53 protein-coding genes, 1 other RNA gene, 3 pseudogenes and 1 riboswitch (2 of these 58 only partly in view) are annotated in these 56,017 nt (G+C 64.9%); of the genes and pseudogenes, 30 read left to right on the top strand and 27 right to left on the bottom strand.

Going from position 1 to position 56,017, the window contains the following annotated elements:
* The 7 genes from murD to rsmH all read right to left on the bottom strand — a co-directional run.
* Nucleotides 1–660, bottom strand: the start of a protein-coding gene (gene murD, locus XH88_RS16300) for a UDP-N-acetylmuramoyl-L-alanine--D-glutamate ligase (protein WP_271669312.1). Its footprint begins 741 nt before the window's first position; the window shows 660 of its 1,401 coding nt (coding positions 1–660); it begins with the start codon at nt 658–660; its stop codon lies beyond the left edge, outside the window.
* Nucleotides 661–670: 10 nt separating this feature from the next.
* Nucleotides 671–1,774 (bottom strand): phospho-N-acetylmuramoyl-pentapeptide-transferase, encoded by a 1,104-nt coding sequence (mraY, locus tag XH88_RS16295; RefSeq protein WP_271669311.1) that lies wholly within the window; start codon nt 1,772–1,774, stop codon nt 671–673.
* A gap of 158 nt (nt 1,775–1,932) precedes the next feature.
* Entirely contained in the window at nt 1,933–3,312 is a 1,380-nt protein-coding gene (locus XH88_RS16290) for a UDP-N-acetylmuramoyl-tripeptide--D-alanyl-D-alanine ligase (protein WP_271669310.1), read from the bottom strand.
* Nucleotides 3,309–4,766 (bottom strand): UDP-N-acetylmuramoyl-L-alanyl-D-glutamate--2,6-diaminopimelate ligase, encoded by a 1,458-nt coding sequence (locus XH88_RS16285; protein ID WP_271669309.1) that lies wholly within the window; start codon nt 4,764–4,766, stop codon nt 3,309–3,311. The genes XH88_RS16290 and XH88_RS16285 overlap by 4 nt, the downstream gene beginning before the upstream one ends.
* 82 nt (nt 4,767–4,848) lie before the next feature.
* Nucleotides 4,849–6,600: a peptidoglycan D,D-transpeptidase FtsI family protein gene (locus XH88_RS16280; RefSeq protein ID WP_271669308.1), complete on the bottom strand. Its 1,752-nt coding sequence runs from the start codon at nt 6,598–6,600 to the stop codon at nt 4,849–4,851.
* Complete coding sequence (gene ftsL / locus XH88_RS16275; protein WP_271669307.1) at nt 6,597–6,989, bottom strand: cell division protein FtsL; 393 nt, start codon at nt 6,987–6,989, stop codon at nt 6,597–6,599. Before ftsL ends, XH88_RS16280 begins: the two co-directional genes overlap by 4 nt.
* A gap of 4 nt (nt 6,990–6,993) precedes the next feature.
* The gene (gene rsmH / locus XH88_RS16270) at nt 6,994–7,983 is read right to left on the bottom strand and encodes a 16S rRNA (cytosine(1402)-N(4))-methyltransferase RsmH (protein WP_271669306.1); all 990 of its coding nucleotides are present in this window, start codon (nt 7,981–7,983) and stop codon (nt 6,994–6,996) included.
* A 537-nt stretch (nt 7,984–8,520) separates the two neighbouring features.
* Here rsmH and XH88_RS16265 point away from each other — a divergent pair.
* A complete protein-coding gene (locus tag XH88_RS16265; protein ID WP_271669305.1) occupies nt 8,521–9,303 on the top strand; it encodes an N-acetylmuramoyl-L-alanine amidase in 783 nt (260 codons plus the stop codon).
* A 112-nt stretch (nt 9,304–9,415) separates the two neighbouring features.
* Here XH88_RS16265 and XH88_RS16260 read toward each other — a convergent pair whose 3' ends face one another.
* The 3 genes from XH88_RS16260 to XH88_RS16250 form a co-directional block, all read right to left on the bottom strand.
* Nucleotides 9,416–10,648 (bottom strand): RNA polymerase sigma factor, encoded by a 1,233-nt coding sequence (locus tag XH88_RS16260; protein WP_271670363.1) that lies wholly within the window; start codon nt 10,646–10,648, stop codon nt 9,416–9,418.
* Nucleotides 10,648–10,998 carry a YciI family protein gene (locus XH88_RS16255; RefSeq protein WP_271669304.1) on the bottom strand — a complete coding sequence of 117 codons (351 nt, stop codon included), beginning with the start codon at nt 10,996–10,998 and terminating at the stop codon, nt 10,648–10,650. The genes XH88_RS16260 and XH88_RS16255 overlap by 1 nt, the downstream gene beginning before the upstream one ends.
* Nucleotides 10,999–11,085: 87 nt before the next feature.
* Nucleotides 11,086–11,436 (bottom strand): YciI family protein, encoded by a 351-nt coding sequence (locus XH88_RS16250; RefSeq protein WP_271669303.1) that lies wholly within the window; start codon nt 11,434–11,436, stop codon nt 11,086–11,088.
* A 148-nt stretch (nt 11,437–11,584) separates the two neighbouring features.
* On the opposite strand from XH88_RS16250, the gene rnpB reads away from it, so the two are divergent.
* Nucleotides 11,585–12,002: RNase P RNA component class A (gene rnpB, locus XH88_RS16245), an RNA gene on the top strand.
* Nucleotides 12,003–12,102: 100 nt separating this feature from the next.
* Here rnpB and XH88_RS16240 read toward each other — a convergent pair.
* Both XH88_RS16240 and XH88_RS16235 read right to left on the bottom strand, forming a co-directional pair.
* Complete coding sequence (locus XH88_RS16240; protein ID WP_271669302.1) at nt 12,103–12,816, bottom strand: alpha/beta fold hydrolase; 714 nt, start codon at nt 12,814–12,816, stop codon at nt 12,103–12,105.
* 76 nt (nt 12,817–12,892) lie between these two features.
* On the bottom strand, nt 12,893–13,324 hold the full coding sequence (locus XH88_RS16235) for a DUF983 domain-containing protein (protein WP_271669301.1): 432 nt from the start codon (nt 13,322–13,324) through the stop codon (nt 12,893–12,895).
* Between the two features lie 79 nt (nt 13,325–13,403).
* On the opposite strand from XH88_RS16235, the gene XH88_RS16230 reads away from it, so the two are divergent.
* A complete protein-coding gene (locus XH88_RS16230; RefSeq protein WP_271669300.1) occupies nt 13,404–14,774 on the top strand; it encodes an aminotransferase-like domain-containing protein in 1,371 nt (456 codons plus the stop codon).
* 7 nt (nt 14,775–14,781) lie between these two features.
* On the opposite strand, the gene XH88_RS16225 is transcribed toward XH88_RS16230, so the two are convergent.
* Entirely contained in the window at nt 14,782–15,042 is a 261-nt protein-coding gene (locus XH88_RS16225; RefSeq protein WP_271669299.1) for a hypothetical protein, read from the bottom strand.
* A gap of 226 nt (nt 15,043–15,268) precedes the next feature.
* On the opposite strand from XH88_RS16225, the gene XH88_RS16220 reads away from it, so the two are divergent.
* Nucleotides 15,269–16,012 carry a sulfite exporter TauE/SafE family protein gene (locus tag XH88_RS16220; RefSeq protein ID WP_271669298.1) on the top strand — a complete coding sequence of 248 codons (744 nt, stop codon included), beginning with the start codon at nt 15,269–15,271 and terminating at the stop codon, nt 16,010–16,012.
* Between the two features lie 59 nt (nt 16,013–16,071).
* Here the strand turns inward: XH88_RS16220 and XH88_RS16215 are convergent, their stop codons facing one another.
* The 4 genes from XH88_RS16215 to XH88_RS16200 form a co-directional block, all read right to left on the bottom strand.
* Nucleotides 16,072–17,478: an MATE family efflux transporter gene (locus XH88_RS16215; RefSeq protein ID WP_271669297.1), complete on the bottom strand. Its 1,407-nt coding sequence runs from the start codon at nt 17,476–17,478 to the stop codon at nt 16,072–16,074.
* Between the two features lie 63 nt (nt 17,479–17,541).
* On the bottom strand, nt 17,542–19,341 hold the full coding sequence (locus XH88_RS16210; RefSeq protein WP_271669296.1) for an ABC transporter ATP-binding protein: 1,800 nt from the start codon (nt 19,339–19,341) through the stop codon (nt 17,542–17,544).
* A gap of 374 nt (nt 19,342–19,715) precedes the next feature.
* A complete protein-coding gene (locus tag XH88_RS16205) occupies nt 19,716–21,299 on the bottom strand; it encodes a DHA2 family efflux MFS transporter permease subunit (protein WP_271669295.1) in 1,584 nt (527 codons plus the stop codon).
* Between the two features lie 28 nt (nt 21,300–21,327).
* Nucleotides 21,328–22,641 (bottom strand): HlyD family secretion protein, encoded by a 1,314-nt coding sequence (locus XH88_RS16200; protein WP_271669294.1) that lies wholly within the window; start codon nt 22,639–22,641, stop codon nt 21,328–21,330.
* Nucleotides 22,642–22,836: 195 nt separating this feature from the next.
* Between XH88_RS16200 and XH88_RS16195 the strand changes: the two genes are divergently transcribed.
* Nucleotides 22,837–23,472 (top strand): TetR/AcrR family transcriptional regulator, encoded by a 636-nt coding sequence (locus tag XH88_RS16195; protein WP_271669293.1) that lies wholly within the window; start codon nt 22,837–22,839, stop codon nt 23,470–23,472.
* Nucleotides 23,473–23,526: 54 nt separating this feature from the next.
* On the top strand, nt 23,527–23,868 hold the full coding sequence (locus tag XH88_RS16190) for a DUF6665 family protein (RefSeq protein ID WP_271669292.1): 342 nt from the start codon (nt 23,527–23,529) through the stop codon (nt 23,866–23,868).
* 464 nt (nt 23,869–24,332) lie between these two features.
* On the opposite strand, the gene XH88_RS16185 is transcribed toward XH88_RS16190, so the two are convergent.
* The gene (locus XH88_RS16185; protein WP_271669291.1) at nt 24,333–25,538 is read right to left on the bottom strand and encodes an extensin-like domain-containing protein; all 1,206 of its coding nucleotides are present in this window, start codon (nt 25,536–25,538) and stop codon (nt 24,333–24,335) included.
* Between the two features lie 194 nt (nt 25,539–25,732).
* On the opposite strand from XH88_RS16185, the gene XH88_RS16180 reads away from it, so the two are divergent.
* Complete coding sequence (locus XH88_RS16180) at nt 25,733–26,521, top strand: DUF2147 domain-containing protein (RefSeq protein WP_271669290.1); 789 nt, start codon at nt 25,733–25,735, stop codon at nt 26,519–26,521.
* Nucleotides 26,522–26,749: 228 nt separating this feature from the next.
* Nucleotides 26,750–28,168 (top strand): FecR family protein, encoded by a 1,419-nt coding sequence (locus tag XH88_RS16175; protein WP_271670362.1) that lies wholly within the window; start codon nt 26,750–26,752, stop codon nt 28,166–28,168.
* A gap of 125 nt (nt 28,169–28,293) precedes the next feature.
* Here XH88_RS16175 and XH88_RS16170 read toward each other — a convergent pair whose 3' ends face one another.
* The gene (locus tag XH88_RS16170) at nt 28,294–28,863 is read right to left on the bottom strand and encodes an NUDIX hydrolase (RefSeq protein WP_271669289.1); all 570 of its coding nucleotides are present in this window, start codon (nt 28,861–28,863) and stop codon (nt 28,294–28,296) included.
* Nucleotides 28,864–28,932: 69 nt separating this feature from the next.
* The gene (gene asd / locus XH88_RS16165) at nt 28,933–29,796 is read right to left on the bottom strand and encodes an archaetidylserine decarboxylase (RefSeq protein ID WP_271669288.1); all 864 of its coding nucleotides are present in this window, start codon (nt 29,794–29,796) and stop codon (nt 28,933–28,935) included.
* 35 nt (nt 29,797–29,831) lie between these two features.
* On the opposite strand from asd, the gene XH88_RS16160 reads away from it, so the two are divergent.
* Complete coding sequence (locus XH88_RS16160) at nt 29,832–31,496, top strand: aminotransferase class III-fold pyridoxal phosphate-dependent enzyme (protein WP_271669287.1); 1,665 nt, start codon at nt 29,832–29,834, stop codon at nt 31,494–31,496.
* Between the two features lie 179 nt (nt 31,497–31,675).
* Here the strand turns inward: XH88_RS16160 and XH88_RS16155 are convergent, their stop codons facing one another.
* From XH88_RS16155 to XH88_RS16145, 3 genes are all read right to left on the bottom strand, one after another.
* Entirely contained in the window at nt 31,676–32,335 is a 660-nt protein-coding gene (locus XH88_RS16155; RefSeq protein ID WP_271669286.1) for a hypothetical protein, read from the bottom strand.
* Nucleotides 32,336–32,487: 152 nt separating this feature from the next.
* Nucleotides 32,488–33,177: a class I SAM-dependent methyltransferase gene (locus tag XH88_RS16150; RefSeq protein WP_271669285.1), complete on the bottom strand. Its 690-nt coding sequence runs from the start codon at nt 33,175–33,177 to the stop codon at nt 32,488–32,490.
* Between the two features lie 33 nt (nt 33,178–33,210).
* Nucleotides 33,211–34,263: a glycosyltransferase family 4 protein gene (locus XH88_RS16145; RefSeq protein ID WP_271669284.1), complete on the bottom strand. Its 1,053-nt coding sequence runs from the start codon at nt 34,261–34,263 to the stop codon at nt 33,211–33,213.
* A gap of 275 nt (nt 34,264–34,538) precedes the next feature.
* Here XH88_RS16145 and XH88_RS16140 point away from each other — a divergent pair, with 275 nt between their 5' ends.
* Nucleotides 34,539–35,222 carry a L,D-transpeptidase gene (locus XH88_RS16140; RefSeq protein ID WP_271669283.1) on the top strand — a complete coding sequence of 228 codons (684 nt, stop codon included), beginning with the start codon at nt 34,539–34,541 and terminating at the stop codon, nt 35,220–35,222.
* A 76-nt stretch (nt 35,223–35,298) separates the two neighbouring features.
* Here the strand turns inward: XH88_RS16140 and pcaB are convergent, their stop codons facing one another.
* Nucleotides 35,299–36,639 (bottom strand): 3-carboxy-cis,cis-muconate cycloisomerase, encoded by a 1,341-nt coding sequence (gene pcaB / locus XH88_RS16135; RefSeq protein ID WP_271669282.1) that lies wholly within the window; start codon nt 36,637–36,639, stop codon nt 35,299–35,301.
* A gap of 105 nt (nt 36,640–36,744) precedes the next feature.
* Between pcaB and XH88_RS16130 the strand changes: the two genes are divergently transcribed.
* A complete protein-coding gene (locus XH88_RS16130) occupies nt 36,745–37,260 on the top strand; it encodes a GNAT family N-acetyltransferase (RefSeq protein ID WP_271669281.1) in 516 nt (171 codons plus the stop codon).
* A gap of 55 nt (nt 37,261–37,315) precedes the next feature.
* Here the strand turns inward: XH88_RS16130 and XH88_RS16125 are convergent, their stop codons facing one another.
* Nucleotides 37,316–37,588 (bottom strand): hypothetical protein, encoded by a 273-nt coding sequence (locus tag XH88_RS16125; RefSeq protein ID WP_271669280.1) that lies wholly within the window; start codon nt 37,586–37,588, stop codon nt 37,316–37,318.
* On the bottom strand, nt 37,585–38,367 hold the full coding sequence (locus XH88_RS16120) for a DUF899 domain-containing protein (protein ID WP_271669279.1): 783 nt from the start codon (nt 38,365–38,367) through the stop codon (nt 37,585–37,587). Before XH88_RS16120 ends, XH88_RS16125 begins: the two co-directional genes overlap by 4 nt.
* A gap of 141 nt (nt 38,368–38,508) precedes the next feature.
* Here XH88_RS16120 and XH88_RS16115 point away from each other — a divergent pair, with 141 nt between their 5' ends.
* The 8 genes and pseudogenes from XH88_RS16115 to XH88_RS16080 form a co-directional block, all read left to right on the top strand.
* Nucleotides 38,509–39,729, top strand: a complete 1,221-nt coding sequence (locus XH88_RS16115) for a helix-turn-helix domain-containing protein (RefSeq protein ID WP_271669278.1) — start codon at nt 38,509–38,511, stop codon at nt 39,727–39,729.
* 86 nt (nt 39,730–39,815) lie between these two features.
* Nucleotides 39,816–40,454, top strand: coding sequence for a Vgb family protein (locus XH88_RS16110; RefSeq protein WP_271669277.1), 639 nt, complete (start codon nt 39,816–39,818; stop codon nt 40,452–40,454).
* 111 nt (nt 40,455–40,565) lie between these two features.
* A complete protein-coding gene (locus XH88_RS16105) occupies nt 40,566–42,134 on the top strand; it encodes a DUF4403 family protein (protein WP_271669276.1) in 1,569 nt (522 codons plus the stop codon).
* A 135-nt stretch (nt 42,135–42,269) separates the two neighbouring features.
* The gene (locus XH88_RS16100) at nt 42,270–43,379 is read left to right on the top strand and encodes an ABC transporter ATP-binding protein (RefSeq protein WP_271669275.1); all 1,110 of its coding nucleotides are present in this window, start codon (nt 42,270–42,272) and stop codon (nt 43,377–43,379) included.
* Between the two features lie 49 nt (nt 43,380–43,428).
* Complete coding sequence (locus XH88_RS16095) at nt 43,429–44,478, top strand: ABC transporter substrate-binding protein (protein WP_271669274.1); 1,050 nt, start codon at nt 43,429–43,431, stop codon at nt 44,476–44,478.
* Nucleotides 44,479–44,562: 84 nt separating this feature from the next.
* Nucleotides 44,563–45,813: an ABC transporter permease gene (locus XH88_RS16090; RefSeq protein ID WP_271669273.1), complete on the top strand. Its 1,251-nt coding sequence runs from the start codon at nt 44,563–44,565 to the stop codon at nt 45,811–45,813.
* Entirely contained in the window at nt 45,810–46,637 is an 828-nt protein-coding gene (locus XH88_RS16085; RefSeq protein ID WP_271669272.1) for an ABC transporter permease, read from the top strand. The genes XH88_RS16090 and XH88_RS16085 overlap by 4 nt, the downstream gene beginning before the upstream one ends.
* Nucleotides 46,638–46,776: 139 nt before the next feature.
* Nucleotides 46,777–47,283: pseudogene (locus tag XH88_RS16080) on the top strand (ABC transporter substrate-binding protein); the annotation flags it as partial.
* 128 nt (nt 47,284–47,411) lie between these two features.
* Here the strand turns inward: XH88_RS16080 and XH88_RS16075 are convergent.
* Nucleotides 47,412–47,939, bottom strand: a complete 528-nt coding sequence (locus tag XH88_RS16075) for a PRC-barrel domain-containing protein (protein WP_271669271.1) — start codon at nt 47,937–47,939, stop codon at nt 47,412–47,414.
* A gap of 203 nt (nt 47,940–48,142) precedes the next feature.
* Between XH88_RS16075 and XH88_RS16070 the strand changes: the two are divergent.
* The 11 genes and pseudogenes from XH88_RS16070 to XH88_RS16015 all read left to right on the top strand — a co-directional run.
* Nucleotides 48,143–48,412: pseudogene (locus tag XH88_RS16070) on the top strand (ATP-binding protein); the annotation flags it as partial.
* A 441-nt stretch (nt 48,413–48,853) separates the two neighbouring features.
* A complete protein-coding gene (locus XH88_RS16060) occupies nt 48,854–49,396 on the top strand; it encodes a lytic transglycosylase domain-containing protein (protein WP_271669270.1) in 543 nt (180 codons plus the stop codon).
* Nucleotides 49,397–49,449: 53 nt separating this feature from the next.
* A riboswitch (TPP riboswitch) is annotated at nt 49,450–49,594 on the top strand.
* Nucleotides 49,582–50,592 carry an FAD-dependent oxidoreductase gene (locus tag XH88_RS16055; protein WP_271669269.1) on the top strand — a complete coding sequence of 337 codons (1,011 nt, stop codon included), beginning with the start codon at nt 49,582–49,584 and terminating at the stop codon, nt 50,590–50,592. Its footprint overlaps the riboswitch before it by 13 nt.
* A complete protein-coding gene (thiS, locus tag XH88_RS16050) occupies nt 50,583–50,780 on the top strand; it encodes a sulfur carrier protein ThiS (RefSeq protein ID WP_271669268.1) in 198 nt (65 codons plus the stop codon). The genes XH88_RS16055 and thiS overlap by 10 nt, the downstream gene beginning before the upstream one ends.
* Before the next feature lie 154 nt (nt 50,781–50,934).
* Nucleotides 50,935–51,717, top strand: a complete 783-nt coding sequence (locus tag XH88_RS16045; protein ID WP_271669267.1) for a thiazole synthase — start codon at nt 50,935–50,937, stop codon at nt 51,715–51,717.
* A complete protein-coding gene (locus XH88_RS16040; RefSeq protein ID WP_271669266.1) occupies nt 51,704–52,312 on the top strand; it encodes a thiamine phosphate synthase in 609 nt (202 codons plus the stop codon). Before XH88_RS16045 ends, XH88_RS16040 begins: the two co-directional genes overlap by 14 nt.
* A 170-nt stretch (nt 52,313–52,482) precedes the next feature.
* Nucleotides 52,483–54,381, top strand: coding sequence for a phosphomethylpyrimidine synthase ThiC (gene thiC / locus XH88_RS16035; RefSeq protein ID WP_271669265.1), 1,899 nt, complete (start codon nt 52,483–52,485; stop codon nt 54,379–54,381).
* 148 nt (nt 54,382–54,529) lie between these two features.
* On the top strand, nt 54,530–55,279 hold the full coding sequence (locus tag XH88_RS16030; protein WP_271669264.1) for a hypothetical protein: 750 nt from the start codon (nt 54,530–54,532) through the stop codon (nt 55,277–55,279).
* A 33-nt stretch (nt 55,280–55,312) separates the two neighbouring features.
* Nucleotides 55,313–55,548 (top strand): annotated as a pseudogene (locus XH88_RS16025) (uracil-DNA glycosylase family protein); the annotation flags it as partial.
* A 35-nt stretch (nt 55,549–55,583) separates the two neighbouring features.
* Nucleotides 55,584–55,871: a hypothetical protein gene (locus XH88_RS16020; protein ID WP_271669263.1), complete on the top strand. Its 288-nt coding sequence runs from the start codon at nt 55,584–55,586 to the stop codon at nt 55,869–55,871.
* Nucleotides 55,868–56,017 carry the 5' portion of a type II toxin-antitoxin system RelE/ParE family toxin gene (locus XH88_RS16015; protein ID WP_271669262.1) on the top strand. The gene runs 144 nt beyond the window's last position, so only the first 150 of its 294 coding nucleotides appear in the window; the start codon lies at nt 55,868–55,870; the stop codon falls past the right edge of the window. Before XH88_RS16020 ends, XH88_RS16015 begins: the two co-directional genes overlap by 4 nt.

Genomic DNA, 56,017 nt, shown 5'->3' with positions numbered 1-56,017 from the left:
GGTGCCCCCGCCTTGCACGTTCGCAACAAGTCGCTCCTTCACCGCCGCGTAGCACTCGATCGTGCCGTGACGATCGATGTGGTCTTCGCTGACATTGAGCAGGATGCCGACGGACGGGTCGAGCGAGGGCGTGAGGTCGATCTGGTAGGACGACATCTCGATAACGTGGACGCGGCCCCTGCGCGGCGGCTCCAGCGACAGGATCGCGGTGCCGATATTGCCGCCCATCTGGGTGTCATAGCCGGCAACCTTCGTCAGATGCGCGATCAGCGCCGTCGTGGTCGACTTGCCGTTGGTGCCGGTGATGGCGACGAACGGCGCATCCGGCGCGTGACGGCGACGCTCACGGCAGAACAGTTCGATATCGCCGATCACCTCGACGCCGGCTTCGCGCGCCTTCAGCACGCTCCAATGCGGCACCGGATGGGTGAGCGGCACGCCGGGCGCGAGCACGAGCGCGGCGAATTTCGCCCAGGAGACGTTGCGCAGATCCGCGGTGATGAAACCGGCCTGTGCCGCCTTGGCGACGTTGTCGGCATTGTCGTCGGCGGCGATCACCTCGGCACCGCCGCCCTTCAGCGCGTGGCAGGAGGCGAGCCCCGAGCCACCGAGGCCGAACACCGCGACCGTCTTGCCGGCGAAGGATGTGACCGGAACCATCGTGATACCGTCACCGCAGCTTCAGCGTGGAGAGGCCGGCGAGCGCCAGCATCACCGAGATGATCCAGAAGCGGATCACGATCTGCGGCTCCGTCCAGCCGAGCTGCTCGAAATGGTGATGGATCGGCGCCATGCGGAAGATGCGCTTGCCCGTCAGCTTGAACGACACCACCTGCACGATCACCGAGACCGCCTCCAGCACGAACAGGCCGCCGATCACCGCAAGCACGATCTCGTGCTTCACCGCGACCGCGATCGATCCCAGCATGCCGCCGAGCGCCAGCGAGCCGGTGTCGCCCATGAAGATCGAGGCCGGCGGCGCGTTGAACCAGAGGAAGCCGAGCCCGGCCCCCAGCAGCGCGCCGCAGAGCACGGCAAGCTCGCCGGTACCGGCGACATATTTGATCTGGAGATAGTCGGCGAACACCGCATTGCCGGCGAGGTAGGCGATCATCGCAAAGCTCGCGGTCGCGATCATCACGGGCACGATGGCGAGGCCGTCGAGACCGTCGGTGAGGTTCACCGCGTTGCCGGCGCCGACGATGACGAAGGCGCCGAATACGACGAAGAACCAGCCGAAATGCAGCACGGTATCCTTCAGGAAGGGAATCGTCAGCGCGGTCGATGCGGGATCACGGTTCAGCCGCACCAGCGCATAGCAGGCGGCCAGCGCGATGATGCCCTCGATCAACAGGCGCAGCTTGCCGCCGAACCCGCTCGTGGTCTGCTTGGTGACCTTGAGGTAGTCGTCATAGAAGCCGACGAAGCCGAAGCCGAGCGTCACCGCGAGCACGATCCAGACATAGGGATTGAGCGGATTGCACCACAGCACGGTGCCGACCGTAAGGCCGGACAGGATCATCAGCCCGCCCATGGTGGGCGTGCCCTTCTTGGCCAGATGCGATTGCGGACCATCGGTGCGGATCGGCTGGCCCTTGCCCTGGCGGATGCGCAAATGATCGATGATCCAGGGCCCGAACAGGAACACGAACAGCGCGCCGGTGACGATGGCGCCGCCGGTGCGGAAGGTGATGTAGCGGAAGACGTTTAGAACGGTGCGCACGGCACCGACGCCCGGAAATGTGTTGGAGAGGTCGATCAGCCAGTAAAACATTCAGTCGGTCCTATGGCGCCTTTCGCACGCGGGCTTGCTCAGGCCTCATCGTCGCACGCGCATTCGCGGGTCTTGATCATGGGGCCGAGCGACCTCAAGAAACCGAACGGCGGCGCGCCGCAAAGGGTGGGATTCGGGAACTGCGCCTTCCAAGCAGTTTACGCCTTTGCCTGCAAGGCGGCCACCAGGCCCGGCACAAACTTGTTGACCCAGAACATCTTCTTGCTGCCCTTGACAACCACGACATCGCCTGCCTTCAGCAGGCCTGCGACCTCGCCCGGCTTCAGCGTGGCGGGATCGTCGTGCCAGCCCAGCCCCTTGCCGGGGGGAAGCACGTCGTAAAGGTGGCGCATCAGAGGCCCGACGCAATAGATACCATCGATGCCGTCGAGATGCGCGGCGAGCGCGGTGTGGTAGTGAGGTGCATCGTCGCCAAGTTCCAGCATGTCGCCGAGCACCGCAATGCGGCGCCCGCCGCTCGTACTGCGCGCCTGAAGGCTTTGCAGCGCGGCCGTAACACTCGCCGGATTGCCGTTGAAGCTGTCGTCGATCACCGTGACGCCACCGACCGCCTGTTCCACGCCGCGGCCGGTCATGATGCCCACCCGCTCGAGCTTGATCGCAAGCGTCGCCACATCGAGATGGGCGGCATGGATCGACGCGAGTGCGGCTAGCGCATTCTGCACGCGGTGCGGGGCGCCCGGCGTCAGGCTGAAAGCGATCTCCTTCTTGCCGATGCCGGCCACGACCTGCCAGCTCTCGCCGTGCGGCGCGTGGGCGATCTCGTGCACTTCGGCCTTCTCGCCGAAGCGCACCACCTTGCCCTTCCAGTCGGGCGCCCTGATCCCGGCCGGCAGCACCAGCACGCCGTGCTCGGGCAGTCCGTGCGCGATCGACACCTTCTCGCGCTTGATGGCATCGAGCGAGCCGAGCTTCTCCAGATGTACCGGCTGGACGTTGACGACCAGCGCGACAGTCGGCCGCGTCAATTCGCTGAGCCGAGCGATCTCGCCAGTCTGGTTCATGCCCATCTCGATGACCCAGAGGCTGGCGTCCGGCCGGGCATTGCACAGCGTCAGCGGCACGCCCCAGAAGTTGTTGAAACTCGAAGGGCTCGCATAGGCATGGGGATAGGCCGCGAGGAACTCCTTGGTGCTGGTCTTGCCGGCGCTGCCGGTCAGGCCGATCACCGGCCCCTTGAAGCGCGCGCGCGCGGCGCGGGCGAGGCCCCAGAGACCATCGATCAGCGTGTCCTTCACAACGATCTGCGGAATGCGGATGCCCGCGATCTCGTGCGGCACGATCATCGCGACCGCGCCTGACGCCTCCGCCTGGTCTGCGAATTCCCAACCGTCGCGCGCGCTGGCGAAGGCCGAGATGAAGCCGCCGCTCGGCGTGCCTGATAGCGCGACGAACAGGCTGCCCGGCTTCACCAGGCGGCTGTCCTGGGTGACGAAGTCGATTTCAGTGTCCGGGAATGATCCTGTCACGCCCAGCGCACGCGCTACCTCGGCGACCGTCCATAAAGGCCCGCTCATGCGCCCCTCGATGCTAATGCGGCAGCAACCGCCTCGTGATCACTGAACGGCAGGACCTCGCCGCCGACGATCTGCCCGGTCTCGTGCCCCTTGCCGGCGACGAGCAGCGCATCGCCCTCCTCGAGCTCCTCGACCGCGGTGCGGATCGCCGCCGCGCGATCGCCGATTTCCCGCGCGCCCTTGGCGGCGGCGAGGATCGCGGCGCGAATGGCCTCCGGCTTCTCGCTGCGCGGGTTGTCGTCGGTGATGATGACGCGATCGGCATTTTGAGCCGCGATCTCGCCCATGATCGGCCGCTTGCCGGCGTCGCGATCACCACCGGCGCCGAACACCACGACCAGCCTGCGCCTGGCATAGGGGCGCAGCGCCTGCAACGCCTTCGCCAGTGCGTCGGGCTTGTGCGCATAGTCGACGAAAACAGGCGCGCCATTGTGCTCGCCGACGCGCTCCAGCCGGCCCTTGGCGCCTTCGAGATGTTCGAGATGCGCGAACACGCCTGCGGCATCGCTGCCGGTGCCGATGGTAAGGCCAGCCGAGACCAGCGCGTTCTCGATCTGGAATTCGCCGACCAGCGGCAGCCGCACCGCATAGGTCTTGCCGCGGTGTTCGAGGCCAAGCTTCTGTGAAAAGCCTTCGACCACGACCTCGGTGAGACGGATCCCCTCGCCGGCCCCATCGCCGTTACGCCCCACCGCCATCACACGCAAACCATGAGACTTCGCGGCGTCGATCGCTTCGGCCGAGCAGTCATGATCGGCTGAAATGACGGCCGCGCCGCCAGGCGGAACAAGCTCGCGGAACAGCCTGAGCTTTGCTGCGAGATAATGCCCGACGGTCGGATGGTAATCCATGTGGTCGCGCGAGAGATTGGTGAAGCCGCCGGCGGAGATACGCACGCCATCGAGGCGATATTGATCGAGCCCGTGCGACGACGCCTCGAACGCGAGATGCGTCACGCCTTCGCGCGCGATCTCGTCGAGCTGCCGATGCAGCGCGATCGGATCCGGCGTGGTCAGCGAGCCATAGACGGTGCGTTTCGGCGAGACGAGGCCGATGGTGCCGATGCTGGCCGAGGCATGCCCCAGCCGCTCCCAGATCTGGCGCGTGAACGCGGCGACCGAGGTCTTGCCGCTGGTTCCGGTCACCGCGGCAATGGTCGCAGGCTGCGCCCGGAAAAAACTTGCGGCAGCCAGCGCCAGCGCGCGGCGCGGGTTGGCGACAGCGATAAAGGGCACCTTGCAGCCATCAGGCGCGTGATCGCCCGCCACTGCGACCGCGCCGGCCGCAATGGCCGCATCGATGAACCGCGCACCGTCCGTCTTGCTGCCGGCGAGCGCAAAGAAGAGATCGCCCGGCTTGACCACGCGGCTGTCGAGCGCAACGCCTGTGACCTCGAGCGCCGCGGCAGCGGGCTCGATTGCGGCATCATTGCCAAGGAGGTCACGCAGCTTCATGGTCTTCCAGTCGCCGTGCCGAAAAAGCCGAATCCCAACGGAAAATCCCCGACTCAACAGCGGCTACGGCCTACCCAATTGATTACTGGGTTGTCCTGGATGCCGCAAGAATAAGGCGGTCCGCAGGCGGCAGATCGAAGCGCGGTTCAATGCCCAAAAGCGGTCCGATGCGGGCAATGACATTGCCGGCCGTGGGCACGGCGTTCCAGCCCGAGGTGATGAAGCCGTAGGTTTCCTTCAGCGGCTGCGGCTCGTCCAGCATGATCAGGAGCTGGTATTTCGGCTTGTCCGCCGGCATGATCGCGGTGAACGCCGTCAGCACCTTCTTCTTGGCATAGCGGCCGTTAATGACCTTTTCGGCGGTGCCGGTCTTGCCGCCAATATAATAGCCGGGGACGTTGGCTTTCTTGGCGGTACCGATCTCGGCGTTCAGTCGCATCAGGAAGCGCATCTTGTCGGAGGTCTCGGGCTTGATCACGCGCTTTGCGATCGCCCGCGCCTCCTCCTCGGAGCGCTTCAGGAAAGTCGGCGGAATCAGAAGGCCGCCATTGGCGAGCGCGCTGACGCCCATCACCGCCTGCAGCGGCGCGACCGCAATGCCGTGACCGAATGCGATGGTGATGGTGTTGAGATCGCCCCAATGCCGCGGCACGATCGGCGAGGCGCTTTCCGGAAGCTCGGTGCGGAGCCGCTCGAGCTGGCCCATCTTGCGCAGGAATGCCTTGTGCGCCTCGACGCCCTGCGACAGAGCGATCCGCGCCGCGCCGACGTTGGAGGAGAAGGTGAACACTTCCTTCATGTTCAGGAAGCGGCCCTTCGGCTCATCGTCATGAATCGCGAACTTGCCGTAGTGCAGCGGCCCGCGCGCATCCCACAGCGAATCGAGGCCGTACTTGCCGGTATCGAGCGCCATCGCGAGCGTGAAGGCCTTGAAGGTCGAGCCCATCTCGTAGACGCCTGTCGTCAGGCGGTTGATGCGGTCGGGATCGTGGGCTTCCTTCGGATTGTTCGGGTCGAAATCCGGAACCGAGACCATGGCCACGATCTCGCCGGTGTTGACGTTGGTGACGAGGCCGGAGGCCGCCTTGGCGTGGAATTTCTCCTTGGCCTTGAGCAACTCGTCGCGCAGCGCGTGCTCGACGCGCAGATCGACCGACAGCTCGATCGGCTTCTGCAACCGGTCAATGGCAAAGCCGGCGCGGTGGAGATCGGCGAGGCCCTGGTTGTCGAGCCACTTCTCCATGCCGGCAATGCCCTGGTTGTCGATGTTGACCAGACCGATGAGGTGGGCGACCTCGTTGCCGGTCGGATAGACGCGCTTGTTCTCCCGCAGGAAGCCGATGCCGGGGATACCGAGCTTGTGGATGTCCTGCTGCTGCTTCGCCGTGATCTCGCGCTTGAGCCAGACGAACCCCTTGCGCGTCCTCAGGCGCTCGCGCACCTCGGCCTCGTCGAGATCGGGCACCGTCGCGGTCAGAAGCTCGATCGCCTCATCCTTGTCGATGATGCGGCGCGGCTCGCCGAACAGGCTGGACGCCTTGACGTCGGTCGCGAGGATCGCGCCGTTGCGGTCGACGATGTCAGGCCGTGCGGTCGCCACCACTTCCTGCGAGGCGGCGCGCCGCGCACTATGCGCATCGGCGCCGATCGCGAACATCACGAGCCGGCCGCCAATCAGGGCGTAGACGGTGGCAAAGGCCAGCATCGCGAGGCCAACGCGCGCGCGCGCCTTCGCGGCGCGATCGACATTACGCCCGTAGAGCAGGCTGCGGATCAGCCGCTGCCGCCAGGGTTCAGGTGGCCGCACGGTGGATTTGGCCGGAACGGCGCTCATTGCTTGTCCTCGGGCTGAGGCACGGAGCCGGTGACGCTGTCCGGATCGCTCGCGGCTTCGATGGTGCTGATCATGGACCCGATCGGATCAGGTTCGCCTGGCCTGAACATCCGCGGCGGGCGGTCCGGCAGGTTCTTCAGGGAATCGTATTGCGTGCCGTTGATGGGCTTGAGCGCCAGATGTCGCTCGACGAGGCCCTGCAGACGCAGGGGTGCATCGAGCTTGGCCCATTCGGAGCGCAGCTGTGCGATCGCATCGCGCTGCTCGCGGATCTCGGCGTGCAGCCGCAGCACCCTTTCGACGCGGGCGGTGGAATCCATCTTGATCCGGTAGACATAGGCGGCCGCGAAGATCAGTGCGCCGATGACGAGAAGGTGGATGAAGCGCATTGTGCTAGCCGCCCCTCATCACGTCGGAGAGTTTTGGCCAGGACGGGCGCTCGTCATCGGCATGAGCCGGCGCCGAGGTGCGCTCGGCGGCGCGGAGCTTCGCGGACCGGGCGCGCGGATTGTGCGCGACCTCCTCTTCGCCGGCGATCACGGGTCTGCGCGTCAGAAGCTGGAAGCTCGGCGCTGTTTGCGCCACCTCCGGCAGATGTCGCGAGCCGCCGCCGGTCCTGGACCGCTCGGTGAGGAAATTCTTGACGATGCGGTCTTCCAGCGAGTGGAACGAGACCACCACGAGACGCCCGCCGGGCTTGAGCACGCGCTCGGCAGCAGCCAGCGCGCTCTGGAGCTCTTCGAGCTCTTCGTTGACGAAGATGCGAAGGGCCTGGAACGTCCGTGTTGCCGGATGAATGTCGCCCGGCTTCGACCGCACCACCCGGCCGACCAGGTCGGCCAGCGCGCGCGTGGTGGTGAACGGCGTCTCCTGCCGGTCGGCGACGATGGCGCGGGCGATGCGCCGCGACTGCCGCTCCTCGCCGAACAGATAGATGATGTCGGCAAGATCGCTTTCCGAGGCGCGGGCGACGACATCGGCTGCGGTCGGTCCCGTCTGCCCCATCCGCATGTCGAGCGGACCATCGAGGCGGAAGGAGAAGCCGCGACCGGCCTGGTCGAGCTGCATCGACGACACCCCGACGTCCATCACGACGCCGTCGACCGTATCGACACCTTGCGAAGCGCAGACCTCGGCGAGATTCGAAAAGCGGTCCTCGACCAGCGTCAGCCGGCCCGCGGCGCCCGCGACCAGCTCGGCGCCGCCCGCGATCGCTGTGCGGTCGCGGTCGATCGCGATCACGCGTGTTCCTGATATATCGAGGATGGCGCGGCTGTAGCCGCCGGCGCCGAAAGTGGCATCGATATAGACGCCACCCTCGCGGGGCGCGAGATGCGCGATCGCCTCGCGGCCGAGCACGGGAATGTGCGGCGCGTCGCTCATGCCTCGCGCCTGCCGGGTGCGCAGGAAAGCTGGCACGTCAAATCGGGGGCGAAGCAGCCCATCACGTCTCGAATAATTCCGCGTCGCGGTGGTTCCACGACAAAGCCCCTCTTCAGCATACTTGCCAGCATGCCGGCCGCGCCCGGTCGTCCCGGGCGGCAACCCCGGTGTTCCCAGTGGAATATGTCGGGCAGCCATGGGATTTCGAGCCAAAAACGCTTTTTTGGCCGCCTCCGGACGCGGGTCGGCTCTTCACCTCTCAGTAACGGCGCTTAGCGTTAAGAAAGCGTTGATCGGCTCGTTACATCTCGAAAAGGTCCTGGGGAGGTGATGCCTCATCCACACACTAAGCCCAAATTGCAGCGTTACCCGAACCGCGCGGTTGCGCTGACCGGAGGGTAAAGGAATAGTAAAGAGAAGGGCTTGGCCCACTCCTCGTCCGATTCTGGGTTGTTCATGTCGTCCGGTCCGTCCACGCCGTCTGGTACTGATTCGAAGCGTCAGCGCGCCCTGCCGGTTCCCAAAGCGGCGGCGACCATGCGGACGTTCGACCCGGATTCGTCGATCGTCTCGGACGTCATCCCCTCCCCCAATCATGGCGACCGCAACAAGGGCCGGCAGCCCGACATGATCGTGCTGCACTACACGGGCATGCCCGACGTCGAGGGCGCGCTGGCCCGATTGTGCACCGCCGGTACCGAAGTCTCGGCCCATTACGTCGTGCTGGAGGACGGCCGCATCGTGCAATGCGTGCCGGAAGCGCGGCGCGCCTGGCACGCCGGCGTCTCGTCCTGGGCCGGCGAGGACGACATCAATTCCTGCTCGATCGGGATCGAGATCATCAACCGCGGCCACGATTGGGGCTATCCGGAATATCCGCTGCGCCAGATCGCGGCGGTAATCGCGCTATGCCGCGGCATCATCCTCCGCCGCAAGATCCTGCCGCAGCGCGTGCTCGGCCATTCCGACGTCGCGCCCGCGCGCAAGAAAGATCCCGGCGAGAAATTTCCCTGGCATTCGCTCGCCAATTCCGGCGTCGGCCACTGGGTGACGCCGGCGCCGGTCGTGCGCGGCGAAACCCTGATGCTCGGTACCATCAGCGACGCAGTGCTGAGCCTGCAGCAGGCGCTCGCCCGCTATGGCTATGGCGTGCCGCTCACGGGCAAATACGACGCCTCGACGATGGAGGTCGTCACCGCATTCCAGCGTCACTTCCGTCCCGCGCGGCTGGATGGCGTTGCGGATCACTCGACGCTGACGACCTTGCAGGCGCTGCTGGCGAGCCTGCCGACGGACGGGACGAACGTCGCGTCGAAGTGACGGCGAACGCCACCCGACCGTCGTTGCGAGGAGCCCTTGCGATTAAGCAATCCGCACAGTCCCAACTGGGGCCGTCTGGATTGCACAGCAATGACGGAGTGTGTGGCGGCACCTACTCCATCTCCCCGACCCGCCGCGCATACAACCGTCGCAACGGCTCGAGTTGCGTCGCCTCGGTCGCCGCGGCATAGGCTTCCCGCGCTTCCTGCTTCCGCCCCAGTCGCCGCAACAAATCAGCGCGCACTGCGGGCAGCAGTTCGTAGCCATCCAGCCCACCGCGCGCTGCGATCGCGTCAACGAGGTCGAGCGCCCGCGCCGGGCCGTCAACCATCGAGACCGCGGCCGCATGGTTGAGCTCAATCACCGGCGACGGATTGATGCGCAGCAGGACTTCGTAGAGCCCGGCGATCTGCGGCCAGTCGGTCTGACCGTAGCTCGGGGCACGAGCATGCAGCGCGGCAATCGCGGCCTGCACCACATAAGACTGCGGCCGCCCCGGCACGCGCAGCGCCTCATCGACAAGACGCGAACCCTCCTCGATCTGCGCGCGGTCCCAGAGCGAGCGGTCCTGCTCTTCCAGCAGGACGATATCGCCGGCCGCGGTCTCGCGTCCGGCGCGGCGCGCATCGTGCAACAGCATCAACGCCAGCAGGCCCTTGATCGCGGCACGATCGGGCATCAGACGGTCGAGCAAGCGCGCGAGCCTGATGGCTTCGGCCGTAAGATCGGGCCGCATCAGGTCCGCGCCCGAGGTTGCGACATAGCCTTCCGTGAAAACGAGATAGATCACGGCGAGCACGCCATCGAGCCGCGGCGCCAGCGCGTCGCGCTCCGGTACTTCATAGGGAATGCCGGCAAGCCTGATCTTCTGCTTGGCGCGAACGAGGCGCTGTCCCATCGCATCCTCACTGACGAGGAAAGCGCGCGCGACCTGAGCTGTGGAGAGGCCGCAGACCGTGCGCAGCGTCAGCGCGACCTGGACTTCTGACGCGAACGCCGGATGGCAGCAGGTGAAGATCAGCCGCAGCATGTCGTCGTCGAGCATCGCCGGCGGCTCGGCCGGCGCTTGCGCGTTGAGCTCGAGTTCATGCAGAAGCGCCTGCTGCTTACCGCGGAAGGCGGCCTGGCGGCGGACACGATCGATCGCCTTGTTGCGGCCGACATTGACCAGCCAGGCGCGCGGATTGTCGGGAAGCTCGCCCGCCGACCAGCGTTCCAGCGCAACCGCGAACGCATCCTGGAGCGCGTCCTCGGCGAGATCGAAATCACCGACGAGGCGGATCAGGGTGGCCAGTGCCCGCCCCGCCTCGTCGCGGAAGATCTTGTCGATGTCGCTGGCCGCGATCACTTGTAGATCATGACCGGCCGGACCTCGATCGATCCTCGCTTGGCATCGGGGATGCGCGCCGCGAGCGCCACGGCGTCGTCGATATCCTTGGCTTCGACCAGATAATAACCGCCGAGCTGCTCGCGCGTTTCTGCGAACGGACCGTCGGTGGTCATGGTCTTGCCGTCGCGAACGCGTACCGTCGTCGCCGTCGTCGTCGGCTGCAGCCCGTCGCCGGCCTTGAAATGGCCGCTCTGAATGATCGACTGCGTGTAGGCGCCGTACTCTCCCGTCAGCTTCTGGCGGTCCGTGGCGCTCATGTCGGTCATGTAGTTTTCGTTCCGATAGATCAACAGCAGATACTGCATGGTTCAACTCCTGTGGTTCGGCTGGATCGCCGACACCAGTCGAACGGGACCGACGTCAAACGACATCATCGCGAATTATTTTTGAGATCATTTGTTGATCATGACCGGCCGGACTTCGATCGACCCATCCCTGGCGCCGGGAATCCGCGCCGCCAACGCGATTGCCGCGTCGAGATCCTTGGCCTCCACGAGATAGTAGCCGCCGAGCTGCTCGCGGGTCTCTGCGAAGGGACCGTCGGTGGTCATAGCCTTGCCGTCGCGAACGCGAACGGTCTTCGCAGTTGAAGTCGGCTGGAGCCCGTCGCCGGCCTTGAAGTGGCCGCTCTGGGCGATTTCCTGGGTATAGGCGGAATACTCGGCCAGAAGCTTCTGGTAATCCGCGGGCGCCATCTGACTCTGTTGCGCTTCGTTCCGGTAGATCAGCAGCAGATACTGCATTGCTCAACTCCTGTTGCTCGGCTGGATCGCCGCATCCAGTCGAACGGGGGCCGCGCCCAACGACATCTTCAGGATAAATTATTTGAGGCCCGGTTACGCCGGGATATTGCCTTGACGAAACCGTCACAAATGCTCATTGCCTAGGCTGTCAGTCGGCCGGACGGCCGCCCCTGCAAGTGCCGAAAGGCCGCCGGGGAGGAAAGTCCGGGCTCCCTTGACATGCGGTGCCGGATAACGTCCGGCGGGGGCGACCCCAGGGAAAGTGCCACAGAGAACGAACCGCTCCCTCCTCGGAGGAAGTAAGGGTGAAAAGGTGCGGTAAGAGCGCACCGCGGGTCCGGCAACGGAGCCGGCATGGTAAACCCCACCGGGAGCAAAACCGAATAGGGACGGCTTAAGCGGGCTGTTCGCGAAAGCGATAACGCCGCGGGGCGATGTCAGGCCCGCCGTCCGGGTAGGTTGCTCGAGGCCATGTGCAAACGTGGTCCCAGAGGAATGGCCGTCACGTATCGCTTGCGCAAGCGGGCGGTGCCCTACAGAACCCGGCTTACAGGCCGGCTGATATCTTGCAACGAGGGGTTCGATGCTAGCGCATCGGACCCCTCACCAATTTCACCGCTGTCATTCCGGGGCTCGCGAAGCGAGAGCCAGAATGACGGGCGCGAGTCAGGCAACGATCTCCTGCAATACGTCCATCAATGCCTCTGGCGCCGTCACATTCGGCGCGTGGCTGGCATCGAGCTCGAAATAGCGCCAGCCCTCTTCGCTCTTCGTGCGTCTTGCGAACTGCCCGAAAACATCGCCCGGCGGAATGCGTTTGCAGTAGATGTAGCTCCGCGGCATTGCCGGTTCACCGTGCTGAAGCTTCAGCCTGGTCTCAAAGCATTTGAGCGGCATGTTGATGCGGCGTGTGTTGAGCCAGTCGAGATCGGCCTGCGGCGTATCCGGCGGCGGCGGGTTCGGCGGGATACGGTAGCCGTCACCTGCGGCAGCCGCCTTGCGCATCGGCTCGCGGCCGCCTTCGTTGAGATCGAACAGTGACTGCCCATCCCGGGGCACGAAGGCGTCGAGATAGATCAACTGCGTGATGCGCTCACGGGCGCGATCCGCAACGCCGGTCGCGACCATGCCGCCATAGCTATGGCCGAGCAGTACGATGTCGTCGAGATCCTCGAACTTGATGACGTTGAGGATGTCCTGAATGTGCGTCTCGAGATCAATGGCAGGACTTGCGAGATGCGATCGCTCGCCGAGCCCGGTGCAGGTGGGCGCGACCAGGCGGTGGCCGGCCTGTGTCATCAGCGGATGCATCTTGCGCCAGGACCATCCCCCGGACCACGCGCCGTGACAGAGCAGGAAGGTTTTTGCGCGTGCGGCCATTGGCGTTTCCATCGTTCTTGTTTTAATGCGATGGAGTGTAGCGATGGATTGGGCGATGTAAACGCCGCGAGCTGCCTCAGGCCGCGCGCTGCGCCTTCACCAGCACGGGGGCAAGCTGTCCGGCTCCGCGCCGCAGCTTGCTCGCCTCAAAGCCATGCATGCCGATCTGCCATTGCAGCCCGACGATGGCGCCCTTGGTCGGTTGCAGCAGCGCGAGCGAAGCAAATAGCGTCACCGGCAGCCACGCCGCGAGTTGCAGCCAAACCGGCGGTGCGTACGCGGTCTCGACCGCGAGGATCGCCGGCACCACGAGATGGCCGACCACGACCATCACGAGATAGGCCGGGAAGTCATCCGCGCGCTGGTGAAACAGCTCCTCGCCGCAATGATCGCAAGCGTCCGCCACTTTCAGGAAACGACTGAACATATGGCCCTCGCCGCAGTTCGGGCATTTGCCGCGAAAGCCGCGCCACATCGCCTTTGCCAAAGAGACTGACCCGGTTGCCATGACCCTTACCTCTTCCCTTCCAACGATCCATACAATAACATCTTGCATCCATACATTCAAAGATACGGGCTTAAATTGCATGGATTGGACCCCTACAATCTCGGAGCTATCGGGGCCGCGCTATCAGCGCATCGTCGATGCCTTGGAAGCCGACATCGCCGCCGGACGGCTGGTGCGGGGTCAACAACTGCCGACGCAGCGCGCGCTGGCAAAAGCGCTCGGCATCGACCTCACTACGGTGACGCGCGCCTACACGGAGGCGCGGCGTCGCGGCATCATGGAAGCCCGGGTCGGACAGGGGTCATTCGTGTCGGAGACCAGCGCGCGCCGCGCGGTCGACCTTCCGCACCCGGTCGCGATCGACCTCTCCATGAACGTGCCGCCGCATCCGCTCGAAGCGCAGCTCGACGAGCGCATCATCGCGGGCCTCGAAGCCATTCGCGCGCAATCCGGCCTGACCGCCTTCCTCAACTACCAGCCGCCCGGCGGCAGCGCGCATGAGCGCGAGGTCGCCGCGCGCTGGATGCGAGCGCGCGTTCCGCACGCGCAGGCCGACAGGCTCGTGATCTTTCCCGGCGCGCAGACGATCCTGTTCAACCTGCTCGCGCACCTTGTACGGCCCGGCGAAATCGTGCTCACGGAGGCCCTCACCTTCCCCGGCATCAAGGCCGCAGCGGCTCAGCTCGGCGTCAAGCTCGTCGGCGTCGCCATGGATGACCGCGGCATATTGCCTGATGCGCTGGCGAAGGCCTGCCGCGTGCACAGGCCGAAGGCGGTCTATCTCATTCCGACCCTGCACAATCCGACCACGGCAACGCTTGCCCCCGAGCGGCGCAGCGCAATCGCCAAGATCGTTCGCGATGCCGATACTGTTCTGATCGAGGACGATGCCTACGGGCTGCTCGACCGCTCGGCCTCGCCGATCGGCAACCTCATCCCGGAGCGGACATATCTCGCGACCACGCTGTCAAAATGCATCGCACCGGCGTTGCGGGTCGCATATCTGCTGACGCCCGACAGCACAATGCAACAGCGGATGCGGAGCTTGTTGCAGGCCACCGTGCAGATGCCGGCGCCGCTGATGGTCGCGCTGGTGACGCACTGGCTCGAGCGCGGCGTCGCCGATCGCATCATCACCGCGATCCGCAACGAGGCCGTTGGCCGCCAGCAATTGGCGCAGCGCGCGTTGAAGGGGTTTCAATTCCTGGCAAAGCCGACGGCGCATCATTTGTGGCTCCGCTTGCCCGCGGGACGGCCTGACGTCGCCGCGCATCTGTTGCGCAACGGGCTCGCGATCGTTGCCGGCGACGCCTTCACCGTCGACGGAACTTCGCCGCCTGCGGCACGGGTCTCACTCGGCGCAGCGCGCAATCGGTCGGAATTGAGCGAGGCGCTGAGGATCCTCGTCGGCGCGCTGCACAAACCTGCTGACACAAGGCAGATCGTCTAGCCCATTTCTATTGATGATGGCGGCGATGGCGGCTGCGGACAGCCGGGTTCGCAGGCGATGGATAGGCCGCGTAGGAATCGCCCGACACGACAGGCTCGCCGCGGGCTGCACGTCCCGCCGGCGTGAGCTGTCCGCCGTTCAGCACGTCGCGATCGGGATGTATGGACTGATAGGCCGCGGGCTCGGAAAACTGCGCCAAGGCCAAGGTCGGCATCAGGCTCGCCGCAGAGAGCAGCGCGGCCGCAACGGCAAGACGAATGCGGGTCATGTTGGAGCTCCATCATGTCACGGGCTAGGCGGCTCGAAGCGCGGATCGCTTGCGGCAGGCCTCCCAAATCGCAGTACGATCAGCATGTAGGCGCGCCTTTCGGGAATGCCCACCATCCGGAATCACGCTTGCGTGGTTTTTGAAATTGACCTGCCACGCCGCATCTGTGCTATGCGCCATGAGCGATCACGGTTTCGGGATCGCAGGTCATGACGGGAATTTACCGGTGGAAACGTCCTCCTACGCCCTGATCCTGTTCGGCGCACTGGCCGGCGGCTTCGTCTCGGGGCTGGCAGGGTTCGGCACGGCACTGATGGCGCTCGGCATCTGGCTCTACGTGCTGCCGCCCTCGCTCGCGGTCCCGCTGGTGCTGATCTGCTCCGTGATCGCGCAGACTTCCACGCTGCCGTCGATGTGGAAGAGCTTTGACCTCTCCCTGGTATGGCCGTTCCTGATCGGCGGACTGATCGGCGTCCCGCTCGGGACCATGCTGGTCGCCTCCGCCGATCCCAAAGTGTTCAAGCTCAGTGTCGGCGTGCTGCTGCTGATCTTCCCGACCGCGCTGTACCTCAACAAGAAGCCGCTCGCCATCAAGTTCGGCGGCCGCATCGCCGACAGCGCCATCGGCTTTGCCGGCGGCATTCTGGGCGGCCTCGCCGGATTGTCGGGGCCGCTGCCGATCCTCTGGGCCAACATCCGCGGCTGGAACAAGCACGAGCGGCGCGGCATCTTCCAGCTGTTCAATTTCACGGTGCTCGCCACCGCGCTGGCGCTGCAGACGGCCTCGGGCCTAGTCGCCTTCAAGGTGGTCTGGCTCGCGATGGTCGCATTTCCGGGTACGCTGGTCGGCGCATGGGCCGGTGCGCGCGTCTATCACGCACTCAGCGACAAGCACTTTGGCGATGTCGTGCTCGGCTTGCTGTTCCTGTCGGGGGCCGCCCTGGTATGGAACAGCCTCGGCGCCCACTAGTCTTCGTTTCTCACGGCGCGGCAGACTAGCCGGAACCGTGAGTGACAAAGCAAGAGCCGTTATGCCGGCTCGCGCAACGGCGGCGCAACGGATTCGGGAATCGGCGGCTCCGTCACTCTCTGCTGGGCTGCCGGCGCAAGTCGCTTCCTGAACTCGCGCAGCAACAGCCACACACTCAAGGCGGCCTGCAGCGAGTTGGTTGCGATCGACAGGTACCAGACGTGCTCCATCCGGAAGCCCGGCCACGTCGAGAGCCAGATCGACGGCAGGGAGTAGGTGCAGATCCGCATTGCCGAGGTCCACAACACCGGCTTGGTATTGCCAAGCCCCTGAAACATGCTGGAACAGACAAAGATCAGCCCCTGCGACACCATGTTGAACGAGACGATGCGCAGGAAAAGCGACGCAACGGCCATCGTCTCGGGGTCGTTCGAGAACCCCGCAAGCAGCAGACCCGGCGCGAACTGGGCGACGATCAGAAAAGCCGTCATCACGGCGGTCGCTATAAGCGACGCCTTGACAAAGGTCTCCCGCACGCGCGCGCCATTGCCGGCGCCGAAATTCTGGCCGGCGATGGGCCCCGCAGCAAGCGCGATGGCGAGCGCCGGCATCTGGATCAGGCCGAGCAGCCGCGTCCCGATGCCAAATCCTGCCTGCGCCGCCGGGCCAAATACGCTCAGCACGTAGTAGCCCACCGCCATGACGATGAAGACCATCACGAACTCGCCGCCGGCCGGCAGCCCGACATTGAGGATTCTCTTCCACTGCCGAAGCTGCGGACGCCATTGCTCCGGATGAAAGGCGACATAACGCTCCAGCCTGTGGAAATAGACCAGCAGCATCAGCACGCCGACGCAAACCGCGATGGAGCTTGCAAGGCCCGCTCCGGCGACACCAAGTGCATGCCCGGTCCCCCACCCCGTGATCAGCACCGGCGCCAGCGCGATGTTGATGGCCACGGCGAGCGCCTGCACGAGCATGCTCGGCCGCACGATGCCGGTGGCCCGCAATGCGGACGCCATCACCTGCGTCGCGAACTGCAGCGCAAGTGCCGGCATGAACCAGAGCAAATAGGTCGTACCGGCCTCGATCGTGGCTTCGTCCGCTGCAATTGCGCGCATGTAGGGGCGCGACAGGACAATGCCCCCGGCCCATGTCAGCAAGCCGAACAGCAGGGAAAGGACGACCGACTGGTTGAAGATGAGATTGGCATCGCTGCGGTCCTTGCGCCCTACGGCATGCGACATCAGCGCCACCGTGCCGACGCCCAGCACCTGCATCAGCGCATTGACGAGAAAGCCTGCATTGCCAGCCGCTGCGACACCGGCGATCGCCGCCTCGCCCAGGCCCGAGACGAAGTACAGGTCGACCAGCTGGCAGATCATGATCGTGATCATGCCGACCACGATTGGTGGCGCCATGCTCAGGATATGGCTCACGATGGAGCCGTGTGTCAGGTCCTTCATCTCATTCCACCTTTCGGCGGCGTGGCCGACGATCGCCCGTCGACCACGCGCCATTCCACGACCTCATTCCGCTGCTGCGATAAGCCCGAGCTCCACCACCTGGCGCTCGAACAGGCTGCGATAGATGCCGCCCGGCTTGGCCGCGAGCACGGCATGCGTGCCCTGCTCGATGATCTCGCCGCGGTCGAACACCAGGATGCGATCGAGGCTGCGCACCGTCGACAGCCGGTGTGCGATCACGATCGAGGTGCGGCCCTTCATCAGCCGCTCCATCGCCTGCTGGATCAGAGCTTCCGAATCCGAGTCCAGGCTCGAGGTCGCTTCGTCCAGGATCAGCACCGGCGCATCCGCCAGGAAGGCGCGCGCCAGCGCCACGCGCTGCCGCTCGCCGCCCGACAGCTTCACGCCGCGCTCGCCGACCAGGGTGCCATAACCCTTCGGCAGGCGCAGGATGAAGTCGTGCGCATTCGCCAGCCGCGCCGCCTGCTCGATCGCCTCCAGGCTGGTGCCGGGCCGGCCGTAAGCGATGTTCTCGGCGAGCGAGCGGTGAAACAGGATCGGCTCCTGCTGCACGATCGCGATCTGGCTGCGCAGCGATTGCTGCGTGGCGTTCGAGATATCCTGCCCGTCGATCAGCACACGACCGCCGGTGACGTCATAGAGCCGCTGCACCAGCTTGACGAAGGTCGTCTTGCCGGAGCCGGAGCGGCCGACCAGGCCGACGCGCTCGCCGGCACGGATCTTGACCGACAGCCCGTCATATAGCGGCGCGCGATGGCCGCCGTAGTGGAACGTGACGTCGTCGAACACGATCTCGCCACCGTCGATCGCGATCGGCTGCGCGCCTTCGGCATCGGCAATGCCGATCGGCTCGTCATGGATCGCCACCAACTCCTCCATGTCGTTGACCGAGCGCTGGAGGTTGTTGATGTGCATGCCGACGTCGCGCAAATAAGCGTGGATGACGTAGTAGCTCGTCAACACATAGGTGACGTCGCCGGGCGAGGCATGCCCGTACATCCACAGCAGCACCGAGCCGCCGATCACGGATCCCCGCAGGCACAGCAGCAGCGAGAGTTGCGCCATCGCGGTGTAGTTGTAGCGAAACCAGGTCCGCTTCACCCGCACGCGCCAGCGCTTGATGACGCGGGCGAGCCGCGCATCCTCGCGCGCCTCGGCGCCGAAGGACTTCACCACGGCATTGCAGGTCAGCGCATCCGCCAGCGTGCCGCCGACCTTGGTGTCCCAGGCATTGGAGATCCGCGCGGCCGGCGCGATATAGCGCGTCGAGAACAGCACCGTCATCGTGACATAGAAGAGCGCGCCGAGCGCGATCACCGCGCCGAGCGAAGCCCAGTGGACACCGAGCAGGATCATCGATCCGATCAGCACGACCAATGACGGCAGCAGGGCCAGCAGAAGCGTGTCGTTGAGCAGATCGAGCGCCCACATGCCGCGCGTGATCTTGCGCACGGTCGAGCCGGCGAAGGAATTGGCGTGCCAATCGGTCGAGAAGCGCTGCACGCGCAGGAAAGCGTCCTGAGCCACGTCGGACATGATCCTCAGCGTGAACGGCACGATCACCTGCAGCCCGGTGAGGCGCAGCACCATCGACGCCGCGCCCAGCACCACGATCCCGCCGAGCGCCACGAGCGCGGCGTGGCGCGCCTCGGCACTGGATGGGCCCTGCGTCAACGCATCGACCAGATGTCCTGAGAACACCGGCATGAACAGATCGGCGGCGGTCGCTCCTAACAGCCCGACAGCGATAGCCAGCGTGCGCCCTGGCTGCTTCAGCCAGTGGCGGAACACGAAGGGCAGAACCACGCGGATCGCCGCGGGCTTTCTTGACAGAGTGGTCATGACATCATTCGGCCGCTGATGGCGCGGGCCGGCTCCATCGATGGACGCGAATCCGGCCGCGGGGCCGAGACGGCGTCAGCTAAACTTGGCTTTGAATCGGGAAGTGGTGCGATCGGGACTGAGAACCCAATCGAAGCTGGCGGAAATGGCCTCTAAAGGGCCGAGCACATACCGAGCCAGAAAACCGAGCGCGGGCGCACGATCTGCGAATGCGACGAAATCATGCAAATCCTCCCCGGTTCGGTTGAATGAGGTGCGCTTTATAGATGCATCATCGGCGATTTGCAACGGGCCTCGCGCGAGATCACGCACCAGTGTTGCATTTTGGTGCGCCCCGTCCGGTCAGCCGGGCAATCACACTGGTACGCGGCCGATCAATGCGCGTCGCCGCCGCCGAATGGCGAAGCCGGCCTGTTGAGCAGCGTCACCAGCAGGCTGAGGCCGAGATAGAAGAGCGTCAGCACGAAGAAGGCATCACCGAAACTCATCACCACGGCCTGGCGATGCACGATCTGGCTGAGCTGCTTCATCGCCATCAGCGTGGAGTCGCCGAGCCCCTGGAACTTCTGAGCCAGCATGGTCAGGGTTTCGGTCGCGGTCGCATTGCCCCAGGTCACGCGCTCCTGCAGGCGTGCGATGTGGAGATCGGCGCGATCGTTGAGCACAGTGTTGATGACGGCAAGGCCGACCGCGCCGCCGAGATTGCGCATCAGATTGAACAGGCCCGAGGCATTCTTCACCCTGTCGGGCGGCAGCGTGCCGAGTGCGATGTTGTTGGTCGGCACCATCGCGAACATCATGCCGATGCCACGCAGGATCTGCGGCACGAGCAGCTCGTAGAAATCATAGTCGCGCGTGATCCAGGTCATCTGGTAGGAGCCGATCGCGAACACGATCAGGCCGAAGGCGATCATGTAGCGCATGTCGAGGCTCGCCATCAGCCGGCCCACCAGCGGCGCGACCAGGAACATCGTGATGCCGGAAACGAACATGGTCTCGCCGATCATCAGCGCGCTGTAGCCGCGCACCTCGGCAAGATAACGCGGATAGATGTAGGTCAGGCCGTAGAGGCCGATACCGATGCAGAACTGCAGCGTGGAGCCGACGGCGAAATTGCGGTTGGTGAAGGTGCGCAGATTGACGATCGGTTCAGCCGCCGTGAAGACGCGCACGAAGAAAGCGATCGCCGAAACGGAGCAGATCCAGGCACAGATCGCCACCGAGCTGTCCTGCAGCCATTCATATTGTGGGCCTTCCTCCAGCACATATTCCAGCGTGCCGAGGAAGCCGGCCATGAACAGCAGGCCCCACCAGTCGAAGCGATCAAGCAATTCGAAATGCGGCTCGTCGAAATCCACCAGGGCCAGCACGCCCAGGGTGATGCCGATGCCGGGCACGACGTTGATGAAGAACAGCCAGTTCCAGGACATCAAATCGGTGATGTAGCCGCCGACCGTCGGTCCGATCGTGGGAGCCAAGGTCGCAACGAGCCCGATGATGGGACCGACGATGTGGAATTTCGAGCGCGGAAACACCGTATAGGCCGAGGCGAACACCGTCGGGATCATGCCGGCACCGAGAAAGCCCTGCAGCGCGCGCCACACGATCATCTCCTCAATGGTCGTGGCGAAGCCGCAGAGCAGGCTCGATGCGGTGAAGCCGGCCGCCGAGATCGCGAACAATAGCCGCGTGCCGAAGGCGCGCGACAGGAACCCGGACAGCGGGATCGCGATCACTTCTGCGATCAGATAGGCGGTCTGGACCCAGGAGACTTCGCTGGAGCTCGCCGACAGGCCGGCCTGGATCTCGCTCAAGGAGGCCGAGACGATCTGGATGTCCAGGATCGACATGAACATGCCGAACACCATGATGATGAAGGCGAACAGCCGCTTCGGCGCAATGCGCTCCGATGCGGCTGATGCCATCATGGCAGGTGAAGCAGTCGTGGCGGTGGCCATGGTCTGATCTCGCAGCGCCCAGGCGCGCTTACTGCGGATGGATCATGGTGGGATCGTCGAGATCGACTTCGCTGTCGGCGTCGGCTGCGCCCTTGTTGGTGTCGACGGTCGCATAGACCGACATGCCCGCCCGAAGCAGGTTCTGCCTGGCGACCGCCCTCGGCACGCGGATGCGGACCGGCACGCGCTGCACGATCTTGGTGAAGTTGCCGGTGGCATTGTCGGGCGGCAGCAGCGTGAACACCGAGCCGGCGCCTGCCGCGATGCTGTCGACCACGCCGGAGAACTTGCGCATGCCGTAGGCGTCGACCCTGATCGTCACCGGCTGGCCGGCACGGATGCGCTTGAGCTGGGTCTCCTTGAAGTTGGCATCGATATAGACGTCATCGAGCGGCACGACATTGCCGAGACGCTGGCCGACTGCGACGAAGTCGCCGGCGTTGACGAGCCGGTTGGAGAAGATGCCGTCGACGGGCGCGCGCACCGCGGTGAAGGAAAGATCGCGCTCGGCCTTGGCGAGCGAGGTCTTGAGCTCGGCGAGTTGCGCCTGGGCTTCGGCCTGCTGCGCCTTGGCGACGTCGACGTTGCTGACGGCAACGTCGTAGGCGGCCTGCGCAGCCTTGACCGCGGCGGCGCCCTGGTCGCGGCCGGCTTCCGAGGTTTCGAACGTGGCGCGCGAGGCAAAGCCCTTGTTGCTCAGCTCCTGCTGGCGCTCATAATCGAGATCGGCACGCTTGAGGCCGGCTTCGGCCGAGACGAGCTGCGCCTTGGCCTGGGCGACCTGGCTGTCGAGCGCCGCGATCTGGCGGCCGATGCGATCGATGGTGGCCTGCTGGGTCGCAATCCGGGTCGCGGCCGCGTCGACCGCGATCTTGTAGTCGCCGTCGTCGATGCGCAGGATGATGTTGCCGGCGTGCACCGGCGTGTTGTCTCGAGCGAGGATCGAGGAGATGTGGCCGGCCACGCGCGCGCCCAGCATGGTGTTGTTGGCGCGCACATAGGCGTCGTCGGTGGAGACGAAGAAGCGGCCGACCAGCGTGTAGTAGCCGGCATAGCTTGCCGCCGCGAGCGCCAGCACGAGGCCGACGCCCATCATGACGAATTTGCGCTTGCCGGACTTGGGGGCGGCAGCGGCGGGCGCGGATGCAGTCGGAGCCGGCTGCTCGGTCACGGGCTTCTCCGGCGCCTCGCTGGTGCGACGCTTGGCTTCTTCAACCACATGAGGGCGCAACTGCTCGGCCAAGGCTGCGGACGTTCCGGTCGCAGCTTCGCCGTTCGCCGGCGCCGTCTCAACCGCTTCCTGGCGAAGGACGCGCGCAGCCTGGTCTCTCGATGCGGCCATAACGGCCTCCCCCATAAAATGCGATCCGGGGCAGCCGTCGCACGGCCGCTTTCCCGCTCGCCCACCCCAAATACCATTGACCGAACGGTTCGGTCAATATACTTAATGTTCCCGGACCCACACTACTGGCCCGAATCCTTTATTTGGGTTTCATGCCGCGAGCCCGATCCGAAAACCTTCCGAGACGCTGAACCAATGGTTGTTGCCGGTCGCGAACATCTGCACGTCCTCCAGGAGGAGGACAGTTCCAAACGCCGCCAAATCCTGGCCGGCGCCCGTAAGGTGTTCATGGACCTGGGCTTTGACGGCGCCAGCATGGGCGAGATCGCCCGCGCGGCCGGCGTCTCCAAGGGCACGCTCTACGTCTACTTCGCGGACAAGAGCGCGCTGTTCGAAGCCATCCTCGAGGAGGAAGCGCTGTTTCATGGCCAGGTTGCGTTCAACTTCGACCCCGCACGCGACGCCGAGACCACGCTGAAGGATTTCGGCCAGGCCTACATCCACCTGCTCTGCCGGCCCGGCGGCGGATCGGCGATTCGCACCGTGATGGCCATCGCCGAGCGCATGCCCGACGTCGGCCGCCGCTATTATCTGCGCGTGCTCGACAAGACCATCAACCGGCTGTCCGAATATCTCAAAGCCCATGTCGCCTCTGGCCACCTTGAGATCGAGGATTGCGACCTCGCCGCCTCGCAGTTCATGGAACTGTGCAAGGCCTCGCTCTTCCTGCCGTTCGTCTTCCAGGCCGCGCCGCCGCCGTCGGAACAGCGCATGACGGAAGTCGTCGACAGCGCGACGCGGATGTTCCTTGCCGCCTACAAGGCAAAGTAACAGCAGCCGGCTCTGCGTTGCGCATCCGGGACGCGCGCCATTATATTGAGCGCCATGCCCCGTGATCTTCGCCCGCCCGTCGATATCCTTCACTATGAGATCGTCCAGGAACAGGCCTCAGCACTTGGACGAATGGGCCGCACGCTCGAACAGGCGCTCGCACAATTGCGCGAATTCGACGCCGCCCACGCGCGTGCGGAAATGCCGGCCTCGCTCCAACCGGCGCGGCGCAAGCTGGTGACGGAAGCCGGTCAGGCGCTCTGGATGTTCGTGGTGCAACGCGAGGCGACCGGCCTGCGCGACAGCCGCCATATCATGCGCACCTACAACGTCCCGGCCGAGGTGCAGCGCTGCATGGGGCTGGCCCCTGCATCGTCGAAGCAGACCTCGACCTGACCTTACCGACAGCGCTGCCGTGTCGCGGCTGCGCTCCCGAACGAGGGGCGTCCGCAAACCGACAGCCGCGATCGAATGGGAGCGGTCAGCAGCAGCAGGAACAGCGCTCTGTCGGCTTGGTACTTTGCGGCAGGCCGGCTCGCTTCCCGGCCCCGCATGACGACCTCTCCTTGCCTGGTGCAGATGCTCCACGCCCATGTCCTGCGCCGGCGTTGCGCCAAGGCTACTTCAAAAAACGGAAACTCCGGTCCCTGCATCCGTGCGGCTTTTCGTCCAGCTCCCCATCTGGGTGGAGTTGAGCCCCCAGGAACCGCTTGTGTCATCCCCCATTTGGGTGAAAAGGGCTGCTGCGCGAGTTTTTGCGCGCGGGATGCGCTCTGCCGGAGACGCAGCGCGGGCTGAACAGCCCAGCCTCAGGCTGAGGATGACCGCCTCGACGAGACGTGGCCGGCGGCCCCGCGACCCTAGTCGTCCGAGAACTCGTCTTCCTCGTTGATCTTGTCGCGCTTGCTCTTGTGCCCGCCGAGCGAGCCGGTCACGTAGGGATCGTGCCTGCCCGCGTACGGGTTGCGCTGCTGGGCGCGCGCGGCAACCTCTTCGCCGGAGACTGCGGCCGGCTGGCAGATCAGGCGGCGGCTGGCGCGGCGCATCAGATCAACGTGAATGTGATCATAGTGATAGACGTTCGAGCCCGGCGCAAGCACGGTGGTGAAGTGCGCGCACGCGCCCGACTGCACGTCGCGCAAGAATCCCTGCTCTTCCGGCATGCCATGCCAGCCGTCCTTCACGGTGATGCGGCGGCCGTCGGCAAGCACGAAGGCGGCGACGTCGAGCGCGTTGCCGAAGGCGTGCTCGGAGATGTGGGCGTGCGGATTGCCGTTCATGCCGCGGCAGGAATAGGCGGAGATCTGCTTGATCTCGACCACACGGGCACCGAACCAGCGCATCGCCGAAGGCTGCACGCTGTCGGCAAGCCAGCGGTCGAGTTCGGAGACGATCGGACAGGCAAGCGTCGCGGTCGGCTTGATCGCGACGGGACCGACCGCGGTGACGGGATTGCCTTGCGCGGGACCGAGCCGCGGCAGCGGCTGTTGCGCAGGCGCCTGCGAATACGGAGCCTGCGAATAAGGCGCCGGCCGCGCCGGATAGCTCGGCGCATTCATGTAGCGCGCCGCGCCAGCGGCATCGGTGCCGTCGGGCGGCAAGTCGATCTCGTCTTCCTGCGGCGCCACGCCCGGCGCGCTGAGCGACACCGGACCGGAGGAGGCACCATAGCCGGCGCCCTGGCGCACTGCGCTTTCAGGATAGTTCGACCGCTGCGGATAGCCGGGTGCCGGATAATTCGATTGCGGCTGGCTGACCGGCCAGCGCGGCTGATTGCCGACATTGCCGGGCGGGCGCAGGTCTTCATCGGCAAAGCCATAGCTGCCGGAAGATTCACCGAGGGCGGCGACCTTCAGCGGAAACTCGGCCCCGCACATGCCGGGACCGGAGATCGGATCGATCCGGACGATGTCGGCGCTCTCTTTCACGGCGCCCGATTTCAGGCACGCCGCTTCGGCCTCGGCCCGCCACGGTTCGCGTTCGGCCTGGAACCAGCCGCGTCCGCAACCCGCGAGCGAAACAAGGACGATGGAGCCGACGAGATACAAACGAACTCCGCGCGTCATGCGCGCACGTTCGGTGAATTTACTTAAAGACTCTTCAACGTGTGGATTTCAGTGTTCTTTAACCCTGCCGGACCCAGGCAGCCGTTGTGAGGTCCATCACAGAAGTCCCGACCGCGCGCGCATAAGGTCGAACCACATCCGGTCCGCGACCGACTTCAATCCAGCTCGGGACCCACGCCATTTCGGAGGTTGTCATGAACAAGCTCACCGTCGCCACCGCCGCGCTCCTCCTCGCGTCGACCGCCGCCGCGCATGCCGGCAGTTCGCTTTCGCTCCAGATCCAAGGCCAGCGTATCCGCATCGAGACGCCGCGCAATTGCGCCTGGCTCGATTGCGTCACCATCGTGGCGCCCGGCCTGTCGGACAAGCCAATCAAGCTGAACAACATCAGTCTCAATGGCCTTGGCGGCTCCAAGAACGACGATACCACGCCGCCGGCGCCGACGGCGCAGCCTGCGCCGGCTCCGGTGCAGCAGCAGCCCGTGGCGCAAGCGCCGGTGACCGCCCCCGTTCCGGCAGCGCCGACCGCTGCCGCCCCCGCCACTCCGGCAAACGTTGCTGCCGTGCCGCCCGTCGACACGACCACGCCGCCGGCGCTGGTCGCAGCTCCTGCTCCGATTGCCCCGCCCGCGCCCGCTGCCGCGGCTCCCGCCTATGCGCCGCCGCCCGCTCCGGCGCCTGTCGCGCCCGTGCAGGCCGCGAACACGCCGATCGGCGTCTGGGCAACCGAAGAGAACAAGGGCAACGTCCGTGTCGAACAGTGCGGCACCAATCTCTGCGGTTATGCCGAGAAGACCAATGAGCGGATCCTGATCAACATGAGGCCCGATGGTGCCAAGTGGAGCGGTCGCATCCACGACCCCAACTCCGGCCGCAACTACGACTCGACCATCGCCATGAAGGGCCCGAACGCGATGCGCGTGCAGGGCTGCGCCTTCGGCGGCCTGTTCTGCGGCGGCCAGACCTGGAAGCGGGTGAGCTGACGCGCAAAGCGCGTCATCCCCATCGCGCAATTGCAAATCTGAGGCTCGCGACTTCGTCGCGCCCCGGAATGACGATCAAGCAGATGGCGCCACGTCCTGCATCACAGGACGTGGCGTTGAACGTCCACCCGTCCCGTGCGACAGACGTTCATCCGCCATTCAGCCATGTCAGGCTGATATCGGTCGACCTCGCCTTGCGTTCTCACCGGGACCTCATTCGTGGCTTTGATGGTGGCTTGGCGCCGCATCGTGTTCGCTTTGCCGCTGCTGGCGCTGCCGCTGGCCGGCGCGGATAATGCGTGCGCATCCGAAACAATCGAGCTCGCGCAGGCGCAGCCGCAAGCACAGCCAACGCCTGCTCCCTCCCCCACGCCGCCGGCCTCGCCCGCACCGGCCAGCGATGCACAGCCCGCCGCTGTGGAGCCGATCGGCAACGTCGCGACCGTGACCGGAATCGCGACCGTGATCCGCGACAAGAATTCCTATCCGCTGAAGGTGCGCGACGACATCTATCTCAACGACGTCGTACAGACGTCCTCGAACTCCTCGCTCGGCATCACCTTCAACGACGCCACCACGTTCAATCTCTCCGCCGGCTCCAAGATCACCATCGACAACTACGTCTACGAGGATGGCGGCAATCAGAATTCGGCGATCTTCGACATCGGCAAGGGCACCGTCGCTTTCGTTGCCGCGGCGGTGGCGAAGACCGGCGACATGAAGATCGCAACACCGACCGCGACGCTCGGCATTCGCGGCACCACCGGCGTCGTCGACGTGCCCGAGAACGCGGCCGCGAGCAGTGCCAACAACGTCAACATCAAGCTCTATCCCGACGCCGACGGGCGGGTCGGCCATATCGACGTCAACGATCGCGCCAGCGGCACCCGGCTCGGCTCGCTCACGCAAGGATCGAGCGGCTTTGCGATCCGGCCCGGCGCGGGCGGCCCAGGCGGCATGCGCTTCGCCGCCGTGCCGATCACGATTCCACCGCAGCAGATCGCGCGCGACCGCGGCTTCGTCAACCAGGTGCACGCGGCGCAGGCCACCGGCCGCCAGATCGTCACCGAGCAGCGCGACTTCCGCCGCAGCAATCCGGGTGCGGTCAGCCGCATTCCGCGCCCGGCGCAGCCGCCGCAGCAACAGCAATTGCGTCCGACGACGCCGAACCAGCAGCCGCAACGGCCGAACGGCCAGCCGGGTCAGCCTGGCCAGAACAACCGTCCGGGTCAGCAGCCGCCTGGCGCGCAGACGCCGCAACGCCAAGGCGGCGCCGCTCAACCGGGCACGCCGCGCGCGGGCCAAGGTCCGCAGCAACCCGGCCGGCGGCAGGCTCCAGGCCAACCGGCTGCCCAGCCGCGCACTGGACAAGGGCCGCAGCCCGGCGCAACGCCGCAGACACAGCCACCGCACGGCGGACAGCTTCCGCAGCGGCCAGGCGCGGACACGCGTCAGCCGGGCACGACGCCACAGCCGCAAGCGCCGCGCACCGGATTGCAGCCTGGCGCACAGCCGGCCGCCCGGCCGCAACAAGGCGGCGCGCAGCGTCAGCCCGGCTTGCAGCAGCGCCTGCCCGGCGCCCAACGCCCCATCGTGCCGCGCAGACCTGCGCCAGTTCAGGCTCCGAAGGACAAGAAGCAGCGGTAGACCGGGAGAGCTGAGCTCTTCGTCATCGCGAGCGAAGCGAAGCGATCCGGAGTCCCTCCCCGAAAAGAATCTGGATTGCTTCGCTGCGCTCGCAATGACGAGGTGGAGAGAGACGAACCGAAAGGCTACGCCTCGCCGCGCAGCCAGGCTCGCACCTTCTGCAACAGGCCATGCCGAAGTTCGTCGACCGAAGCGGCTTCGGCAGGTGTCAACGTCTGCAAGGCGGCATCGATATCATCGGCCGCCAGCGCTGGCGTTGGCTCAGTGGCGGTCGCAACCGTAAGCCCGGCCGCCGCGATGGCGATCGGACCGACCTGGGTGAGGAACGCACGCTCATATTCGCGCGACAGGCGCGCAAGCGCGTCGTCCAGCGTCAGCCAGTCGACGGCCTTGATGTCGTTCATCAGCTTGCGAACCGGCCCGCCCTCGGCCTCCATCCGCCAGAAATGCACGACCTTCGAACGCCCTCCCGACTGGTACACGAGCGTGCCCAGGAATTCGTGCAGCGCGACATCGTGGCCGGTCTCCTCCAGCACCTCGCGGTGCGCCGCCTGCCTCGGCGTCTCGCCGTCGTCGAGCTTGCCCTTGGGTAGCACCCATTCATTGCGCTTGCGCTGACGTACGATGGCAATCAGCGGCGCCTCGCCACGCCGCAGCACAATCCCACCTGCTGCCATCACCGGCGCCCGCGTCATCATCAATCCTGTCGCATCATCGACTCGTCCCCGCCAACGATATAGGCGCACCACGCGGCGGAATGAAGACTAGTTCCGCCGCAGCAGGGCCTGACCTGCGCGAATGCGCGTCCCCTCGGAGATACCGTCGCAGAACGAAAAGTCGCCGGGCGCTAGAATGATAATGGTCGAGCCGTGCTCGAACCAGCCGAGCTCCTCGCCCTTGTTCACGTGGACATCGCAAGGGAAAATGACCGGCCCTTTCGTCTGCGCATTCAGCACCATGTCGAGAAAGTGCAGCCGGATGCTGGCAACCAGGATCGCGGCCACCGGCACCAGCGTCACCGCTTCGCCACTGGACAAATGCGTGCGGATCACCGCGCGCTCGTTCTTGCAGAACAGGCGCTCGACCCTCTTCAAGGCGATCGGGTTGACGTTCCAGACATCGCCGTGGATCAGCGTGACGCGCTCAATATGCGCGTCATAGGGCGCATGGAAGCGATGATACATGCTCGAGGTCAGACGCAGCGTGACAAAGCTGCCATTGCGGTGCTGCTCGACCAATGCGGGATCGCCGAGCAGATCGAGCAGCGAATAGGGCGCGCCCTTGACCTGGAACAACTCGGTATCGGCGATGCGGCCGTGGGCGCCGACGATGCCGTCGGACGGGCTGGCGACAACCGACGGGTCGGAATCAAAGGGTCGCAGGCCCGGCTTCAGCTCGCGCGTGAAGCAGTCGTGCAGGCTGTTGAAATGATCCTTCTTCGCCTCGGACAGGTCGAGGTCGGAGAACAGCTTCCAGAGCGCGATGGAAGAATCTCGCACCAACGGATTCTCGATCTTGGAGAACCAGCCCATGAAGCGGGTCAGGCCCGCGCGGGGGATGCGGTTGGTCAGCAGGAAGTTGAGGTCTTCCTGCTGGGTGAAAGAGGCGATGAGGGCTTTGACTGTCATGAATCTGTCAGCTCACAGTATTAGCGCTTGTTGTCATGGAAACGACACTCCCGATTCTCTCGATGTCCGTGGCCGCCGCAGCATCCGCTGCCGCTGTCCTTCCGAAGATCAAGGCGCGGGTCGAACTGTCCCGCGCCAAGCACCGCTCGCTCGCCGGACACTCCAAGATGTCGCGCCGGGTGGCCAAGCTGCTGCCGTTCTACGAGTTCGACGGCGACAAATATTTCGGCTGCGACGGCGCACCTGACAACGTGGTGAAGCAGCGCAAGGACGCTTTCTTCCGCCTCGCAGCTCTCTACGCCGAGCGCTACCCCAAGGGCCGCGCGATGACGAGGCAAGCGGCCGAGATGATCTCCGACCTGAACTTCACCGAAAGCTACCGCGTACCGTTCCAGTTCTCGCGCCTCGTTCGCGAGCATCTTGGTACCTCGACCTTCATGGAGTCGTCGAGCGGCGTCACCGTGACCGATGTCGACGGCAACACGTCGTACGACCTCACAGGCTCCTACGGCGTCAACATCTTCGGCAACGACTTCTACAAGGAGTGCATCGAGGGTTCCGAGAAGCGCGCGCATGCGCTCGGCCCCGTGCTCGGTCCCTACCATCCTGTTATCCTCGAGAATGTGCAGCGGCTCTGCAAGATCTCGGGTCTCGACGAGGTCTCGTTCCACATGTCCGGCACCGAGGCCGTGATGCAGGCGGTGCGGCTGGCGCGCTACCACACCAAGCGGACGCATCTCGTCCGTTTCGCCGGTGCCTATCACGGCTGGTGGGGCGACGTGCAGCCCGGCGTCGGCAATCCGATTCCTGCGCATGAGACCTACACCCTCTCCGAAATGTCGGAGAAGACGCTGCACGTGCTCCGCACGCGCAAGGACATCGCCTGCGTGCTGGTCAATCCGCTGCAGGGCCTGCATCCGAACGCCAACGCGCCCGGCGATTCCTCGCTGGTCGACAGCTCGCGCGGCGGCAATTTCGATCGCGCGGCCTACACCGAATGGCTGAGGAAGCTGCGCGAGATCTGCGACCAGCGCGGCATCGTGCTGATCTTCGACGAGGTCTTCGTCGGCTTCCGCCTCGCCGCCGGCGGCGCCCAGGAATATTTTGGCGTCAAGGCCGACATGGTGACCTACGGCAAGAGCCTTGCCGGCGGCTTGCCGGTCGGCGTGGTCTGCGGCAAGAAGGACCTGATGCGCCGCTTCCGCGACGATCGTCCCGCCGACATCTGCTTCGCCCGCGGCACCTTCAACTCGCATCCCTACGTCATGACAGCGATGGACGAGTTCTTGAGCCGGCTCGCCAGCCCGAACTTCCGCGCCATCTATGACGGGCTGGATGCGACCTGGAATGGCCGCGTCGAAAAGCTCAACAAGATGATGACCGACGCCAAGCTCCCGGTGCAGTTCGCCAACTTCTCGTCGATCTGGACGGTGAAATACACCATCCCGTCGCGCTACAATTGGATGCTGCAATATTACCTGCGTGCCGAAGGCTTGGCGCTGAGCTGGGTCGGCACTGGTCGGCTGATCTTCAGCCTCAACTACACCGACGCCGACTTCACTGAAGTCGCCGACCGCTTCGTCCGCGCTGCCGAGAAGATGAAGGCCGACGGTTTCTGGTGGCACGACGGTGCGCTCACCAACAAGACCATCAAGCGGCAGATCTTGAAAGAGATGCTGGCCAAACGCTTCGGGCGCTGAGGCTGGTTTCTCCGACGCTGTCATGGCCGGGCATAGCCGTCCGAAGGACGGCGTCGCTTCCGTTCGCTCGTGCCCGGCCATCCACGCGTTTCCGCGCAACGGCTGCAAAACGTGGATGCCCGGGACAAACCCGGGCATGACGTAAACCATAGACATTCGCGATCTGGACGACGGCCGTATCAGGCGTGCTGCTCTTCGAGCATGGGCTCCGAGATGAGGCCCAGCGTATGCTCGGGATTGAGGTGCAGGCCGGGGTCCATCAGCTCGCCGCGCATCAGGGCCAGCGGCGCGCTACGATACAGCATCAGGTCATGGAACGGATCGGTCAGGATCTTGGTCATCCAGACGAGGCCGGTCTCGACGTCGCGAATGAAGAACAGGTGCACGGTGCGGAACAACAGACCGCCGCCGCCAACCGCCAGCCAGATCTTGGCAACCTGCCGCACGAAGTCGGTGGCATTCGCCCAGGGCGTGAACAGGCCGAACAGCGTGGGATCGACGACCAACACCAGCGGCGACAGTGCCCAGATCGCCATCAGCACCACCTTGCGCTGAAGGTTGTAGCCGACCTTGATCTCTTCCTTGTACTCGTGCGTCGCCTGGTTGATGTGGTCGTAGGTGTGCGGTTCGAAGAAGAAATGACCGGCCTGGCGCGAGGTCATCGACACCAGCCAGCCGACCAGCGCCGAGATCATGGGATCGACGAACAGCCAGACATAAGCAAAGAGGAAGCTCAGCGCGCTGACGAAGTGCAGGCTCTGATTGATGCGGCTGTGGTGATAGTAGCGATGGTCGTCCCAGCGCTGGATCCGCAGCTGCTCGAGGTAGTTCTTGATCATGCTCTCCCCCAAAATGCTTCGGGTTCAGGATTTACAGAGATTCGGTGTACGCCGTGTGACATCATCATTTTGTCATGTGACGATGCGCAGCGACGCGGTGACGCACGCGAACGCGTGAGCGGCGGACGGAGCCGACGCTCTTGCAGCCCTGCTCAGGCCGCCTTGGCGATCTCGACCTTGCGGAAGCGCACCAGCGAGAAATGGCCGAGCGGCGGGATCAGGCGACGTTCGGCGAGCTCAATGCCCTTGGCGCCGGCGAGCCATTTGGCATAGCGCGACCAGGCGAACTCGGCGGTACGGAAGCCGAGCGGACGCACCACCGGCTGCAGCTTCTGCTCGATGAAGCGGCGCATGCCGGTGTCGGCGCTGACCCGGGTGAGGATGATCAGCTCGCCGCCCGGCCGCAGCACGCGGGCGAATTCGTCGAGCGCCTTCTCCGGATTCGGCACGGCGGTGACGACATACTGCGCCATCACGACGTCGAAGGAATTGTCGGGAAATTCGAGCTTCTCGGCGTCCATCACCGCGAGGCCCTCGACGTTCTTGAGATTGCCTTCGCGAACGCGGCGGCGGGCCTTGTCGAGCATCGCGTCCGAAATGTCGGTGCCGAAGATGCGCAGGTTTGGCGCATAGAGCGGCAGCGAGATGCCGGTACCGACGCCGACTTCGAGCACGCGGCCACCGATCTTGTTGGTGGCGGCGATCGCCGCCGCGCGGCCCTTGGCGAACACACCGCCGAACACGAGATCGTAGACGGGCGCCCAGCGGTCATAGGCCTGCTCGACCGAGCCACGTGTGAGGTCGAGCTGCTCGGTGCCGTCAAGGTTCATGATCTTAGCCATCGATGAGGTTCTCGCTGTGGGTCAAAATATGGATCAGCCGCGCACCGGCCGCCGCGCCATCCGAGGCGAGACGCGCAAGGCCCGGCTGGGCTGCAGTGAGGTGAGATTGCCGACGAACTGGCGCGCGCTGTTCTCCCAGGAGCGCTCCAGCGCGAAGTTGCGGCACGTCTCACGCGACATGGTGAGCGCGCGCAGGCAGGCGGCGCGCAGATCATTGTCGATCGCGCCGATCGGGTGATCGGCGATGACGTCCTTCGGACCCGTCACTGGAAACGCCGCAACGGGCGTGCCGCAGGCAAGCGCCTCGAGCTGCACGACGCCAAAGGTGTCGGTGAGACTCGGAAACACGAAAACGTCGGCGGCGGCGAGATGCGCGGTCAGATCCGCGCCTTTCTTCTCGCCGAGGAACACCACATCAGGATACTTCTTCTCGAGCGCGGCCTTCTGTGGACCGTCGCCGACGACAACCTTGGTGCCGGGTAGATCGAGCGAGAGAAACGCCTCGAGATTCTTCTCAACGGCGACGCGGCCCATGGTCATGAAGATCGGACCCGACAGGTCGAGCTTTGCCGGGCTATCTGGATGGAACAGTTCGGTGTTGACGCCGCGCGTCCAGAAGCCGAGCCGCTTGAAACCGCGGCCTGCGAGCTCCTGCCGCAGCGACGGGGTCGCCACCATGGTCATGGCGGCGGCGTCGTGGAAATGTCGCAGCACGGCATAGCCGACAGCAGCCGGAATGCCGGTCCGTACCGACACGTATTCGGGAAAGCGCGTCGTATAGGAGCTGGTGAAGGCAAGCCGGTTGCGGCGGCAATAGGCCCGGGCCGCCCAGCCGATCGGGCCTTCGGTGGCGATATGCAGCGCGTCCGGCGCGCACCTCTCGATCCGCCGCGCGATCTCCTTGGCCGAGGGCAGCGCGATGCGCAGGCCCGGATAGGTCGGCAGCGGCCATGACCTGAAGCCGTCAGGCGTCAGGAAGTCGATCTGGACATCGAGGGCCTTGGCCGCGCTTGCGAGCGAGGTCAGTGTCCGCACCACGCCATTGACCTGGGGATGCCAGGCGTCGGTCGCGATTAATACCCGCATGGGGAAATCCCGAGAGTTTGATGATTCTCAGGCACCGACCATCAACGAAGGATATTTCAGGCGTGTGACGTCACAGAAGTGTCGGCCCGTTGTTTTGTTCGTTAACGGAGCCGTGCGGCCACGAAACTGTCATGAAACATTCCTTTCCGCGACGAAACCGTTTTCGGTTTTCCGCGGAAACGTCCCGAAACTTTTTGCCGTTAGGACTTTAGGCAACGGAGCACCGAAATGGTGCCGCGGTGGTCTGAAAACACCGAGCAAACAGGGGCGATCACATGTTCAATCTGGACACGTTCAAGACGTATTCGCGCGCCGTTGCTTTTGGCGCAGCCGCGATCTCCGCAATCGCGCTCACTGGCCCGGCCAAGGCCGCGCCGGTTCAGCTCTTCCCGTTCTTCGCGCCGCAGCCGCTTCAACCATACCAGCCCTATCAGGCCCCGGCCTACCAGACCGCGCCGTCCGATGATCAGGACGCCGTCGAAACACCGGCGCGCTTCCGCCGCCAGACTGTTTCCTATGCGACGCGCGAGGCGCCGGGCACGATCATCATCGATACGCCCAACACCTATCTCTATTATGTGCTCGGTAACGGCCAGGCCATCCGCTACGGCATCGGCGTCGGCCGCGACGGCTTTACCTGGTCCGGCACCCAGTCGGTGACCAAGAAGGCCGAGTGGCCGGACTGGACTCCTCCGCCGGAAATGATCCAGCGCCAGCCGTACTTGCCACGCCACATGGCCGGCGGCCCCGGCAATCCGCTGGGAGCCCGCGCCATGTATCTCGGCGGCACCGTCTACCGCATCCACGGCACCAACGCCCCCGACACCATCGGCAAGCACGTCTCTTCCGGCTGCATCCGCCTGACCAATGACGACGTGACCGACCTCTACTCCCGCGTCAGCGTCGGCACCAAGGTGATCGTGCTGCCGATGACCGAGCGGCGGGCCGAGCTTCGGTAAGCGAAACGGCAAGTCGCTTTCAATGCAAAAGGCCGCGGTCACCGGGGCCTTTTTCGTTTCAGGAAAGGCGATCAGCTCAGCCGCCGAGCACGCGATCGACCATCCGGCCGGAGAGGCCGAGATAATTGGCGGGATCGCAATGGCGGCGGATGGCATCGACGCCGCCGAGCGCGGTGACGATCTCCGGGGCGCCGGACAGGATATCGGCGAGATCGCCGCCATGCTCGATCGCCTTGCGGCAGGCATCATAAACGACGTCATGCGCGTGTTGACGCCCGAGCTTGGGCGCCGCCGCCATCATCACGGCTTCGGCGACGATCAGGCCGTGGGTCAGGCCGAGATTGGCGCGCATGCGGCTCTCATGCACGACGAGGCCGGCGAGCATGAACTTCGCGTTCGCAAGGGAGGACGCGGTCAGTAGAAAGCTCTCCGGCAGCGACACCCATTCCAGGTGCCAGGGGCCGGTGGCGCGCTCGAAATCGTGGATCATGCCGTCGAGCATGGCGGCGACGTGCTGACGCACGGCCTTGGCGGCCGCGAGCATCAGCTCGCTCGAGATCGGGTTGCGCTTCTGCGGCATGGTGGAGGACGCGCCACGCCCATGCACGAAAGGTTCGGACAGTTCGCCGAACTCGGTCGCACACATCAGCATCACGTCGGTGGCGATCTTGCCGAGCGTTCCGGTGATCAGGCCGAGCAGCGTCACCGCCTCGGCAATGCCGTCGCGCGCGACGTGCCAGGTGATCGGCGGCTGGTTGAGGCCGAGCTCCTCGCAGAACATCCGCTGCATGTCCAGGCCGCCCTCCCCGACCGAGGCAAGCGTGCCGGCGGCGCCGGAGAACTCGCCGAGCAGGATGCGCGGCCGCGCCTGCTCGACACGTTCGATATGACGGTCGATCGAGGATAGCCAGACCGCGACCTTGTAGCCGAACGTCACCGGCAGCGCCTGCTGCAGATGGGTGCGGCCGGCCATCGGCGTATCGCGATGCCTGCGCGCAAGATCCACGAGAATGGCGCGCAGCTCTTTCAGGTCGCGCGCGACGATGTCGAGCGCGGCGCGGATCTGGAGCACGTTGGCGGTGTCCATGATGTCCTGCGTGGTTGCGCCCCAATGCACGTAGCGGCCGGCCTCGCCGGCGGCTGCGGACAATTGGTGCACCAGCGGCAGGATCGGATAGCCGACGATCTCGGTCTCGTGGCGCAGCCTGTCGAAATCGAGCTTGATGTTGCGCGAGGCGGCGTCGATGGCCGCGGCCGCATCCTTCGGCACCACGCCGGCACGGCCTTGCGCCCGGGCGAGCGCCGCCTCCGTTTCCAGGTAACGCCCGACCAGGGCCTCGTCCGAAAACACCGCGCGCATCTCGGCGGTGCCGAACATGTCGCGGAACAGGACGGAATCGAAAACGGTGCTCGCCATGACGTTTCCCTTGGTGTGTCTATTGCGATCCATGTACGAACAAAGCTTGCCCGGACGCAACCGGCATAGTCAGTTCGTCCGTGAGAGACAAAAGGTTTGAGACACGTGCCGCATAGCACTCTCGACATCAGGCAACTCACACGCGCAGACGCCGCGATTTACCGACAGATCGGGCTGGAAGCGCTCGCGGCGCACCCCGAGGCTTTCGCCAGCACCTTCGCGCGCGAACAAGAAAAGCCTCTCCCATGGTTCGAGGAGCGCCTCGCCATCTCGGACGTCTTCGGCGCCTTCATCGCAGGTGAACTCGTCGGCGTCGCCGGGTTCTGGCGGCAGGATGGTCCCCAGACCATGCACAAGGCCGATCTCTGGGGCATGTATGTGCGATCATCGGCGGGAAGAGCCGGCGTCGGCCGGCGCCTCGTCGACACCGTCATTGCCCATGCCGCAAAGCACGTCGAAAAGCTCCAACTCTCGGTTGCGAGCCAGAACGAAGCGGCGTTACGCCTCTACAAGGCCGCCGGCTTCGTCGAATACGGCCGCGAGGTGAAGGCGCTGAAGCAGAACGGCCGATATTTCGATGAAGTCCTGATGGAGCTGTTCGTCGACGGCAGCGGCAAATAGCAAAGACGGCCCAGGTGAGACCCAGGGCCATCTTCGATTTGGGCCGACGAACTGCTTAGACCCGCCCAGCGCGTCGCCGCCCCGAGATCAGCCGCAGCCACGCCGCCGAATGAAACGCGCTCATCAGGAGATACATCGGCACCATCCCGCCCATCGACAGCCCGTGCCCGGCGTTGCAAAGCATGTCCGCCGGGCCGCCACTGAAGACGGCCGTCAGCACGGCCATCACCGCGAAGGTGGGCGTGGCCGCAAGACCCAGCCATCTGGCGAGGTGAGATGCGGCTTCGCGGCCGTCGCGGCTGGCATCAGCGAGATGAACGTGACTCACTGCGCGCCCGCCGCGCGGAGCGCGATCTCGCCGGCATCCGACACCTCGACCCACTTCTTGTCGGGCGCCGCGCCATCCTCGTAGCTGTCGTGCCAGTTCCACCATTTGTAGGTCGGCGTCTGCGGATAGCCTTTCGGCGAGTCCTCCCAGACCTCCTGCCGGCCGAGCGGGGTAATGTCGAGATAGTTCCAGGTGCCGCCCATCTGCTCGTCGCCGCGGCTCTTGATCAGATAGGTGCGGAAGATGCGAGTGCCGTCGCGGTAGAACACGTTGGTGCCGTGCCACTCGCCGACGCCGAAATCGGCGTCAAAACTGTCGGTGATAGTGACCCACGGCATGGTCCAGTCCATCCGCGCCTTCAGCCGCGCGATGTCCGCCTGCGGCGCACGCGAGGCGAACACCAGCGTGGTGTCGCGGGCGTTCAAATGCGAGACATGGGCGACCTGGTCGGCCACCATGGAGCAGCCGCGGCAGGCATGGTCGGGCCAGCCGAACACGCCGGGCTCGAAGAAGGCCCGGTAGAGGATCAGCTGGCGGCGGCCCTGGAATAGATCGAGCAGACTGGCCTTGCCCGAGGGCGTCTCGAATGCGTAGGTTTTGTCTACGGCCATCCACGGCATGCGCCGGCGTTCGGCGGCGAGGGCGTCGCGGGCGCGGGTATGCGCCTTTTCCTTCACGAGCAGTTGCTGACGGGCTGCTTCCCACTCCTGCGGCGACACCACTGGCGGTGTTTGCATGGCAACCTGTCCGTTACTTCCTGCCTTGTCTGCTGATGTCATGATAGCTCTCCAAACCTCTTGCCTGAACGATCGCTCCGCCTCTTGCGGAACCACTCGCCCGTCACCGCACATCGTCGGTCGTGAGCGAGTTCTCGCACCGGATGAGGGCGCGGTGGGAGTAACAAGTGTGGCGGGATTTTCATGGACTCGCTGATCACGGCCGCCGCGCGGGCGCTCGAGGCCGGCGATCCGCTCGGCGCCCTCAACCGCGTCGCACTGCGCAACGATGCGCCGTCGCTGGCGCTGCGCGGCATCGCGATGGCGCAGCTCGGCGATCTCGCCAAAGCCAAGACGCTGCTGCGCAGCGCCGCGCGCGCCTTCGGTCCGCGGGAAGCCGTCGCACGCGCCAGATGCGTGGTCGCCGAGGCCGAGATCGCGCTGGTCTCGCGCGAGCTGAACTGGCCGCCCAGGGCGCTCGCGGGCGCACGGGCGACACTCGCAAGCCATGGCGATGTCGCCAATGCCGCCCATGCGGGCCACATCGAAGCGCGCCGCCTGCTCCTGCTCGGGAGGATCGACGAGGCCGAGCGCACGCTGGCCGAGATCGGCGCCTCTCCGCTTCCGGCCGCGTCTCTCGTCGTTCGCGAGCTGGTGGTCGTCGGCATCGCCATCAGACGACTAAGAACACAGGACGCTCGCGCTGCGCTCGATCGCGCAGGCAAGGCCGCGCGGCAATCCGGCATTCCGGCGCTTGTGGCCGAGGTCGACAGCGCAAACCTGATCCTGAACACGCCGGCTGCGCGACTGATCGCACGCGGCAGCGAGCACCCGCTGCTGCTCGGCGAGGTCGAGCGGCTGGCGACCTCGACTGCGCTTGTCGTCGATACCTTTCATCATGTCGTGCGCAGGCAAGGCGTTGCCGTCTCGCTGGGCACGCGGCCCGTGCTGTTCGCGCTCGCCCGTCTGCTGGCGCAAGCCTGGCCCGCCGATGTCTCGCGCGAGGCGCTGATCGCAGGTGCGTTTCAGGCGAGGCACGTCGATGAGTCCCATCGCGCCCGCTTGCGCGTCGAGATCGGGCGGCTCCGCACCCAGCTCAGGCCGCTGGCCGAGATCAGCGCAACCAGGCAGGGCTTTGAGCTCGCGCCGCGCAAGACGCGCGACGTCCTGGTGCTGGCCCGGCCGGTCGAGGAGAAGCACGCCGCCGTGCTCGCCATTCTCGCCGATGGCGAGCCGTGGTCGAGCTCGGCGCTCGCACTCGCCCTTCAAATGAGCGCGCGCTCGGTGCAGCGGGCGCTCGAAGAGCTGGCGCGATCGAACAAGGTACAGTCGTTCGGACACGGAAGGGCGCGGCGCTGGATGACCCCGCCCGTGCCGGGTTTCCCGACAGGCTTGTTACTCCCCTCGCCGCTGTTAAAGGCGTAGGTTAAAGCATGATCCGGAAAAGTGTGCAGCGGTTTTCCGAGAAGATCATGCGTAAACAATAAAGCCGCATCACAGGGATCGAGCACATGAAGCGTTCCACGGCAGAGATTGTCGCCGAGTACGGCCCCTTTCCCGGCGTCGAGGCCGTACATGGCGTCAGCTATGACGGCACCCATCTCTGGTTCGCATCGGGCGACAGGCTGAATGCCATCGACCCCGCGAACGGCAAGATCGCGCGCTCGCTCGATGTCGCCGCCCATGCGGGCACGGCGTTCGATGGCCGGCACCTGTTCCAGATCGCGGAGGATCGCATCCAGAAGATCGACGCGGCGAGCGGCGCGATCGTCAGCACGATCCCCGCGCCCGGGGGTGGCGGCGATTCTGGTCTGGCCTGGGCCGAAGGCTCGCTCTGGGTCGGGCAATATCGCGACCGCAAGATCCATCAGATCGATCCCGACACCGGCAAGATTCTCCGCACCATCGAGAGCAAGCGCTTCGTGACCGGCGTGACCTGGGTCGACGGCGAGCTCTGGCATGGCACCTGGGAAGGTGATGACAGCGACGTCAGGCGGATCGATCCTGAGACCGGGAAGGTGCTGGAGCAGCTCGATATGCCCGAGGGGACGATGGTCTCGGGTCTGGAGTCCGACGGCGGCGATCGTCTGTTCTGCGGTGGCGGCGCCAGCGGCAAGGTGAGAGCCGTGCGGCGTCAGAAGCGCGGCTAGCTGCGCGGCCACAGCCGTTAACCCGTTTGCCGCAATTCCACCCCATCGGTACGCTCTAGCGCCCTGCTCGCCTGCCCTGTAAAATCCTTCCTGGGGCGGCCTGGGGGATTGATGCGTCTGACGTTGAATTTGAAGACTGTCCTGATCGCCGTTGCGGTGCTCGCGGGGTCGTTTTTCATCAGCCTGAAGGTCATGGACCTGCTGTCGCCGCGCGCGACCAATTCGGCGCCGCCCGTCGCAGAGCTGCCGCCGCTGCCGCCGGCGTCGAAGAGCTCGATCGTGGTGGCACCGGTGGCGATCGCGCTGTCGGCGATCCGCGAGCAGGCCGAGAAGGCGGCGCCGCGTAATTTCGCCGGCAAGGCCGAGAACCCGATCTCGCAGATCCTGGAAAACGCCGATATCGGCTGGACCGCCACTCGCGGACCGATGTCGACGACCGGCGACAAGGACGTGCTGACGCTGTCGACGCCGATCAGCGGCAAGCTGAACGTGACGGGCTCGCTGTCGGCGAAAGCCACCGGCGCACTCGGCGATGCGCTGAGCAGCGTGCTCGGCGGCGACGCGGCAAAACGGATCGGCGCGGTCAACATCAAGAATCTGAACGCGAGCGCCGAGATCAAGGGCAACGTGGTCGTCACCTCGCGCCCGAAGCTGGCGGCCGCCTGGCATCTCGAGCCCAATCTCGGCGCGCAGGTCAATCTCGGCGACACCAACGTCAACGTCGCCGGCGCCAAGGTCAACGTTCCCGCGCAGGTGAAGCCGCTGATCGACAAGACGGTCGGCGATCAGCTCAACGTCGTCGCCGAGCGCATCCGCAACGACCCCAGCCTGCGCGAGAACGCGAAGCTGCAATGGGCCAAGGCCTGCCGCTCGATCCCGCTGCAGGGCAGCAGTTCCTCGTCGGCATTGCCGCCGCTCTGGCTCGAGATGAAGCCGACTCGCGCCATCGCGGCGCAACCGCGCGTCGACGCGCAGGCCGTGACGCTGCTGCTCGGGCTCGAGGCCGAGACGCGCGTGACGTCGACGCCGACCAAGCCGGACTGCCCGTTCCCCGACAAGATCTCGATCGTGCCGCCGACCGGCACCGGCGTGAACATCGGCGTTCCCATCGACGTGCCCTTCACCGAGATCAACAAGCTGATCGCGGCGCAAATGGTCGGGCACACCTATCCCGAGGACGGCTCCGGCCCGGTCGAGGTCACGGTGAAGAACGTCAACGTCGTCCCGTCGGGCGAGCGGCTCCTGATCTCGCTGCTGGTGCGCGCCAAGGAAAAGAAGAGTTGGCTCGGGCTCGGCGCAGAGGCGACGGTGCACATCTGGGGCCGGCCGATGCTCGACCAGGAGCAGCAGACGCTGCGGCTCGCCGACATCCAGCTCGCAGTGGAATCCGAGGCGGCATTCGGCCTGCTGGGCGCAGCGGCCCGCGCGGTGGTACCGCAGATGCAGCAGGCGCTGGTGCGGAAGGCGACGCTCGACCTGAAACCGATCGCTGCCAACGCGCGCGAGAAGATCGCCGCCGCGATCGCCGACTACCAGAAGAGCGAGGATGGCCTCAAGGTCGAGGCCGTCATCAGCAGCCTGACGCTGGCCGAGATCGCCTTCGATTCCAAGACGCTGCGCGTGGTGGCGGAAGCCGGCGGCACACTGAACGTGTATGTGACCAAGCTGACGGGGATGTAGCACGCATTCATGCACGAAAACCGCGCAGTCTCTTCTCGCTTGCGTCGCTGGCATTCTCGTTGGAGGATGCTAAGCTGATCGTCGCAACCTCACACGAGGTGCTGGCGGCACTATAGGGGACACAGCGAGGACAACATGGAAGCCGGCATGGTCACGCCTGCGCCGGCGCTGGTGCGTTTTTCCGGCATTCAGAAGACCTACGATGGCGAGCACCTCGTCGTGAAGAATCTCGACCTCGACATCAGGAAGGGCGAGTTCGTCACCCTGCTCGGCCCGTCGGGCTCGGGCAAGACGACCACGCTGATGATGCTGGCCGGCTTCGAGGTTCCAACCCAGGGCGAAATCTACCTCGCGGACCGGCCGATCAAGAACATGCCGCCGCACAGGCGCGATATCGGCATGGTGTTCCAGAACTACGCCCTGTTTCCGCACCTGACGATCGAGGAGAACGTCGCCTTCCCGCTGTCCGTTCGCAAGACGGGCAAGGCGGAAACGCAGGAGCGCGTCAAAGCGGCGCTGCGGATGATCAAGATGGAGACCCTGGCGCAGCGGCGGCCCGGGCAGCTGTCCGGCGGTCAGCAGCAGCGTGTGGCACTGGCCCGCGCACTGGTCTTCAACCCGCAGCTCGTGCTGATGGATGAGCCGCTCGGCGCCCTGGACAAGCGCCTGCGCGAGCAGATGCAGCTGGAGATCAAGCAACTGCACGAGACGATGGGCATCACCATCGTCTATGTCACCCACGACCAGAGCGAAGCGCTCACCATGTCGGACCGCATCGCCGTGTTCAACGACGGCGTCGTGCAGCAGATCGACAGGCCCGACGCGCTGTACGAGCGCCCAGTGAACAGCTTCGTCGCCAATTTCGTCGGCGAGAACAACGTGCTCTCGGGCACCGTGGAGACAGTCGACAAGGACTATTGCCGCGTTGCGCTGGCGGCCGGCGGCACCGTTATGGCCCGTGCGGTCAACATCGCAGGCGCGGGCGCTGCGACCTCCCTGTCGGTCCGGCCGGAGCGCATCGCCATTGCCCCCGACGGCGCCTCCAGCGACGGCCCGAACCGGCTACCGGCCAAGGTGCAGAGCACGATCTATCTCGGCGATCACGCGCTGGCCGTGCTCGAGGTCTCAGGGAACGCCGAGTTCATGGTCAAGCTTCAGCCTGGAGCGCATGACAGCCTGAAACACGGAGAGAGCGTCTTCATCACCTTTCGCCCCGAGGACTGTCTGGCCCTCGATTCCGTCTGATCCAATCGGTCAACCTCAACGCAACGCATATGAAGAAGGAACTAGGACCATGCTGAAGCGCAACATTGCTTTGGGTTTCGCCGCGGCGTTCAGCGCCAGCGCTGCGCTGGTTACGGTCGCAGAGGCACGTGACCTCACCGTCGTGTCGTGGGGCGGCGCCTACCAGGATGCCCAGAAGAAGGTCTATTTCGAGCCGTTCAAGAAGGCATCCGGCATCGCGATGAACGACGAGTCCTGGGATGGCGGCATCGGCGTGCTGCGCGCCAAGGTGCAGGGTGGCGCCGCCACCTGGGACGTCGTCCAGGTCGAAAGCGATGAGCTCGCGGTCGGCTGCGACGAAGGCCTGTTCGAGAAGATGGATTATTCCAAGATCGGCGGCGAAGGCGCTTATATCCCGCCGTCGGTCAATCCCTGCGGCGTCGGCGCCATCCTCTACGATTTCGTGCTCGGCTACGACAAGGACAAGCTGAAGGATGCGCCCAAGGGCTGGGCCGACTTCTTCGACACCAAGAAGATTCCGGGCAAGCGCGCCCTGCGTCAGGGCCCGAAGACCACCCTGGAAATTGCGCTGATGGCCGACGGCGTCCCGCCGAAAGACGTTTACAAGGTGCTGGCGACCGACGAAGGCGTCGAGCGCGCGTTCAAGAAGCTCGACACCATCAAGGGCGATATCGTCTGGTGGAAGGCCGGCGCCCAGCCGCCGCAACTGCTCGCCTCCGGCGAGGTGGTGATGACCTCGGTCTACAATGGCCGCATCGACACCGCGAACAAGAACGAGAAGAAGAACTTCGGCATGGTGTGGGACGGCGCGCTCTTCACCCTCGACAGCTGGGTCATCCTGAAGGGGAGCCCGAACAAGGACGCGGCCTACAAGTTCCTGGACTTCGCCGGCAAGGCGGAGAACCAGTCGAAACTGTCAGAGAACATCGCTTACGGCACGTCGAACAAGGACGCCGCCGGCCTGTTGCCGCCCGCCGTTCTGAAGGACCTGCCGACCGCGCCTGACAACATGAAGAACGCGGTCGAGATCAACGTGGCCTTCTGGCTCGAGAACATCGACCGCCTGACAGAGCGCTTCAACAAATGGGCCGCGAAGTAACGCGCGATCAAACCGGCATGCGGCGCAGGCGGAAGGCGAGAGCCCTTCGCCTGTGCCGCGCCCCTTATGTGAAATAGTCACCGCATGACAGCAGTGTCCGAAGCCGAAACCAAGGTGCCGCTGAAGCGCCGCCTGAAGCAGGCGGAGCGCGCACGCCAGCTCAAGGCGATGGCATTGGTGCTGCCATTGCTGCTGTTTTTGCTCTTCACCTTCGCCGGCCCCATCGCCGGCATGCTGTGGCGTGCGGTCGATGATCGCGAGGTTCGGCAGGTTCTGCCGCAAACCATCACCGCCCTCGCCAACTGGGACGGCAAGGATCTGCCGGACGAGACGGCCTACGCGGCGCTGGCAAGCGACCTCCAGGCCGCGCGCGCCGCCGGCACCATCGCCGTCGCAGCCAAGCGGCTCAACTATGCCCTGAACGGTTTTCGCACGATCCTCACCGGCACGGCACGCAATCTGAAGTCCCTGCCGGAGCCCGGCACGGCCAAGGAGACATTGGTCAAGATCAACCGGGCCTGGCGCGATCGAACCACCTGGACGACGATCAGGGATGCCGGAGGTCCGGTGACCGGCTTCTACCTGCTGGCGGCGCTCGACCTCGTCAGGAACGCGGACGGCGCGATCGTCGCGGCCGCGCCGGATCAGGCCATCTACCGCGAAATTTTCGCCCGCACCTTCCTCATCAGCCTCGGTGTCACGGCACTGTGCCTGATCCTGGGTTTTCCGGTCGCCTATTTGCTCGCGGCGCTGCCGCCCGGACGGTCGAACCTGTTGATGATCTTCGTGCTGCTGCCGTTCTGGACCTCGCTGCTGGTCCGCACCTGCGCCTGGATCGTGCTGCTGCAGAGCAAGGGCGTGGTGAATGACAGCCTGCACTGGCTCGGCATCATCGACGAGCCGCTGCGCTTGATCTACAACCGCTTCGGCGTCTGCGTGGCCATGACCCACGTGCTGCTGCCCTTCATGATCTTGCCGCTGTACAGCAGCATGAAGGCGATCTCGCCGGCCTATATGCGCGCCGCCGCCTCACTCGGTGCCCCGCCTCTCACCGCCTTCCTGCGCATCTATTTGCCGCAAACCCTGCCCGGCATCGGCGCGGGAAGCCTGCTCGTCTTTATCCTCGCGCTCGGCTACTACATCACGCCGGCCCTGGTCGGCGGTGCCGCCGACCAGATGATCAGCTACTTCATCGCGCTCTACACCACCGAGACAGCCAATTGGGGCCTCGCCTCGGCACTCGGGGCCGTGCTGCTGCTCGCCACCGTTCTGCTCGCCCTCGTCTACGGCAAGCTGGTGCAGGGCCAGCAGGTCACGGGAGGGATGAAGAATTGAGCGACAGCCCTTCCCTTCGCACGCCGAGCCAGCGTATCGCCTGGACCACGACCATCCTCGTCTCCATACTCGTGTTCATCTTCCTGATCGCGCCCATCCTTGCGATCATGCCGCTGTCCTTCAGCTCGGGCTCGTACCTCACCTATCCGCTGCCCGGCCTTTCTTTGCGCTGGTACGGCGACTTCTTCAATTCGCCGCGCTGGATGAACTCGCTGAAGAACAGCATGATCATCGGCGTCGCTTCGACGGCGTTGTCGATGGTGCTTGGCACGCTCGCCGCGCTGGGCCTGGCGCAATGGAAGAGCCGGTTCAAACCACTCGTGCTGGCTTTCGTGCTGTCGCCGGTGGTCGTGCCCGGCGTCATCACCGCGGTTGGCCTGTATTTCTTCTTCGCACCGATCGGATTGACGGGCAGCTATCTCGGCCTGATCCTGGCTCACACCGCGCTCGCAACGCCCTTTGTCGTCATCACGGTCGGCGCGACGCTGCAAAGCTTCGACACCAACCTCGCGCGCGCCGCCGCCTCGCTCGGCGCTTCGCCGCTGGAGGCGTTCCGCCGCGTGATCCTGCCGCTGATCCTGCCCGGAATTGCATCGGGCGCACTGTTCGCCTTCGCGACCAGCTTCGACGAGGTGGTGATCGTGCTGTTCATGGCAGGTCCCGAGCAGCGCACTTTACCGCGCGAGATGTTCAGCGGCATTCGCGAGAACATCAGCCCGACCATCACGGCCGCTGCGGTGATTTTGACGACCGTTTCGGTGATCCTCCTCGCCACCCTGGAAGGCCTGCGCCGACGCAACGAACGCCTGAAGGGTGGCGGCTGAGCGCGGCGCTCTTCTTTCTTTCCCGCTGCCTTCCCCTTCTGATTTTGCATTCCGCTATGACGGGGATCGCTTAGCTGCGACTGCGGATAGTCGTTAATACTCTCCCCGCAACAAAGCCCAAACAACAATACACAGGGAGAACGCGCTGAAACAGGCGGCCGAGTTCGGCATCGCGCAAGGCGGCCAGAAGATGATCGCGCTGCTCATGGAAATCACCGACGTCCACTCGCTCGGCATCAAGGCAACACAGGGCCTGATCATCACCGACGCGTTCTATTGGGATGCAAACGACGGGACCCGCGCCTTCTCCAAGCGCTTCAACGAGAAGGTCGGCCACATGCCGACCATGATCCAGGCCGGCCTCTATTCGGCGACCATGCACTATCTGAAGGCGATCGAGGCCATCAAGACCGACGAAGCGCCGAAGGTGATGGAGCAGATGCGCAAGACGCCGGTGAATGACTTCTTCGCCAAGAACGGCAAGATCCGCATCGACGGGCGCATGGTCCACGACATGAATCTGTACGAGGTGAAGAAGCCGGAAGAATCCAAGGGCGAGTGGGACCTCTACAAGCTGATTGCCTCCGTGCCCGGCGACGAAGCCTTCCGCCCGCTGGACAAGGGCGGCTGCCCGCTGGTGAAGTGAGGCTCGCTCTATCCTCCGTCATTGCGGGCGCGGCGAAGCAATCCAGGCTCCTTCGCAATGACAACAGACACGACGGCGCGCCCGGTGAAATCCGGGCGCGCTTCGCTTAGGCACTCACGCGATCCGCATTACTCCGAGTACTTGAACTCGGGCATGTTCTTCAGCTGATCCTTGGTCGCATTGAACACGGCGTGATCGGGATACCATTTCGACGAGGACGAACTGGTCGCCGTCTTGTCGGTGCCGGTCGCAGCGCCGGTTGTCGTGGTCGCGGCCGGCTTGGCGTTCGGATTTGCCGGGTTCGTGGTGGTATAGGCGACGGCTTCGTTGACGAATTTAAGCTTCTCATACGGCACGGCGACGAGATGCTCGCCCATGCCCAGGAAGCCGCCGACGCCAATCACAGCGATCTTCACGGCGCCGCTCTTGTCCATCAGCAGGTCGTTGATCGAGCCGATGTTCTCGTTGGCCTCGTTGTAAACCTTCACGCCCGCCATCTTCGAGGCGCGCCATTCGCCCGATGCACTCGTGGTCGACGTCGTTGCAGCGGCCGCCGGCGGAGTCTTGTCGGTGGTGGCTGTCGGATTCTGCGCAAACGCAACGGTCGCAAGCAGAGCCGTGCCGGCGAGGCCGGCGGCGATCGATTTCATCAACATTGTTGTCCTCTCCTTCAGCAGAAATCTCGTGCGGAAAGAACCATTACGAACACTCGCGGTTCCTAGCGTGCGGCAATTTCGTTGCCCCATTGCGGCGCTGCGGTGCGACGAAGGTTCCTGCCAGGAACGAGCGAGATGCAACGTCTCTCGCCGGCGATCATGCGGCCTGGCATGAAGCAGATCGCGGCGAGGAACGCGCCGGCCTGATGTCGCTTCAGTTCGGCGACATGGGCCATGTCGTGCACTATGAAGGACCGCTATCTGCGACCGCGGCCGCGCGCCCCGACGACCTGCATCGCGGCGTCACCAACCTGGTCGAGAACGCGGTGCGCTTCGGCGCCGAGGTGACGATCCGGCTCGACGTACCAGGCACGACACTCGTCATCGACGTCGAGGATGACGGCCCCGGCATTTCGGATGCGCGCAAGCAGGAGATGCTGGAGCCGTTGGTGCGCGGCGACGATGCCCGCACCCGCCTGACCTTCGCCTCAGGCTGCGAGCGGCGGATGCTCGACGGCGCGCTCGTCGAAGACCGCGATCGCCTCGAAACAATAGCCGCAAGCCTGGCACTTCCAGAGATAGGAAACGCGTCCCTCGCCCGGCTCGATCCAGTCCGGGAACGGGATCGGTGTCCCGCATTGTGCACACGGATTCTGCGTGGGGATGTCGCCGATGTCTGCGCGGGTCATGGACGTCCTCCCGAATGCTGCTGGTGCGATTTTTGGGCGAATGCACGAAGGGACAGACCTGCTGTCGCGTAAGGCGCTCCGCCAGCCCCAGAGTTAACCCATGTTTGAGTCGTAAAAGCGACGGCTTGGCGAAAATCGCCGGTGGCGGCGTTTCGCCACATCATCGCCGTGTTCCCACGGCCTAACGCGCACGAGGGCAGGTCAGTTCTGCCGAGGAATATTTCGATGAAAACTTTGGGCATTGCCGTTCTCGCTGCGGCCGGACTGATGTCATCGCAGGCCGCATTCGCGGGCCAGGCCGAATTTGCCGAGATGGTCGCGATGCATGCGCGCGCCAACGGCGTGCCGGAAGCGCTGGTGCATCGCGTCATCATGCGCGAGAGCCGTTATCAGCCGGGTCTCGTCGGCCATGGCGGCACGATCGGGCTGATGCAGATCAAGCTCGCGACCGCCCGCGGCCTCGGCTACACCGGCGATGCCGCCGGCCTGCGCGACCCCAACACCAACCTCACCTATGCGGTCAAATACCTCGCCGGCGCCTATCACGCCGCCAATGGCGACCACGACCGAGCCGTGCGTTATTTCGCGGGCGGCTATTACTACGCTGCAAAGCTGCAGCGCCAGCAGCAGCAGCGCGCGATGATCCAGCAAGCCAGCAATGAGCTTTGGCTGGAGCCGAACGGCAATCCGCAGCCGATGTTCGGCACGGCGCCGCACCGCAAGCTGGCCCAGCGCGTCCGCAACGCGCGGGCGCAGGCGTCCAACTAGTCCCCTGTTCCAGCCAAACGCGTTGACCACCCCGCCCTACTCGCCTACATTGGCACCGTTCCGAGGGGTGCTCCGAGGAGGAGCTGAGATACCGCTAAATGGGCAAGCCTGCACTTCAGCAAGCCGGCCCAAGACCGCGGTGACCCTTTGAACCTGATCCGGGTCATGCCGGCGAAGGGACAGGGATGTTGCAGACGACCAAACGACCGGGATCACCGGTATCCATCATCGGCGCAGGCATTGCAGGCGCATGGCAGGCGCTGTTGTTCGCGCAGGCCGGCCACGCCGTGACACTACACGAGCGCGGTGACGCCACCATGACCGATGCCACCAGCCACTGGGCCGGCGGCATGCTCGCGCCCTATTGCGAGGCGGAGGTCGCCGAACCCATCATCTCCAGGCTCGGCCTGCGCTCGCTCGATATCTGGCGGCGCGAGCTGCCCGATACGCCCTTCAACGGCTCGCTGGTCGTGGCCCATCCGCGCGAGCGCAACGACTTCGAGCGGTTTGCGCGCATGACCGAGGAGCACCGCCGGCTCGACGCCGCCGGTCTCGCCGAGCTCGAGCCGTCGCTGGAGGGGCGTTTCCGCGATGCGCTGTTCTTCCCGAACGAAGGCCATGTCGAGCCGCGCCGCGTGCTGCCGAAGCTGCATGAGCGCATCAAAGCTGCCGGCGGCACCATCAAGTTCAACAGCGACATCGCGAAAGAGGATCTCGACGGCATCGTGATCGACTGCCGTGGCCTCGCTGCGCGCGACGAGCAGCCGGACTTGCGCGGCGTCAAGGGCGAGATGATCCTGATCGAGACGAGCGAGGTGCAGCTTGCGCGCCCGGTGCGGCTGATCCATCCGCGCTGGCCGCTCTACGTGATCCCGCGCGAGGACAATCTGTTCATGCTGGGCGCGACCTCGATCGAGGCCGAGGACACCGGCGTCAGCGTGCGCTCGGCGCTGGAGCTGCTGGGTGCGGCCTACACGGTGCATCCGGCGTTCGGCGAAGCCCGCATCGTCGAGTTCGGCTCCGGGCTGCGCCCCGCCTTTCCGGACAATCTGCCGCGCATCGGCGTCCGCGGCGGCAAGATCAGCATCAACGGGCTCTACCGCCACGGCTTCCTGATCGCGCCGGCACTGGCCGAGCTGACGCTCAATTACGTCGAGCGCGGTCAGATCGACAACGAGGTGATGCAATGCTTGTGATCGTCAATGGCGAGCAGCGCGAGGTGAGCTCGGCCAGCGTCGATGCGCTGCTCTCCGAGCTCGATTACGAGGGCACCCATTTCGCGATCGCGCTCAATTACGACGTCGTGCCGAAGAGCCGCTGGGCAGAAACCCACCTCAAGGCCGGCGACGAGATCGAGATCATCACGCCGCGGCAGGGAGGGTGATGGTGATGCTCTCGGCAAACACTCCGCTGTCATCGCCCGGCTTGACCGGGCGATCCAGTACGCCGCGGCTCCTCCGTATCACGGCACGGCCTCTGGAATACCGGATCCCCGCTTTCGCGGGGATGACAGGGCCAACTCAGGAGACACCTCCAACATGGTGACCTTCTACGGCAAGACCTTTTCCTCCCGCCTCCTGATCGGCAGCGCGCTCTATCCATCGCCCGCGATCATGCAGGCGGCGATCCGCGCCTCCGGCGCGAACATCGTCACCGTGTCGCTGCGGCGCGAATCCGCCGGCGGCAAGACCGGGGACGCATTCTGGAAGCTGATCCGCGAGCTCGACGTATCGGTGCTGCCGAACACCGCGGGTTGCCGCAGCATGCGCGAGGCCGTGACCACGGCCAAGCTCGCGCGCGAATTGTTCGGCACGTCCTGGATCAAGCTCGAGGTCATCGCCGACAACGACACGCTGCAGCCCGACGTGGTCGGCCTGGTCGAAGCCGCCACCGTCCTGATCAAGGACGGCTTTGAGGTGTTCCCCTATTGCACCGAAGACCTCTCGGTCGCGAACCGCCTGGTCGATGCCGGCTGCAAGGTGGTGATGCCGTGGGCCGCGCCGATCGGCAGCGCGAAGGGCATCATCAACCGCGACGCACTGAAGCTCTTGCGCGAGCGGCTGCCCGACATCACGCTGGTGGTCGACGCCGGCCTGGGCGCGCCCTCGCATGCCGCCGAAGCGCTCGAACTCGGCTATGACGCCGTGCTGCTCAACACCGCGATCGCCAAGGCTGCCGATCCGGTCGCGATGGCTAACGCCTTCCGCCTCGGCTGTGAGGCCGGCCGCACTGCATACGAGGCCGGGCTGATGAACGCCCGCGACTTCGCCTCCCCCTCCACCCCTGTCGTTGGGACCCCGTTCTGGCATGCCGTTTCCTGATCACTTCTATCCCGTCGTCGACAGCCTCCAATGGGTCGAACGCCTGACCAAGCTCGGCGTCGGCACCATCCAGCTGCGCGCGAAAGAGCTGAACGACGCCGAGGCGCTCCAGATCGTCACCGACGCGCTGGCGATCACCAAGGACACGCAAGCCAAGCTGATCGTGAACGACTATTGGCGCGCCGCGATCGTCGCCGGCGCGAAGTATCTGCATCTCGGCCAGGAGGATCTGGCGGAGGCGGACCTGAAGGCGATCCGCGAGGCGGGCCTGCTCCTCGGCATCTCCACCCATGATGATGCAGAGCTCGAAACCGCGCTCAAAGCCATGCCCGATTACGTCGCGCTCGGTCCGATCTTCTTCACCACGCTGAAATCGATGCGCTTCGAACCGCAGGGCATTCCGAAGATCACGGAATGGAAGAAGCGCATCGGCAACATCCCGCTGGTCGCAATCGGCGGCATCAAGTTCGAGCACGCCGCGGAGATCTTTGCCGCGGGCGCGGATTCGATCGCGGTGGTTTCCGATGTTACCCAAAACGCCGACCCGGATGCCCGCGTGCGGCAATGGCTCGGCCAGACAGCGGAGGTTGCATGATGCATGTCCCGCTCTCACCACTCGTCATTGCGGGGAGCCCTTGCGACGAAGCAATCCAGACTGCCTCCGCAGAGAGATTCTGGATTGCTTCGCTGCGCTCGCAATGACGGAGCAAGAATTCACCGCCGTCGCTCAAACGCACGCACAGCAGAATTAAACCGGAGGATTCCATGAACATCCGCTCCAACCCCGACAAGACCGTCCCCGCCGTCACCACCGGCCCCCTTCCCTCCTCGCGAAAGATCTTCGCGTGCCCCGACGCCGCGCCGGACATCCGCGTGCCGCTGCGTGAGATCATCCTCTCCGAAGGCGCGGGCGAACCGAACCTGCCGGTCTACGACACCTCGGGCCCCTACACCGATCCGTCCGTGACCATCGACGTCAACGCCGGCCTCCCGCGCAACCGCAAGCAATGGGTGCTGGAGCGCGGCGGCGTCGAGGAATATGAGGGCCGGCAGATCAAGCCGGAGGACAACGGCAGCGTCTCCACCGATAACGCCGCGCGCGCCTTCTCGGCCTATCACAAGCCGCTGCGCGGCCTCGACGGCCACAAGATCACGCAGCTTGAGTTCGCCCGCGCCGGCATCATCACCAAGGAGATGATCTACGTCGCGGAGCGCGAGAATCTTGGCCGAAAGGCACAGCTCGAGCGTGCGGAAGCAGCCCTTGCCGACGGCGAAAGTTTTGGCGCCTCGGTGCCCGCCTTCATCACGCCGGAGTTCGTCCGCGACGAGATCGCGCGTGGCCGCGCCATCATCCCGTCGAACATCAACCACTCCGAGCTCGAGCCGATGATCATCGGCCGCAACTTCCTGACCAAGATCAACGCCAATATCGGCAACTCGGCAGTGACCTCCTCGGTCGAGGAAGAGGTCGAGAAGATGGTGTGGGCGATCCGCTGGGGCGCCGACACCGTGATGGACCTCTCCACGGGCCGCAACATCCACACCACCCGCGAATGGATTTTGCGCAACGCGCCGGTGCCGATCGGCACGGTGCCGATCTACCAGGCGCTGGAGAAGTGCAACGGCGATCCCGTCAAGCTGACCTGGGAGCTCTACAAGGACACGCTGATCGAGCAGTGCGAGCAGGGCGTCGACTATTTCACCATCCACGCCGGCGTGCGCCTGCAATACATCCACCTCACCGCAAACCGCGTCACTGGCATCGTCTCGCGCGGCGGCTCGATCATGGCGAAGTGGTGCCTGGCGCATCACAAGGAGAGCTTCCTCTACACGCATTTCGACGAGATCTGCGACCTCATGCGCAAGTATGACGTCTCGTTCTCGCTCGGCGACGGCCTGCGTCCAGGCTCGATCGCGGACGCCAACGACCGCGCACAATTTGCCGAACTCGAAACGCTCGGCGAGCTGACGAAGATCGCGTGGGACAAGGGCTGCCAGGTCATGATCGAAGGCCCCGGCCACGTGCCGATGCACAAGATCAAGATCAACATGGACAAGCAGCTCAAGGAATGCGGCGAGGCGCCGTTCTACACGCTTGGACCGCTGACCACCGACATCGCGCCGGGTTATGACCACATCACCTCGGGCATCGGCGCGGCCATGATCGGCTGGTTCGGCTGCGCAATGCTCTGCTACGTCACGCCGAAGGAGCACTTAGGCCTGCCCGACCGTAACGACGTCAAGACCGGCGTCATCACCTACAAGATCGCCGCCCACGCCGCCGACCTCGCCAAGGGCCACCCCGCCGCGCAGTTGCGCGACGACGCCCTCTCCCGCGCGCGGTTCGAATTCCGCTGGACCGACCAGTTCAACCTCGGCCTCGATCCGGACACCGCAAAGAGCTTCCACGACGAGACCCTGCCCAAGGAAGCCCACAAGGTCGCCCATTTCTGCTCGATGTGCGGCCCAAAGTTCTGCTCGATGAAGATCACGCAGGACGTGCGGGATTACGCGGCGACGCTGAATGATCCGAACTCGGTGGGCATGTCGATGCAGGGCACGGCCGAAGACGGCATGGCCAGGATGAGCGCGAAGTTCAAGGAGATGGGATCAAGCGTTTATCTGGATGCGGAGAAGGTGAAGGAGAGTAATCGGGTGCTGTGAGCGCTTTGCTCGTATTGCCCGGGCTTTCCCCGGCATTCGTTGAACAAGGCCGGGCAAAAAGCCCGGCCTTTCTTGTTTATCTCTCGAAATTTTTCGCTACCTTTGGTAGAGTACTCTCCAACGAATTTCAGAACACCTTTGGTCTGTCATGGAAGACTATTCCAAACTTCTAAAAGCTATTGCTGCTTTTATTGGGGCTTTTGCTTGGCCCGTGACAATCTTGGCAATCGTCTCATTCTTCCGCAGTGAACTGAAAGCCACACTAGGAACGCTTCCTTTGCTCCTGGACAGAGTGAGGAAAGCGACGATTTCAGGCGTCGCCCTTGAACTCGATCGCATCGCAGACGCGGAAACAGACAAAGACAAGGGCAACAAGATAACGCCGGGGCAAATCGAAGCTGCCACACGAATTTCGGTACAAGCGAAGGGGATTGGTCAAGACGATCTGGCTCACGAACTCGATAGACTCTGCCTGGAGTACGATTCGCTAAGGCTCGCCCTACCATCCGGAGTCGAACGGACACGAGCAATGACTCGAGTCGTAGTAAAAATGCGATCTCTTGCACCCAGCGCGAAGGGATTTATCGACGTGTACAAAGGTTCTGGATCGCCGGGAAGCCGGCTTGCTGCTATCGCGATGATGCAAATGGTGCCAAGCGTGGCAGACCTCGATTGGTTGGCAGCACGCTTTGAAGTCGAGCAGCAGCCGTTTCTCCTATATCATGCTTCGTTAGCTCTGCAGAACGCCGCGAATGTCAGCAATACAATCGAACAGAAAGCTCACCTGCGACAGGTCGCGGAAAAAGCTTTAGCTCAGGTCAAAGACTTCCGAGGAGCGCCTGATCAGGGGACGATTGAAGTCTTAGAGATGCTGCTGTCCAGTCTTCCCAAACAATAGGTCTCGTTTCAGCATCTATCCCACGGACACCATTTGTCTCCTGTTGTGCTCCACCGCCTCCCCGACCAGCTCCGCGAAAACCTCCGCCTCGTCTTCGTTGGCACCGCCGCCTCGACGCGCTCGGCTAAGCTCGGGCATTACTACGCGCATCCCAGCAGCCGGTTCTGGCGCGTGATCCATGAGGCCGGGATCACGCCGCGGCGCTATCAGCCGGGCGAGTTTACATCGCGCTCGGGATCGGCTGCACCGATCTCTCCAAATCGGGCGCCTCGACAAAATCCTCCTCCGCGCCTATCCTGATGACATGAACATCGTCCGCCGCACGCTGGAGATCGACGCCGACACGGACGCGCGTTTGCGCGAGATGGCGGACGAGCGCGGGCAGGATGTTGCCGCCGTCCTCGCCGAAGCCGTGGCTCTGCTCGATTCCGTGGTCGATATCGCCGGCCCCGACATCGCCGAGGATCGCCGGCGGCTGGATGACTTCCGCAAGAGCCGCGCCGCCGTGCCGCTCGACGAGGTGAAGGACTGGGTCGCGAGCTGGGGGTCGCCGAAGGAACTGCCGCGGCCGGTGGCGCGCAGGATCGGATGATCCTGCTTTCGCCCGACGCCGTCGAGGACGTCGAACGATTGCGTCGGTTTCTCGATCAACACAGCCCGGCGGCCGCGCAACGCGCGCTCGCATCGATCTGGCGGGCGATCGAACGGTTGGAAGAGTTTCCCAATCTTGGCATGCAG

The sequence above is a fragment of the Bradyrhizobium sp. CCBAU 51627 genome, assembly GCF_028128765.1.
GTDB lineage: Bacteria > Pseudomonadota > Alphaproteobacteria > Rhizobiales > Xanthobacteraceae > Bradyrhizobium.
The sequence above is the reverse complement of the archived record's forward strand: the minus strand, read 5'-3'. Positions and strand labels throughout refer to the sequence as shown.

What these genes read in the sequence shown, in the direction of transcription:
- XH88_RS16030 (WP_271669264.1), top strand. Translation starts at nt 54,530, where the DNA reads ATGGAAGACTATTCCAAACTTCTAAAAGCTATTGCTGCTTTTATTGGG.
- ftsL (WP_271669307.1), bottom strand. Translation starts at nt 6,989, where the DNA reads ATGCGCTTCATCCACCTTCTCGTCATCGGCGCACTGATCTTCGCGGCC.
- pcaB (WP_271669282.1), bottom strand. Translation starts at nt 36,639, where the DNA reads ATGGCGAGCACCGTTTTCGATTCCGTCCTGTTCCGCGACATGTTCGGC.
- XH88_RS16285 (WP_271669309.1), bottom strand. Translation starts at nt 4,766, where the DNA reads ATGAAGCTGCGTGACCTCCTTGGCAATGATGCCGCAATCGAGCCCGCT.
- XH88_RS16205 (WP_271669295.1), bottom strand. Translation starts at nt 21,299, where the DNA reads ATGGCCACCGCCACGACTGCTTCACCTGCCATGATGGCATCAGCCGCA.
- XH88_RS16150 (WP_271669285.1), bottom strand. Translation starts at nt 33,177, where the DNA reads ATGGCTAAGATCATGAACCTTGACGGCACCGAGCAGCTCGACCTCACA.
- XH88_RS16170 (WP_271669289.1), bottom strand. Translation starts at nt 28,863, where the DNA reads ATGACGCGGGCGCCGGTGATGGCAGCAGGTGGGATTGTGCTGCGGCGT.
- XH88_RS16200 (WP_271669294.1), bottom strand. Translation starts at nt 22,641, where the DNA reads ATGGCCGCATCGAGAGACCAGGCTGCGCGCGTCCTTCGCCAGGAAGCG.
- XH88_RS16240 (WP_271669302.1), bottom strand. Translation starts at nt 12,816, where the DNA reads ATGGCCGCACGCGCAAAAACCTTCCTGCTCTGTCACGGCGCGTGGTCC.
- XH88_RS16110 (WP_271669277.1), top strand. Translation starts at nt 39,816, where the DNA reads ATGAAGCGTTCCACGGCAGAGATTGTCGCCGAGTACGGCCCCTTTCCC.
- XH88_RS16215 (WP_271669297.1), bottom strand. Translation starts at nt 17,478, where the DNA reads ATGAAGGACCTGACACACGGCTCCATCGTGAGCCATATCCTGAGCATG.
- XH88_RS16100 (WP_271669275.1), top strand. Translation starts at nt 42,270, where the DNA reads ATGGAAGCCGGCATGGTCACGCCTGCGCCGGCGCTGGTGCGTTTTTCC.
- rsmH (WP_271669306.1), bottom strand. Translation starts at nt 7,983, where the DNA reads ATGAGCGACGCGCCGCACATTCCCGTGCTCGGCCGCGAGGCGATCGCG.
- asd (WP_271669288.1), bottom strand. Translation starts at nt 29,796, where the DNA reads ATGACAGTCAAAGCCCTCATCGCCTCTTTCACCCAGCAGGAAGACCTC.
- XH88_RS16210 (WP_271669296.1), bottom strand. Translation starts at nt 19,341, where the DNA reads ATGACCACTCTGTCAAGAAAGCCCGCGGCGATCCGCGTGGTTCTGCCC.
- XH88_RS16235 (WP_271669301.1), bottom strand. Translation starts at nt 13,324, where the DNA reads ATGGCAACCGGGTCAGTCTCTTTGGCAAAGGCGATGTGGCGCGGCTTT.
- XH88_RS16155 (WP_271669286.1), bottom strand. Translation starts at nt 32,335, where the DNA reads ATGATCAAGAACTACCTCGAGCAGCTGCGGATCCAGCGCTGGGACGAC.
- XH88_RS16280 (WP_271669308.1), bottom strand. Translation starts at nt 6,600, where the DNA reads ATGAGCGCCGTTCCGGCCAAATCCACCGTGCGGCCACCTGAACCCTGG.
- XH88_RS16195 (WP_271669293.1), top strand. Translation starts at nt 22,837, where the DNA reads ATGGTTGTTGCCGGTCGCGAACATCTGCACGTCCTCCAGGAGGAGGAC.
- XH88_RS16265 (WP_271669305.1), top strand. Translation starts at nt 8,521, where the DNA reads ATGCGGACGTTCGACCCGGATTCGTCGATCGTCTCGGACGTCATCCCC.
- XH88_RS16185 (WP_271669291.1), bottom strand. Translation starts at nt 25,538, where the DNA reads ATGACGCGCGGAGTTCGTTTGTATCTCGTCGGCTCCATCGTCCTTGTT.
- XH88_RS16105 (WP_271669276.1), top strand. Translation starts at nt 40,566, where the DNA reads ATGCGTCTGACGTTGAATTTGAAGACTGTCCTGATCGCCGTTGCGGTG.
- XH88_RS16075 (WP_271669271.1), bottom strand. Translation starts at nt 47,939, where the DNA reads ATGTTGATGAAATCGATCGCCGCCGGCCTCGCCGGCACGGCTCTGCTT.
- XH88_RS16060 (WP_271669270.1), top strand. Translation starts at nt 48,854, where the DNA reads ATGAAAACTTTGGGCATTGCCGTTCTCGCTGCGGCCGGACTGATGTCA.
- XH88_RS16255 (WP_271669304.1), bottom strand. Translation starts at nt 10,998, where the DNA reads ATGCAGTATCTGCTGTTGATCTATCGGAACGAAAACTACATGACCGAC.
- XH88_RS16115 (WP_271669278.1), top strand. Translation starts at nt 38,509, where the DNA reads ATGGACTCGCTGATCACGGCCGCCGCGCGGGCGCTCGAGGCCGGCGAT.
- XH88_RS16055 (WP_271669269.1), top strand. Translation starts at nt 49,582, where the DNA reads ATGTTGCAGACGACCAAACGACCGGGATCACCGGTATCCATCATCGGC.
- XH88_RS16230 (WP_271669300.1), top strand. Translation starts at nt 13,404, where the DNA reads ATGGATTGGACCCCTACAATCTCGGAGCTATCGGGGCCGCGCTATCAG.
- XH88_RS16020 (WP_271669263.1), top strand. Translation starts at nt 55,584, where the DNA reads ATGAACATCGTCCGCCGCACGCTGGAGATCGACGCCGACACGGACGCG.
- XH88_RS16180 (WP_271669290.1), top strand. Translation starts at nt 25,733, where the DNA reads ATGAACAAGCTCACCGTCGCCACCGCCGCGCTCCTCCTCGCGTCGACC.
- XH88_RS16045 (WP_271669267.1), top strand. Translation starts at nt 50,935, where the DNA reads ATGGTGACCTTCTACGGCAAGACCTTTTCCTCCCGCCTCCTGATCGGC.
- thiS (WP_271669268.1), top strand. Translation starts at nt 50,583, where the DNA reads ATGCTTGTGATCGTCAATGGCGAGCAGCGCGAGGTGAGCTCGGCCAGC.
- XH88_RS16290 (WP_271669310.1), bottom strand. Translation starts at nt 3,312, where the DNA reads ATGAGCGGGCCTTTATGGACGGTCGCCGAGGTAGCGCGTGCGCTGGGC.
- XH88_RS16145 (WP_271669284.1), bottom strand. Translation starts at nt 34,263, where the DNA reads ATGCGGGTATTAATCGCGACCGACGCCTGGCATCCCCAGGTCAATGGC.
- XH88_RS16160 (WP_271669287.1), top strand. Translation starts at nt 29,832, where the DNA reads ATGGAAACGACACTCCCGATTCTCTCGATGTCCGTGGCCGCCGCAGCA.
- XH88_RS16140 (WP_271669283.1), top strand. Translation starts at nt 34,539, where the DNA reads ATGTTCAATCTGGACACGTTCAAGACGTATTCGCGCGCCGTTGCTTTT.
- XH88_RS16120 (WP_271669279.1), bottom strand. Translation starts at nt 38,367, where the DNA reads ATGACATCAGCAGACAAGGCAGGAAGTAACGGACAGGTTGCCATGCAA.
- thiC (WP_271669265.1), top strand. Translation starts at nt 52,483, where the DNA reads ATGAACATCCGCTCCAACCCCGACAAGACCGTCCCCGCCGTCACCACC.
- XH88_RS16190 (WP_271669292.1), top strand. Translation starts at nt 23,527, where the DNA reads ATGCCCCGTGATCTTCGCCCGCCCGTCGATATCCTTCACTATGAGATC.
- XH88_RS16250 (WP_271669303.1), bottom strand. Translation starts at nt 11,436, where the DNA reads ATGCAGTATCTGCTGCTGATCTACCGGAACGAAGCGCAACAGAGTCAG.
- XH88_RS16040 (WP_271669266.1), top strand. Translation starts at nt 51,704, where the DNA reads ATGCCGTTTCCTGATCACTTCTATCCCGTCGTCGACAGCCTCCAATGG.
- XH88_RS16175 (WP_271670362.1), top strand. Translation starts at nt 26,750, where the DNA reads ATGGTGGCTTGGCGCCGCATCGTGTTCGCTTTGCCGCTGCTGGCGCTG.
- mraY (WP_271669311.1), bottom strand. Translation starts at nt 1,774, where the DNA reads ATGTTTTACTGGCTGATCGACCTCTCCAACACATTTCCGGGCGTCGGT.
- XH88_RS16095 (WP_271669274.1), top strand. Translation starts at nt 43,429, where the DNA reads ATGCTGAAGCGCAACATTGCTTTGGGTTTCGCCGCGGCGTTCAGCGCC.
- XH88_RS16225 (WP_271669299.1), bottom strand. Translation starts at nt 15,042, where the DNA reads ATGACCCGCATTCGTCTTGCCGTTGCGGCCGCGCTGCTCTCTGCGGCG.
- XH88_RS16090 (WP_271669273.1), top strand. Translation starts at nt 44,563, where the DNA reads ATGACAGCAGTGTCCGAAGCCGAAACCAAGGTGCCGCTGAAGCGCCGC.